Source organism: Agrococcus lahaulensis DSM 17612, from assembly GCF_000425105.1.
Taxonomy (GTDB): Bacteria; Actinomycetota; Actinomycetes; order Actinomycetales; family Microbacteriaceae; genus Agrococcus; species Agrococcus lahaulensis.
The window spans coordinates 1-57,469 of sequence record NZ_AULD01000005.1 but is presented as its reverse complement, the minus strand read 5'-3'; the positions used below and the strand labels follow the sequence as shown (position 1 = coordinate 57,469).

Genomic DNA, 57,469 nt, shown 5'->3' with positions numbered 1-57,469 from the left:
TGGGATGCTCGCGGCGTGGACGTCGACGAGCCGATCGCGCAGCTGCTTGGCGTCGGGCGGGTCGCCGCCCGTGCGCTCGCGGAGCACGGCATTACGACGCTCGGGCAGGCCGCCGCGCTGACCGAGGCGGAGCTGCTCGCGCTGCACGGCGTCGGCCCGAAGGCGGTGCGACGCGCTCGAGACGAGAGGGATGCGGTTGCGCGCGTAGGCGGGAGTCAGCGCGCCCTGGGTGGCCAGTCCGCGACCGCCCGCAGCACGGCGTCGGCGAACGACTCGGCCGCCGCGACGACGTCCTCGTCGCACGCGTCGCATCCGCATACGGGCGCCGCCTCGGGCACATCGCGACCGATCTCGGCAGTGACGCCTGGGAAGTCGGTCCACGCGAGCCGGATGGCCGCGAGCCGGGGAGCGCCTTCGGCGCCCGCCTCCGCGCGGAGGCTGAGCGCGCGCAGCTCGCCGCGCTCGAGCGGGCTCTGCCCGACGCTGCACGCGCGCGTCGCCAGCACGTGCGCGAGGAGCGCGTCGGCGACGCCGTGCAGCGGCGCGTAGCGCTCGGTGTGCGAGGCGACGCCGTAGGCATCCTCCGGCGGCATCCCGTTCCATCGCGAGCCGAAGGCGATCGGCGCGCCGTCGGCACCGCAGATGTCCACGCGCTCCAGCGGCGGCATCCAGAAGGTCTCGTCGACGCCCATGGATGGAGAGCATGGCACATCGGGGAGCGAGACCGATCGGGCTGAGCGGTCCGTCAGCACGAACGCGGGCGCACATGCCCGCTCCGGACGATCGAGCTCACGGTCGCGGCCGCCGAGTGGGCAGCCGCGGTCCCCGGTCGCCGGACGTCCAGCGGCGCGCGACGACGTGTGCGAGCGGCACCCACGCGCCGAGCGCGACCGCGATGCCGGTGGCGGCGGGGCGCAGCGGCACCCGCCGGCGCAGCAGCTCGCCCGCGGCGGCGATCGAGAAGCCGGCCACGAGCACCGGCGCCGTCGCGACGCCCGGCGTGTAGCCCCGCCAGGCGATCGACGAGCCGACGTGCGTGATCGCGTGGAGCCCGTAGCCGAGGAGCGCGCCCTGGTAGAGCGCGCTGCGGCCGGCCGTGCGCGCGCCCTCCGCGGCCGCGATCGCGAACGGCACGCACACGAGGCCGATCGCGGTCCACACCTCCGCGCGCGAGCGCCGCACGAGCCTGCCGACCGCCGCGAGCCCGCGGCGATCGAGCGCCTCGGCGGTGCGCGCGGTCCATCCGGGCATCGTCACGCCCTCCTCGAGGTCGTGGAGCGACCACGCGCCCAGCAGTCCCCACGTCGCCCAGCGGGCTGGCACATCCGTCATGCTCCGGAGCGTGGACCGTCGAGGTGTCGCGCACCTGGGAGCCGCCGAGCCGTGGCCGTCGGCACGCGCCGATAGCGTGAGCCCATGACCATGATGCGGGGCGGCGGCGGCCGCGTGGCGATGCGCGACGAGGCCGCCCAGCGCGCCGCGAACGCGAGCGCGCCGCGTGTGCCGAACCTCGGCCGACGCATCCTCGCCCTCTTCGCACCCCACCGCGCGCAGATCGTGCTCACGATCGCGCTCGTGCTCATCGTCGCGGCGATCGCCGTCTTCCCGCCGCTCCTGACGCAGCGGGTCTTCGACGAGGCGCTGTTCCCCGTCGACGGCTCGGGTCCCGACCTGCAGCTGCTCTGGGTGCTCGTCGGCATCATGGTCGCGCTGTGGGTCTCGTCGAGCCTGCTCGGCATCTGGCAGACGCTCATCACGTCGAAGGTCGGCAACCGCGTGATGGGGCAGCTGCGGGTGTCGCTGTTCGAGAAGCTGCAGAGCATGGAGCTCGCGTTCTTCACGCGCACGAAGACCGGCGTCATCCAGTCGAGGCTGCAGAACGACGTCGGCGGCGTCGCGAGCGTGCTCTCGAACACCGTCTCGTCGGTCGTCGGGAACACCGTCACCGTCATCGCGAGCCTCGTGACGATGCTCATCCTGTCGTGGCAGCTGACGGTCATGGCGGTGCTGCTCACGCCGGTGCTCGTGCTGCTGCAGCGCCGCGTCGGGCAGGTGCGCGCGCGCATCGCGACCCGGACGCAGGAGTCGCTGAGCGAGATGACCGCCATCACGCAGGAGGCGCTCTCGGTCTCGGGCATCCTGCTCGCGAAGGCGTTCGGCCGCCAGCGCGACGAGTCCCGGCGCTACCAGGACGAGAACGACCGGCAGGTCGGCCTGCAGGTGCGGCTCACGATGAGCGGCCAGACGTTCTTCGCGCTCGTGTCGATCTTCATCTCGGTGCTGCCCGCGGTCGTCTACGTGCTCGCCGGCTACCTCATCGTCGGCGGCGACACCGGCATCACCGCCGGCACGCTCGTCGCCTTCACGACCGTGCAGTCGCGCCTGCTCATGCCGCTCATGGGCCTGCTCCGCGTCGGCCTCGACTTGCAGACCTCCGGCGCGCTCTTCGCCCGCATCTTCGAGTACCTCGACCTGCAGCCGGCGATCACGCCGCCCGCGACGCCGAAGCCCATCGAGCCGGCGCGGCTCGGCGAGGTCGAGTTCGACGACGTGCGCTTCCGCTACCCCGACGCGAAGGCCGACGAGCCCAACACGCTCGACGGCATCTCGTTCACGCTCGAGCCCGGCACGTTCGCCGCGTTCGTCGGCCCCTCCGGCGCGGGCAAGACGACGATCGGCTACCTGCTGCCGCGGCTGCACGAGGTCACCGGGGGAGCGGTGCGCTTCGCCGGCACCGACGTGCGCGAGATCGACCCGGCGGTGCTCACCGACAACATCGGCATCGTGAGCCAGGAGCCCTACCTCTTCCACGCATCCATCGCCGAGAACCTCCGCTACGCCAAGCCCGACGCGACCGAGGAGGAGCTCGACGTCGCGACGCGCGCCGCCAGCATCTACGAGACGATCCATCGCTTCCCCGACGGCTACGACACGATCGTCGGCGAGCGCGGCTACCGGCTCTCGGGCGGCGAGAAGCAGCGCATCGCGATCGCGCGCGTGCTGCTCAAGGACCCGGCGGTGCTCGTGCTCGACGAGGCGACGAGCGCGCTCGACACCGTCTCGGAGCGGGTCGTGCAAGCGGCGCTCGACGAGGCGGCGCGCGGCCGCACGACGCTCGCGATCGCGCACCGGCTCTCGACCATCCGGCACGCCGACGTCATCTTCGTCATCGATCGCGGCCGCATCGTCGAGCGCGGCACGCACGAGGCGTTGCTCGAGGCGGGCGGCACCTACGCGACGCTCTTCGCGCAGCAGTCGACGCACGCGTAGCATCCGTCGCTGACGCCGCGCGCGACGGGTGCGGACCTGCGCGCGGGGTGGCGGCATTCCCGCACCCCCGAGGCGGGAGCGCACCCGCTGATGCGGGGCGGCCGGCGGGCGCGTCAGTCGGGTGCGTCAGGCGGATGCGTCGAGGCCGACCGCGTCGGGGTCCGGGAGGTCGGCGACCGCCTCCCGCCATCGCCGCTCGAGCTCCTCCATGTCGGCGGCGTAGTCGGCGTAGCGGCAGCCGAGCCCGTTGGGCTTCAGCTCGATGCCCTCCTCCGCCCAGATCGGCCGCGCCGCGTCGTGGTGGTCGCCGCCGATGTCGCCCGCGTGCGACGTGATGCGCCACCACGGCACCCCGGAGCCGTAGTGGCGCATGATCGAGCCGACCTGCCGCGGCCCGATGCCGCAGATCGCGGCGATCGCGCCGTACGAGGCGACGCGGCCCGGCGGCACGAGCTCGACGCACCGCAGCACGCGCTCGATGATGAGCTCCCGGCGGGCGTCCATGCGGCCATCCTGCCGCACCGCGTCCACGTCCTCTTGCGTTCATTCCTTGACAGCAACCGGGGGGCTGGACACGATGGCCGCATGGCGAAGCGAGCCCGTCCCGGCTCACAGGGGGCGCTCCGGGCCGCGAACGAGGCGCGGCTCGTGCAAGCGCTCCGCGGCGCGCCCGCGACGCAGTCCGAGCTCGCCGAGCGCACCGGGCTCGCAAACGCGACCGTCTCGAACATCGTCCGCGACCTGCGCGAGCGCGGCGCCGTCTCGACCTCGCCGACGGTGCGCCTCGGGCGGCGAGCGAGCCTCGTGACGCTCGAGCGATCGGGCGGACCGACGGTCGTCGGCGTCGACTTCGGCCGGCAGCACGTGCGGATCGCGATCGCCGTCGACCACCCCGGCGAGCTCGTCGAGGACGAGATCCCGCTCTCGCCCGGCCACCGGGCAGAGGAGAGCATCGCCGCCGCGGTGGCCCGGCTCGACGAGCTGCTCGCAGCCTCGGGCGTGCGTCGCGACGACGTCGCGGCGATCTGCGCGGGCGTGCCGGGGCCGATCGACTCCCGCACGGGCACGGTGCTCGGCCAGACGATCCTGCCCGAGTGGGAGGGCGTCGCGGCGAGCGACGTCGCCGAGGCCTTCGGGATGCCTGTCGAGCTCGTCAACGACGCGGATCTCGGCGCGATCGCCGAGCGCGCGTTCGGCCCGCACGGTCAGGTCGACGACCTCGTCTTCGTCAAGGTCGGCACCGGCATCGGCGCGGGCCTCGTGCTCGGAGGGCGCCTGCACCGCAGCGCGAGCGGCATCGCGGGCGAGCTCGGCCACGTGCAGGTCGAGCCGAACGGCGCGCTGTGCGTGTGCGGCAACCGCGGCTGCCTCGAGACGCTCGCCTCGGCCCGGGCGATGGCGCAATCGCTCTCGACCGCCCTCGGCACCCCCATCACGACCGCCGACATCGTGCGGCGCGCGCTCGACGGCGACCCGGCCACCCGCCGCGTCATCGACGACGCGGGCGTGGCGATCGGGCGGGCGGTCGCGACGGCGGCGAGCCTGCTCGCGCCCTCGCTCGTCGTGGTCGGCGGCCCGATCGCGGAGGTCGGCGACCTGCTGCTCGCCCCGGTGCGCGAGGGCTTCCGCCGCTTCGCGCTGCACCCGCTCACGACCACGACCCGCATCGAGCGCACGACGCTCGGCCGGCGAGCGGAAGCGCTCGGCGCGGTGACCCTCGCGGGGCGCAGCGCGGTCGAGGATACGTTCATCGCTCGACCGCGAGAGGCGCGGATGCGTTCAATGCTTGACGCCAACGAGGTGCGCGCGTAGGTTGAGCGGCGATCCCGCCGAGGGCGGCGGGATCGGCGGAAGGAGCCGACGGTGGCGGACCCGGTGATCCTGGAGATGCGGGGCATCACGAAGGAGTTCCCCGGCGTCCGTGCGCTCGAGGACGTGAGCATCGAGGTGCGCCGGGGACGCATCCACGCCATCTGCGGCGAGAACGGCGCCGGCAAGTCGACCCTCATGAAGGTGCTCTCGGGCGTCTACCCCCACGGCACCTTCGACGGCGAGATCGTCTACCAGGGCGAGCCGGTCGCCTTCGGACGCATCAACGACTCCGAGCGCGCGGGCATCGTCATCATCCACCAGGAGCTCGCGCTCGTGCCCGAGCTGTCGATCGCCGAGAACATCTTCCTCGGCAACGAGCCGCGCAAGGGCATCGCGATCGACTGGGACGCCGTGCACGTCCGCGCCGCCGAGCTGCTCGCGCGCGTCGGCCTCGACGAGGATCCCGAGACGCCCATCAAGCACATCGGCGTCGGCAAGCAGCAGCTCGTCGAGATCGCGAAGGCGCTCGAGAAGGACGTCAAGCTGCTCATCCTCGACGAGCCGACCGCCGCGCTCAACGAGGCCGACTCGCAGCACCTGCTCGACCTCATCGTGGGGCTCAAGGGCAAGGGCGTGACCTCGATCATGATTTCCCACAAGCTGGGCGAGATCGAGCAGGTCGCCGACGCGATCACGATCATCCGCGACGGTCGGGTCGTCGAGACGCTCGACATCGAGCACGGCGCGGTCGACGAGGACCGCATCATCCGCGGCATGGTGGGGCGCACGCTCGGGCACCGCTTCCCCGAGCGGTCGGGCACGGCAGGCGACGTCTTCTTCGAGGTGCGCGACTGGACGGTGCAGCATCCGCTCTCCGCCGAGCGGCTCGTGGCGAAGGGATCGAGCTTCACGGTGCGGCGCGGCGAGATCGTCGGCTTCGCGGGCCTCATGGGCGCCGGCCGCACGGAGCTCGCGATGAGCCTCTTCGGTCGCCAGTACGGCACGTGGCTCGGCGGCACGATCGTCAAGGACGGGCAGGAGATCCGCGTGCGCTCGGTGCCCGAGGCGATCGAGCACGGCATCGCCTACGTGAGCGAGGATCGGAAGGCGCTCGGGCTCAACCTGCTCGACACCATCAAGCGCTCGGTCGTCTCGGCGAAGCTCGACAAGGTCTCGACCGCCGGCGTCGTCGACCCGATCCGCGAGCTGCACGCCGCGGAGGAGTACCTCCGGGCGCTGCGCATCAAGGCGCCCGACGTCGAGCAGGGCGTCGACACGCTCTCGGGCGGCAACCAGCAGAAGGTCGTGCTGTCGAAGTGGATGTTCACCGACCCCGACCTGCTCATCCTCGACGAGCCGACTCGCGGCATCGACGTGGGCGCGAAGAGCGAGATCTACCAGATCATCCGCCAGCTCGCCGACCAGGGGAAGGGCGTGATCCTCATCTCCTCCGAGCTGCCCGAGCTGCTCGGGCTCGCCGACCGGATCTACACCATCTTCGAGGGCCGGATCACGGGCGAGCTGCCCGCGGCGGAAGCCGACCAGGAGATGCTCATGCGCCGCATGGCGCCGACGAAGGGTGACTGACGGATGAGCGATGGCGCGATGCCGCGGCGCGGGTTCCTGGCCGAGGCGAGCATGCTGTTCGGCAAGAAGGGATCGCTGAAGGAGTTCGGCATCCTGGGCGCGCTCATCGTGATCGTGCTCGCGTTCCAGATCGCGACGAACGGCACGACGCTCTCCTCGGGCAACGTCATCAACCTCGTGCAGTCGCAGTCGTACATCCTCATCCTCGCGATCGGCATGGTGATGGTGATCATCGCCGGCCACATCGACCTCTCGGTCGGCTCCGTCGCGGCGTTCGTGAGCGTCGTCGTCGCGATCTCGATGACGGATTGGGGCATCCCGTGGTGGTCGAGCATCCTGCTCGGCCTGGGCCTCGGGCTCGCGATCGGCGCGTGGCAGGGCTTCTGGGTCGCGTTCGTCGGCGTGCCCGCCTTCATCGTCACGCTCGCGGGCATGCTCATGTTCCGCGGGCTCAACCAGCTCGTCGGGCAGTCGCGCGGCATCGGCGTCGACTCCGAGTTCGTCGCGCTGCTCGCGGGCTACCTGCCCGAGATCGGCCCGGACACCGGCTACAACAATCCCACGCTGCTGCTCGGCCTCATCGCGATCGTCGCGGTCGTCGTCGTGGAGCTGCGCCGGCGCGCTCGCCGGCAGAGCGTGGGCGCCGAGGTCGCGCCCATGTGGGTGCTCATCACCCGGCTCGTGCTCGTCGCGGGCGTCATCGTCGCGGCGACGCTGCTGTTCGCGAGCGGTCGTCCCGGCACGAGCTTCCCGCACTCGGGCATCCTGCTCGCGATCTTCGTGCTCGCCTACGGCTTCCTCACGCAGCGCACGACCCTCGGCCGTCACATCTACGCGGTCGGCGGCAACCGCCGCGCGGCCGAGCTCTCGGGCGTGCGCACGCGCTGGGTCGACTTCTTCGTGATGGCGAACATGTCGGTGCTCGCGGCGGTCGCGGGCATGCTGTGGATCGCCAGGTCGCAAGCGGCCGGCCCCGCCGACGGCACGGGCTGGGAGCTCGACGCGATCGCCGCGGTCTTCATCGGCGGCGCCGCGGTCGCGGGCGGCATCGGCACCGTCGCCGGGAGCATCATCGGTGGCCTCGTCATGGCGGTGCTCTCGAACGGCCTCTTCGCCATCGGCACAGGATCCGACTGGATCCAGGTCATCAAGGGCCTCGTGCTCCTCATCGCCGTCGCGATCGACGTGCTCAACAAGCGCCAGGGGCGCTTCTCGATCATCGGCCTGCTGCAGCGTGGCATGCGCGGCACCCGCGCGGCCGATCCCGCCTGACCGACCCGACCCATCCGCACTGAAGGAGCAATCATGAGGAAGACCACCACGGTGGCGCTGGTCGGCATCGTCGCCGTCAGCGTCGCGCTGACCGGCTGCGGCCGCGGCGACACGTCGGGCGGCAGCAGCGCCGATCCGAGCGAGGGCGCGGCGGCCGAGGGCTTCGCCGCCGACGCGACGATCGGCGTCGCGCTGCCCGACCGCACGAGCGAGAACTGGGTGCTCGCGGGCGACCTGTTCACCAACGGCCTCGACGAGGCGGGCTTCGAGGGCAACGTGCAGTACGCGGGCTCGTCGAACTCCGTCGGCGACCAGCAGCAGCAGATCCAGACGATGATCGACGGCGGCGCCGAGGTGATCGTGATCGGCGCGGCCGACACGAACCAGCTCGCGACGCAGCTGCAGGCGGCCGACGCGGCCGGCATCACCGTCATCGCGTACGACCGGCTCATCCAGAACAGCGAGCTCGTCGACTACTACGTCGCGTTCGACAACTTCCACGTCGGCGAGCTGCAGGCCGAGTCGCTGCTGCAGGGCCTCGAGGAGCGCTACGGCGACCAGGAGTCGTGGAACATCGAGCTCTTCTCGGGCTCGCCCGACGACTCGAACTCGGCCGTCTTCTTCGAGGGCGCGATGAGCGTGCTGCAGCCGCGCATCGACGACGGCACGCTCACGGTCGTCTCGGGCCAGTCGACGGTGCAGCAGACCTCGACCGAGGACTGGGCGGCGGAGAACGCGCAGAACCGCATGGACACGATCCTGCAGAGCTCCTACCAGGGGCAGGAGCTGCACGGCGTGCTCTCGCCGAACGACAACCTCGCGCGCGCGATCCTCACCTCGGTGCAGAACGACGGCCGCGAGGTGCCGGTCGTGACCGGCCAGGACTCGGAGGTCGAGTCGGTGCGGGCGATCGTCGCCGGCACGCAGTACTCCACCATCTACAAGGACACCCGCGCGCTCGTCGCCGCGACGATCGAGATGGTGCAGGCGCTCCAAGCCGGCGAGGAGCCCGAGACGACGGCGACGTCGGACAACGGCGCGATCGAGGTGCCGTCGAACCTGCTCGAGCCCGTGATCGTCACGCAGGAGAACGCGGCCGAGGCCTACGCCGACAACCCAGATCTCGCTCCGCTCACCGAAGGCTGAGCGACCGCGGCGGGCGGCTCCCTCACGGGGCCGCCCGCCGTGCTGCGCCCGGGCGGAGGGCGTGCCGTCGACGCCCTGCTCGCTAGGCTGGAGCGCTGACCTGGAGGAGCACATGCACTACGCCGAGTCCGTCCTCGAGACGATCGGGAACACGCCGCTCGTGCGCCTGTCGCGGGTCACCGAGGGCATCGAGGCGACCGTGCTCGCGAAGGTCGAGTTCCTCAACCCCGGCGGATCGGTCAAGGACCGCATCGCGCAGGCGATGATCGAGGACGCCGAGGCGAAGGGCCTGCTGCGCCCCGGCGGCACGATCGTCGAGCCGACGAGCGGCAACACCGGCGTCGGCCTCGCGCTCGTCGCCCAGCAGAAGGGCTACCGCTGCGTCTTCGTGTGCCCCGACAAGGTCGCCGAGGACAAGCGCGCGACGCTGCGCGCCTACGGCGCCGAGGTCGTCGTGACCCCGACCTCCGTCGCGCCCGACAGCCCCGAGTCGTACTACGGCGTCGCGAACCGGCTGACCGACGAGATCGAGGGCGCGTTCCAGCCCAACCAGTTCTTCAACCCCGCGGCGCCGGCCGCGCACGAGGCCTCCACGGGCCCCGAGATCTGGCGCGACACCGATGGCCGCGTCACGCACTTCGTCGCGGGCGTCGGCACGGGCGGCACCATCACCGGCTCGGCCCGGTTCCTGAAGCGCGCCTCCGAGGGCGCAGTCCGCATCGTCGGCGCCGACCCCGAGGGCTCGATCTACTCCGGCGGCACCGGGCGGCCGTACCTCGTCGAGGGCGTCGGCGAAGACATGTGGCCCGGCAACTACGACCCGAGCGTCGTCGACGAGGTGATCGCGATCGGCGATGCCGAGGCGTTCGCGATGACGCGCCGCCTCGCCCGCGAGGAGGGCCTGCTCGCCGGCGGCTCGAGCGGCATGGCGGTCGCGGCGGCGCTGCGCGTCGCTCGCGGGCTGCCCGCCGACGCGGTCGTCGTCGTGCTGCTGCCCGACTCGGGCCGCGGCTACCTGCAGAAGCTGTACTCCGACTCGTGGATGCGGTCCCACGGCTTCGCGGACGCGGACGGCGGGCCGACGGTGCGCGACGTGCTCGCGAGCACCGGCGCCGAGCCCTCGGCCCTCCCGCACGTGCGCCCCGGCGACACCGTGCTCGACGCGATCGAGCGGATGCGCTCACTCGGCGTGCACCAGCTGCCCGTGCTCACCGCCGAGCCGCCCGTCGTGCTCGGCGAGGTCGCGGGCTCGGTCGACGAGCGCGCGCTGCTCGACGCGGTCGTCGCCGAGCGCGCGAGCCTCGCCGACCCCGTCGCTCAGCACCTCGGCCCGCGGTTGCCGCAGATCGGCATCACCGAATCGGTGGATGCGCTCCGGGCGGCCCTGCAGCGCGCCGACGCCCTCCTCGTGCTCGACGCCGCGAAGCCCGCCGGCGTCGTCACTCGCACCGACCTGCTCGCCCACCTCGCGAAGGACGCCTGACATGACCGACCGCAGCCACGCATCCCACGGCTTCTCGACCCGCGCCATCCACGACGGGCAGCCCTTCGACCCGCGCACCGGCGCCGTCATCCCGCCGATCTTCATGACCTCGACGTTCGTGCAGGACGGCGTGGGCGGGTTCCGCGACGGCTACGAGTACTCGCGCGGCGGCAACCCCTCGCGCGACGCGCTGCAGCAGCAGCTCGCGAGCCTCGAGGGCGGCACGCGCGCCTTCGCGTTCGGCTCGGGCCTCGCCGCCGAGGACGCGATCCTGCGCGCGGTGCTGCAGCCGGGCGACCACGTGCTCATGGGCAACGACGTCTACGGCGGCACGCACCGGCTCGTCTCGCAGATCCACTCCGGCTGGGGCGTCGAGATCTCGACCGCTGACGCATCCGACCTCGACGCCGTGCGCGCGGGGCTGCGGCCCAACACGAAGATCCTGTGGGTCGAGACGCCCTCGAACCCGCTCATGAAGGTCGCCGACATCGCGGGGCTCGCCGAGCTCGGCCACGCGGCCGGGGCGATCGTCGTCGCCGACAACACCTTCGCGACGCCCTACCTGCAGCAGCCGCTCGGGCTCGGTGCCGACGTCGTCGTGCACTCGACGACGAAGTACATCGGCGGGCACTCCGACCTCGTGGGCGGCGCGGTCGTGACGGCGGATGCGTCGCTCGCCGAGCGCATCGGCTTCCAGCAGTTCGCGGTGGGCGCCGTCAACAGCCCGTTCGACGCGTGGCTCACGAGCCGCTCGCTCAAGACGCTCGCCGTGCGAGTCGAGCGGCACTGCCAGAACGCGCAGGTCGTCGCCGAGTCGCTCGTCGGGCACGCGGCCGTCACCGCGGTGCACTACCCGGGACTGCCTGACCACCCGCAGCACGAGCTCGCGGCGCGGCAGATGCGCGGCTTCGGCGGCATGGTGTCGCTGCAGCTCGCGGGCGGGAAGGCCGCGGCGCTCGAGCTCGTGCGGCACACCGAGGTGTTCCAGCTCGCGGAGTCGCTCGGCGGCATCGAGTCGCTCGTCTGCTACCCCTCGGAGATGACCCACGCGTCCGTCAAGGGCACCGAGCTCGCCGTGCCGGAGGACCTGCTGCGGCTCTCGGTCGGGCTCGAGGACGCCGACGACCTCGTCGCCGACCTGCGGCAGGCGCTCGCGAAGCTGGCGTAGCGGGGAGGCGTGCGCTCCGTGCGACGGTGACCGGGGCCCGGGACGGGCCCCGGCGCTGGCGTCGCGCGGAGGCCCGAAAGGGCCTCCGCAATCAGCTCCAGCGCGCTACTCGAGCGCGGCGCCGCGCCGCTCGGGGAGCGTCCACGCCGCGATCGCCGCGATCGCGAAGGCCGCCGCGAACACCGCGAAGAGCAGCAGCGGCCCGCCGAGGCCGAGCAGCGGCGGCACCGCGAGCGGCGCGATGATCGAGGCGATGCGCCCGAAGCCCGCCGCGGCGCCCGTGCCCGTGCCGCGCACGTCCGTCGGGTAGAGCTCTGGCCCGATCGCGTAGAGCGCGCCCCACGCCCCGAGGTTGCAGAACGAGAGGGCGCAGCCGGCCGCGATGATCGCGCCCTCCGTCGACGCGGTGCCGAACCACGCCGCGGCGAGCGCCGAGCCGGCGAGGAACGCGGTGAGCGTCGGCCGCCGGCCCCAGCGCTCGATGAGGAACGCCGCTGTCGCGTAGCCGGGCAGCTGCGCGAGCGTGATGATGAGCGTGAACCCGAACGAGCGCACGAGCGGGAACCCGGCCTCGACGAGCAGCGACGGGATCCAGATGAACGCGCCGTAGTACGAGAAGTTGATGCAGAACCACACCGCCCACAGCGCGATCGAGCGGCGGCGGAGCGCGGGCGACCAGATCGAGACGCGATCGGCGTCGGCGACCGTGCCCGACGCATCCGGGGCCGACGACGCATCCCGTGCCGACGCATCCGTCGCCCCGTCCCGCACGGGAGCGGCGAAGCCTGCCGAGCGCTCGAAGCGCCGCACCGTGCGCTCGGCCTCGGGGATGCGCCCCCTCGCCTCGAGGTAGTGCACCGACTCAGGCATCCCCCAGCGCACGACGATCGAGAAGATGGCCGGCGCCATGCCGATCGCGAGCCCCCAGCGCCAGCCGTCGTCGGAGGCGCCGACGACGAAGGTGCCGATGACCGCGGCGGCGATCCAGCCGAGCGCCCAGAACGCCTCGAGCCAGACGACGACGCGGCCGCGGATGCGCTTGGGCGCGAACTCGCTGATGAGCGTCGAGGCGACGGGCAGCTCGGCGCCGAGGCCCAGCCCGACGACGAAGCGCAGCGCGAGCAGGGCCGCGAGCGAGCCGACGAGCGCCGAGGCGCCGGTCGCGAGGCCGTAGACGAGCAGCGTGAGGGCGAAGACGCTGCGGCGTCCGATGCGATCGGCGAGCAGGCCGCCGACCGTCGCCCCGATCGCCATGCCGACGAAGCCGATCGACGCGATCCAGCTCGACTCGGTCGCCGTGAGGCTCCACTGCTGGGCGAGCGCCGCGATGACGAACGAGATGAGGCCGACGTCCATCGCGTCGAGCGCCCAGCCGATGCCGCTCGTGCCGAGCAGGCGGCCGTGGGCCCGGGAGAACGGCAGGCGGTCGAGCCGCTCGGAGCGGCTGAGGCCTTCGGCGGTCGGGAGGGGCACGGGGATCGCTCTCGTCTGCGGCGCACGGTCGCCGTTCGGCCACCACGATAGTGCGCGGTCGGAGCGCGCGCGGCTAGCGTTGCGGCATGAGCGAGCAGCTGCGGATCCCCGACGACGTCGAGCATGCCGAAGTGATCGGCTTCGTCGAGATGACGACGGATGCGCTGTGGCCGCTGTGGACGACGGCCGCCGGCCTCGAGCGCTGGTGGTGGCCGATGTTCGACGACACGCGCTACGAGATCGACGGCCGCGAGGGCGGCTCCTACCGGATCCAGACGGGCGAGGGCGGCTTCGGTGTGCAGGGGCGCTACCTGCAGCTCGACGAGGGCGAGCGCATCGCGCAGTCGTGGATCTGGCTCTCGGGCGACGACCAGGGTGGGCGCGAGGAGCTCGTGACGGTCGACTTCGCCGAGGTCGAGGGCGGCGTGCGGATCGTCGTGCGGCAGACGGCGCCGATCGACGAGGTGGAGGACTTCCGGCAGGGGTGGCAGGACTGCTTGACGCGGCTCGAGGAGCTCGCCGACGACTGAGCCCCGACGCCGCGGTCAGCGATCGCGACGCGCGCGCAGCGCGGCGGCGATGTGGCTCGCGCCGAGCGCGACGAGGGCGAGCGGGAACAGTGCCCCGACGAGGGTGATCAGCGCCGCCGACGGCGCGGCGAGGAGCACCCAGCCCCACACGAGGCTGTTGAGCCCGTCGGCGAGCACGACGACGAGCATCGCCCAGCGGTCGTAGCCGCGCACGGGCCAGCTCTTCGCGATGACGATCGCCGCGATGAGCCCGACCAGCAGCCGCATGACCGACGTTGCGCCCCAGGGGTTCGCAGCCGCGAGCGCGTCGGGCACGAGGTGCAGCGCGAGCCAGGAGCAGAAGTAGAAGAGGGTCAGGATGCCCCCGACCTTGACCCAGCTCAAGGGTGCACGGTCGCCCACGATCCCGAACTGCAGCAGCACCGCGCCGAGCAGCGCCAGCGCGGGAGCCGTCGCACTGGGCAGCGGCGTCGCCGCAGCCGCGGCGGGGAGCAGCGCCGGCACCAGCCAGACGGCCCCGCCGAGCACGATGGCGATGCCGCCAGCGAGCCGCTGGCCGTCGCGGGTCCGTGCTGCGCGAGGGTTGCGGTCGTGCACCGTGGCGGTCATGCGTCTCCTCTCGCTGCGAGTCAAGTGCAGCAGCGCCGGAGCGGTCAAGCGGCGGGGCGGAAGTCGTTCGTTCGGCTAATCAGGCGTAGGCTGGGGGACGATCCCGATCTGAAGAGGAACCGCATGCTGCTCGCCATCGTCAACGCCCAGGTCGTGCCCGTCGAGGGCCAGGAGTTCGAGGGCACGGTGCTCGTGCGCGACGGTCGGATCGCCGAGATCGGTGCCGACGTCGCGGTGCCCGAGGGAGCGACCGTCATCGACGCGGCCGGGGCGCAGGTGACGCCCGGTCTCGTCGACGCGCACGTGCACCTCGGCGTGCATCCCGAGGGCGACGGGCCGACGGGGAGCGACACGAACGAGATGACGAACCCGAACACCGCGGGCGTGCGCACGATCGACGCGATCGACCCCTTCGACGAGGGCTTCGACCTCGCGCTCGCGGGCGGTGTGACGACCGTGAACGTCAACCCGGGCTCCGGCAACCCCATCGGCGGCCAGGCCACGACGCTCCACACGCACGGCCGCATCGTCGACCACATGGTGCTGCGCGAGCCGGCGGGCCTCAAGAGCGCGCTGGGGGAGAACCCCAAGCGCGTGTACGGCGACAAGAAGCAGACGCCTTCGACGAGGCTCGGCACCGCGAAGATCATCCGCGACGCCTTCGTCGCCGCGCAGAACTACCAGCGCAAGCACAACGACGTCGACGCTGGCGCGACCGCCGAGGTCGACCTCACGATGGAGGCGCTCGGCAAGGTGCTCCGCCGCGAGATCCCGTGGCGCCAGCACGCCCACCGCGCCGACGACATCGTGACCGCGCTGCGCCTGCAGGCCGAGTTCGGCTACGACCTCATCATCGACCACGGCACCGAGGCGCACGTCGTCGCCGACCTGCTCGCCGAGCGCGGCGTGCCCGTGCTCATCGGCCCGCTCTTCACGACGAAGTCGAAGATGGAGCTGCGGAAGCGATCGATCGCGAACCCCGGCAAGCTCGCGAAGGCCGGCGTCGAGCTCTCGATCATCACCGACCACCCGGTGATCCCCATCTCCTTCCTCGTGCACCAGGCATCCCTCGCCGTGCGTGAGGGGCTCGACCGCGAGACCGCCCTGCGCGCGATCACGATCAACCCCGCCAAGGCGCTCGGCGTCGCCGCCGAGGTCGGCTCGATCGAGGTCGGCAAGCGCGCCGACCTCGTGGTGTGGGGTGGCGACTGGATGGACCCGATGGCTCGCCCCCGCACCGTCCTGATCGACGGACGAGTCGTCTTCGAGCACGACGCCGCCACGGGCGAGGAGCGCATCGCGCCGCGCGACGAGGTGCCGCTGGCACTGCCCGCCGCGTGACGGGCGCGCCGGGCGAGCAGCTGAGCCCGGGCCGGCGCTTCCGAGTGCTGCTCGTGCTCGGGCTGCTCGCTGGCCTCGGGCCCTTCACGATCGACCTCTACCTGCCGGCCTTCCCGGCGCTCAAGGACACCTTCGCTACGACGGATGCGATGGTGCAGCTGACCCTGTCGGCCACGACCCTGGGCTTTGCCCTCGGGCAGCTCGTGGTCGGTCCGCTCTCCGACCGGATCGGCCGGCGAGTGCCGCTGCTCGTCGCGACGAGCGTGCACGCGGTCGCGAGCGTCGGCGTCGCGACGGCGCCCGACATCGCTACCCTGCTCGCGCTTCGCGTCGTGCAGGGCTTCGGCGCCGCGGCCGGCACCGCCGTCGCGATCGCGATGGTGCGCGACCTCTTCGGCGGGCGTCGGCTCACGACGGCGCTGTCGCGGCTCGCGCTCGTCATCGGGATCGCCCCGATCGCTGCGCCCGTCATCGGCTCGTGGCTCATGGGCCTCACCGAGTGGCGAGGGCTGTTCTGGGTGCTCGCCGCCTACGCCGTCGTCGTCATCGCGCTCCAGCTGCTCGTGCTGCGCGAGACGCTGCCCGCCCACCTGCGCGAGCCGAGCGCCCGGCAGCCGCTGCGAGCGCAGTACCGCGCGGTGCTCACCGACCGCGTCTTCGTCGGCGTCGCGGTCATCGGCGCGAGCATCTTCGGGGGCATGTTCGCCTACCTGTCGACCTCCTCGCTGCTGCTGCAGGAGGTCTACGGCTTCACGCCCGGCGAGTTCGGGCTCGTGTTCGCAATCTGCTCCGTCGCGGTGCTGGCCGGCACGCAGTCGGCGGGCGCTGCCGCGAACCGCTGGGGCGCGCAGTGGGTGCTCGCCGTCTCGACCGGGCTGCTCATCGTCGGTGCCTCCCTCATCATCGCGTTCGATCTCGTCGGTGCGGGCATCGTCGGGCTCGTCCCGCCGCTCGCGCTGTTCGCCTTCGCGTTCGGGCTCTCGATGCCGTGCGTGCAGACGCTCGCGCTCGCGAACCACGGTCGCGAGGCGGGCACCGCCGCATCGCTGCTCGGTGCGCTCAACATGTCGATCGCCGGGCTCGTGAGCCCCGTCGTCGGGCTCTTCCGCGTCGAGAGCGCGGTGCCGATGGGGGTCATCATGCTCGCGTGCGGCGTGCTCGCGACCCTGTCGCTGTGGCTCGTCGTGCGGCCGCGGCAGGTGCCGCCCGTCGAGTGACGCGTCGCCACACCGGGACAGGGATCGCGGCGGCCTGCGTGCAAGGATGGGCCGCATGAGCGACGAGCTGGCGCAAGCGCAAGCGGCACTCGAGGCGGCGCGCAAGGCGCAGGCCGAGGCCGAGGCGCGCATCGCCGCGCTCGAGGCGGCGCGCCAGCGCGCGAGCGACGACGACCCGGCTCGCGAGCGTCCGCTCGACGAAGCCGCGGTCGAGGCGGTTCGCGCCGGCTACGCGTTCGACGGGCCCGCGCTCGAGCTCGGCGCGCTCGTCAACGGCGACCCCGACCCGGAAGCCAAGGTGCGCATCCCCCTCTCGATGCTCAACCGCCACGGGCTCATCGCCGGCGCGACGGGCACGGGGAAGACGAAGACGCTGCAGGTGCTCGCCGAGCAGCTCTCGGCCGCGGGCGTGCCGGTGTTCGCCGCCGACATCAAGGGCGACCTCTCGGGCGTCGCGCAGCCCGGGGAGTCGGACAGCGCACTGCTCGCGCGCACCGCGGGCATCGGCCAGGCCTGGGAGCCGACCGCGTTCCCGGTCGAGTACTTCGCCCTCGGCGGGCGGGGCGTCGGCGTGCCCATCCGCGCGACCGTGCTGTCGTTCGGGCCCACGCTGCTCGCGAAGGTGCTGGGCCTCAACGCGACGCAGGAGTCGAGCCTCGCGATCGTGTTCGCGTACGCCGACGAGCAGCAGCTGCCGCTGCTCGACCTCGAGGACCTGCGCGAGCTGCTGCTGTGGCTGACGGGCGACGGCAAGCCCGAGCTGCGGCGGCTCGGGGGCGTCTCGACCCAGACGGCGGGCGTCATCCTGCGCGAGGTCACCGCCTTCAGCGAGCAGGGCGCCGACGTGTTCTTCGGCGAGCCGGAGTTCGACCCGCAGGACCTGCTGCGCACGAGCGCCGACGGTCGCGGCATCATCAGCCTGCTCGAGCTGCCGAGCGTCGCGAGCCAGCCGGCGCTGTTCTCGACCTTCCTCATGTGGCTGCTCGCCGACCTGTTCGAGGAGCTGCCGGAAGTGGGCGACCTCGACAAGCCGAAGCTCGTCTTCTTCTTCGACGAGGCGCACCTGCTGTTCCGGGATGCGTCGAAGGACTTCCTCTCCGCCATCACCCAGACCGTGCGGCTCATCCGCTCGAAGGGCGTGGGCATCGTCTTCGTCACGCAGTCGCCGAAGGACCTGCCCGCCGACGTGCTCGCGCAGCTCGGCTCGCGCGTGCAGCACCAGCTGCGCGCGCACACGCCCGACGACGCGAAGGCGCTGCGAGCAGCTGTGCGCACCTACCCGACGAGCGGCTACGACCTCGAGGAGGTGCTCACGAGCCTCGGCATCGGTGAGGCCGTCGTGACCGTCATGGGCGAGCGGGGCGCGCCCACGCCCGTCGCATGGACGCGCATGCGCGCTCCGCAGGGATCGATGGACCCGGCACCGGAGCCCGCGATGCGGCACGCGGTCGCATCGTCGAGCCTGCTCGCGCGCTACGGCACCGCCGTCGACCGCGAGTCGGCCCGCGAGATCCTGCAGGCGCGGCTGCGCAGCGCCGAGGAGGCCGAGCGGCGCGCGCAGGAGCTCGCGGAGGCCGAGGCGGAGGCGGAGCGCCTCGAGCGCGCCGCGGCATCGCAGCGCGGCCGATCGCGGAGCCGCTCGAGCGGCCGGACCGGCAGCCCGGTCACCGACTTCATCGGCTCGCGCACCGGCCAGACCATCCTCCGCGAGATCGTACGCGGCGTCCTAGGCAACCGGCGCCGGTGAGCGCGCTGGAGCCGGGAGAGCGCTCCGACGGCGCGCTCTCCCCGCAGACCCGCAAGCTGCAGGTGCCCTACGCCCTGCTCGCCGCGACGGTCCTCCTCGTCATGGGGATCGCGGATCCGAGGGTGTGGTCGAATTCGTGGGCGTGGACGGCCGTCAGCATTCTCGCCGTCGCGACGATCATCGCGCTGATCGCGACGCAGCTGCCCGCCGGGAGCGGACGGGCGAGATCCGTCGTGCCGATGCTCGACCTCGCCGCGATCGCGGTGCTGCTCGTCGACGCCAGCGCGCCGCGCACGCTCGCGCTCCTCGCCGTGCTGCCCGCCTTCTGGATCGGCATCGTCGCGGGCAGGCGGGGCATCGCGATCGTCGCGGCCGTGAGCGCGGTGATCGCGGCGATCCTCGGGGTGCACCTGGCCGGCACGACGGGCACGCTGCTCACGGCGAACGCGGTCGGCACCGTGCTCATTCCGGCCTCGCTCATGGCCGCGGCGTGGTCTGCGCACTACTACTCTCGCCTGCTCGAGCGGCAGCAACGCACGCTGCTCGAGCGCGAGCGCGAGCGCACCGAGATCGCCCGGAAGGCGGCGGCCGACGCGACGCTCATCGACGCCGTCTTCGAGACCGCGCGCATCGGCCTCATGCTGCTCGACCCGGAGGGCCGCATCGAGCGCGTCAACCCGACGCTGCGCGAGCACCCCGCGATCGCCGGCGCATCGGTCGCGACGATGCTCGACGGCGCCCGGTTCCTCGAGATCGACACGCGCCGACGCATCCGTCACTCGAGGACGCCGTTCGTGCGCGCCGCGCGTGGGGAGGCGTTCGACAACGTCGACTGCTGGATCAGCCGGCCGGGGCACGACCTCGTCGCGATCCGGCTGTCGTCCCGGCCCATCACGATCAACGGCGAGTTCCGCGGCTCGATCGCCTCGATCGACGATGTCACCGCCTACATGCGCATGCTCGAGGATCGCGACGACTTCGTCGCGCTCGTCTCGCACGAGCTGCGCACGCCGCTCACGTCGATCGCCGGCTACCTCGAGATCGCGCTCGACGAGGAGCTGCCCGACGACCTCCGGTCGTGGCTCGAGACCGCGCAGCGCAACTCCAACCGGCTGCGCGCGCTCGTCGAGGACCTGCTCGTGGTCGGCGAGATGAGCCGCGGCGAGGTGCAGCTCCAGTCGACCGAGGTCGACCTGCGGGCCCTCGCCGTCGACGCCGTCGCCCTGCTCGAGCACCGCGCGAGGCGGAAGCGCGTCGCGTTGCGGCTCATCGACGGGCCCGCCGTCGTGGTCGAGGGAGACGCCAGACGGCTCAGCCAGGTGATCGAGAACCTCATCTCGAACGGCATCAAGTACACGCACGACGACGGCGACGTCGAGGTGCGGGTCGAGGTCGACGGCCGGGAAGCCGTGGTCTCGGTGCGCGACGACGGTCCGGGCGTGCGGCCGGATGAGGTCGCGCGCGTCTTCGAGCGCTTCTACCGATCGAGCTCGGCTCGGGAGTCGCAGCTGCCCGGCGCGGGGCTCGGGCTCTGGATCTGCCGCATGATCGTGCACGCCCACGGCGGCTCGATCGACTTCTCGAGCGAGCTGGGCGTCGGCTCAGTCGCCTCGTTCCGCTTGCCCCGAGGCGATTGAGCCGCTCGCCGTCGCGCCGGCGAAGCCGGTGCGGGTCATCTCGCCCCAGACCTGCTTGCGGCCGGTGAGCGCCGCCCACCAGCCCTGGATGCGCCAGATGGCGGTCAGCTGTCGGTAGCCGAGGCTCTCTGCGAGCACCGCCCAGAGCACGGCGGCGAGGTCGCGCCAGCGCTCGTAGCGGTGGAAGCTCGCCTCCTCGACGACGACCGCCGCGAGGGTCACGATCGTCCCGTAGCCGTACGAGACCAGCAGCAGGAGCAGTGCGGCGACCGGGTCGACGGCACCGACGAGCAGCCCGAGCACGACGATGACGATGCCGACGAGCTCGATGAGCGGAGCGAGCAGCTCGAACAGCCAGTAGTAGGGGAGTGCCAGCATCCCCACGCGCCCGTAGCGCGGGTTGAGCAGCATGCCGCGGAACTTCCACAGCACCTCCCACAGCCCGCGGTGCCAGCGGCGGCGCTGGCGCGCGAGCACCTTGAGCGTCGAGGGCGCCTCGGTCCAGCTCACCGGCTCGGCGACGAAGCGCACGCGCGCCTCGCGATGACCGTCGCGGATCCAGCGCTGGATGCGCATGACGAGCTCGAAGTCCTCGCCGATCGAGTCGGGGTCGAGGCCGCCGAGCTCGACGAGCACGTCGCGGCGGAACATGCCGAAGGCGCCCGAGATGAGGATGAGCGCGTTCAGGTCCGACCACGCGGTGCGGCCGAGCAGGAAGGCGCGCAGGTACTCGACCACCTGGATGCGCGTGATGAGCTGCTTCGGCATCCGGAGCTCGACGATGCGGCCGCCGAGCACGCGCGAGTTGTTGACGATGCGCACGACGCCGCCGGTCGCGACCACCCGGTCCGGGTCGTCGGCGAACGGCTTCGAGACCGACAGGAGCGCGTCCGGCTCGAGGATCGAATCGGCGTCGACCATGACCACGAGCTCCTTGCTCGCGAGGTCGAGGGCGGCGTTCACGGAGTCGGAGCGGCCCGAGTTCTCCTTGTCGACGACGACGAGCGGCACGGCACCCTCCGGGGCTCGCCACACGCCGCGCAGCCGGCCGCGCACGGGGATGCGACCGGGCAGGTCCCGGTCGTCCTCGACGAGGGCGAACTCCTCCTTGAGCAGTGCCATCGTCTCGTCGGCGCTGCCGTCGTTGACGACGATGACCTCGTGATCGGGATACCGCAGGTCGAGCATCGAGCGCACGCTCGTGAGGATGACGGCGCCCTCGTTGTAGGCGGGCACGATGACCGTGACGCCGAGGCTCACGGGCGAGCCGGCCATCGCGTCCTCGCCGCGGTGCTCGCTGCGGCGCAAGTAGCGGGCGAAGTGGCGCGAAGCCACCAGGATGAGCACGAGCATCGAGGTGTTCGCGACGATGAAGTAGATCGCCGACGGCCACGCGAGCACCGCGAAGACGGCCTCGAGCACGTCGTGGAGCCAGCTCATGCCGCCGCCTCCCGCCGCTTCAGGCCTGCGGCTCGGCGCACGCCGGGCTCCGCGCCGTCGAGCGCGTCGAGGGCCGGCGCGCTCCATTCGCTCGGCATCGAGGCGATCGTGCGCGCCGCCGCCTCACCGGTCGTGCCGCCCGCGAGCGCGATCCCGACGAGCGGCTCGAGCGCCTCACGCACGGGCATGCGCTCGAGCGAGCGCATCGCGGCGAGCCGCACCGACTCGTGGTCATCGTGCAGCAGCGCGACGAGCTCGTCGGCCGACCCCGGCACCTGCAGCAGCCCGGCGATGCGCGCGGCCCCGCGACGGATGCCGGCGTCCGGGTCGCGCAGCGCGAGCCGCACCCGGTCGCTCGCGGCCCCGCCCTGCTGCAGCAGCGCCGTGGCGGCGACGGTCGAGGGCACGCCGCTGTCCTCCGCGAGGGCGCGGACGACCCGCGCGACGGCAGCCTCGTGCTCGAACTCGCCGAGCGCGCGCACCGCCACCGTCCGCACCTCCGGGTCCCGGTCCTCCGCGAGCGCGAGCAGCAGCTCGAGGGCGCCCTCCGGTGCGAGCCGTCCCAGCGCCTCCGCGGCGTCCGCGCGGCGGACCGCGCTCCGGTGGCGCGCGGCGGCCGTGACGCGGGGCGCGAGCCCCGAGGCTGCCGCGACCTGGCGCAAGCGGTCCGCCGCCTCGCCCGTCACGTCCTGGAGCATCATGAAGACGGAGCGGCCGATGTGGGCGCGCGAGGCGTCGTCGAGGCCGCGCACGCGATCGAGCAGGGCCGGGAGCTCGTCGTCCTCGGCGATCGTCGACTCGAGCACGAGCCGGCGGTGGATGGCGTCGAGCTCGGCGCGCCGGCGCTCGCGCCGGCGGCGGGTCGTGCGCTGCGCGAGCAGGGTGACGAGCATCGCGAGCGTCGCGAGCGCGGCGGCCAGCAGCAGCAGCCGCAGCAGCTCCGGCGGCAGCAGCTCGCTCATCCCAGCGCGGCGGTGACGCGGGCGAGCAGGGCCCGCGGGCTGAACGGCTTCGTGACGTAGTGGTCGGCGCCCGCGGCGAAGCCGGCTTCGATGTCCTTCTCCTGCCCGCGTGCGGTGAGCAGGATGACTGGCGTCTCGACACCGCGATCGCGCAGCGCGCGGAGCACGTCGATGCCGGACATGCCGGGCATCATGACGTCGAGCACGATGACGTCCCAGCCGCCCTCCATGCCGGCTTCGAGCGCTTGCGCGCCGTCCGCGCGAGTGACGACCTCGTGGCCCGCGGACTCCAGCTTGATCGCGACGAGGTCGCGGATGTCGCGGTCGTCATCGACCACGAGGATGCGGCCGCTCACCGGGCAACGCTCCCGCGAAGCGCTCGCGGCTGACAGCTCTCGCTCATGGTGCTCCATCGTGACAAGTCGAGGTGGCCGGGGCCGATGCCTCAAACCTACACGGAACGCAAGTTGGGACGAGGATGGGGCGGGCTCGAGGCCCGCCCCATCGATCGGCGGAGGATAGGGGATTCGAACCCCTGAGGGCTTGCACCCAACACGCTTTCCAAGCGTGCGCCATAGGCCACTAGGCGAATCCTCCTGGAGGCCGCGGACGGCCAACCCCCCGATCCTACGACAACGGGGCGGAGGCTCGCGCCTCCGCCCCGTCGCTCACCTGCTACGGCTGCTGGCCGCGGCCCGTGGTGGGACCGGGGACGGACTCCGCGTAGACGTAGGTGCGGTCGGTGAAGCCGTTCAGCTCGTAGACCACCGCGCCGAGGTACTCCTGGTTGGCGCCCAGGCCCCTCCAGTCGACGGTGACCTGGAACTCGTCACCCGCGGCGACCTGCTGCGACGCAGGGCTCGCCGTGAGCTTGCCCTTGCCGGAGCCGAGCGTGAGGCCCGCATGCTCGAGGACGAACGGCGTGGATGCGCCGCCTGCCACCGAGTACACGTGCACGAGCGCGAGGTACTGGCCCGGCTGCGGGTCCTCGATCATCACGGCCTCGTCGGCGGACGCCGTACCGCCCACCCACTGCTCGACCGGCTGCCCGGCACTGTTGAGGCGGTAGATGTACAGGTCGAGGTCGGCCACCGACTCGTCACCGGCGAGGGTGAAGTCGTGGACGATCTCGCCCGGACGGATCGTGACCGGGTAGGTGAACTCGGCGTCCGGCGCGCCGTTGGCGCGGCCGAGCGTCTCGTAGGGCGCGAAGCCCGCCGTCGCGGTCGTCAGCTGACCGGTCGTACCGGCGATGCCGTCGATCGTCAGCTGGCCCACACGACCGCCGCCCACGACCCACTCGGGCACGTCGAGCGCCAGCGGGCGCACGGCGATCGGCGAGCGGACCGAGTTCGCGTCGTTCGACCAGGTCAGGAAGCCCGTCGCCCAGCTGTTGGGCGCAGCGGTCGTCGTCGAGAACGTCACCTCGTACGACAGCTCCTGGCCCGGCTGGGTGAACACGAGCTGCTGCGGCGAGACCTCGACGTCGACGCCGGCGACGCCCTCGACCGAGACACCGTAGGTGCCGGGCTCGAGCGCGGTCAGCGTGCGCGTGACGGTCTGCGTGCCCGCGAGAGCGCCGATGCCGATCGACGGGATGTTGAGGTCGCTCGGATCGATCGCCTCGCCCACCCAGGAGTCGGGCAGGCCGTAGCCGAGCCCCCGCAGGTACCCGAACCAGTCAGTCGGGCCGTTCTCGTAGTAGAGCCCGGGGGTCATGAAGGCGGGCGAGTCCACGATGCCGGCGCCCTGGTTGAAGGGGTCGGTCTCGGGCGAGCCGCTGGCGAGCACCGTGTTCTCGGCGCTCGTCATGAGCGCGCTCTTGACCTGTGCCGGCGTTGCGAGCGGGTGCTCCGACAGGTAGACGGCGGCGAGCCCCGCGATGTGCGGCGCGGCCATCGACGTGCCCGAGAGGAACTCGAAGCGGTCGGGACCGCCCGGGGCCTGCCAAGCGGCGGCGATGATGCCCACGCCGGGGGCGGCGATGTCGGGCTTGATCACGTCGGACCCGTCGGCGAGCGCGGGGCCGCGCGACGAGAACCCGGCGACGACCGGAGCCGGCGTCGAGGTGCCGGAGGTGTTCCCCGACGTGAGCGTGACGGTCTCGCGCGCCTTCGCGGCAGCGAGCACCGGCGCGCGGAACTGCGCGTCGATGTGCACCGTCGGGATCGCGTGGTCGTCGAGGTCGATCGAGCCGGGCGTGACGTTCGCGACGATCGCGGCGATCGCGCCCGCGTCGGCGGCCACCTGCGACTTCTCGACGCGCGCGTTCACGCCGCGGTCGCACAGCACGATGTTGCCGGCTGCGGCCCCCGAGTCGAGCGTGCCTGGGAGGCAGAGCGCCGCGTCAGTCGCAGCTGCGCCAGCCGCCGGGATGTCGCCGGCGTAGACGAGCGTGCCCGCGACGGAGCCGTCGAACGGCACCGTGATCGAGCCGCCGGCGACCTTCGTGCCGCTCGCGAGCGTGACGGTCGCCTCGTAGTTCGGCACCGTCGTGGCAGCGACCGTGGTGTACCACGGGGATGCGTGGTCGAGCGTCGATGCGCCCGGCCCGGAGTTGCCGGCGGAGGCGGAGACGAACACGCCCGCCGCAGCCGCGCCGAGGAAGGAGATGTCGGTCGCGGTGACGACCGAGGTCGCCGCGCCGCCGCCGATCGAGTAGTTGATGACGTCGACGCCGTCGATGACAGCCTGGTCGATGGCGGCCACGAGGTCGCTCGAGGCGCAGCCGTCGTCCGTCGTCACGTCGGGATCGGGACCCGACCAGCACACCTTGTACGCGGCGATCCGCGCCTCGGGAGCGACGCCCGACATCGTGCCGAGGTCGGCACCGCCGACCGAGGTGATCGCGACGTCGGCGTTGCCCGCCGCCGTGGAGGCGGTGTGCGAGCCGTGCCCGTCGCCGTCGCGCGGCGAGACGTACTCGCCGGGGACCTGGGTCTCGGAGCCGAGGCGGCTCGCGCCGAAGCCTTCGAGGAAGTAGCGCGCGCCGATGATCTTGGTCGAGCAGTCGTCGGCCGTGAACCCCGAGCCCGTCTGGCAGACGCCGGTGAACTCGTTGCCGTCGCCCTTGACGTAGCGGATCGTGCCGTCGGCGGCTCGGTACGGCTCGTCGCCCGGCGCAGTGCCGAGCGGCTCGCCCGCGAAGAAGGGGTTCTCGGGCGCGATGCCCGTGTCGAGCACGCCGACCACGACCCCCGCGCCGGCCTCGCCCACGCCGCCGACCTGCTGCCACAGCTCGCCGAGCTGCAGGTAGTCGTTGGCGGGCGAGCTGGTCAGCTGGAGGATCTCGTTCGCCTCGACGGCGCGCACACCGGGGTGGTGCGCGAGGTCTTGCGCCTGCTCGGCGGTGAGGTCGGCGACGAAGCCGTTCATCGCCGCCGTCAGCTCAACGTCGACCGTCGCGCCGACGGAGGCCGCGACGTCCTCCTGGCGCTCCTGCAGGTGCGACGCGTAGGCGCGCGCGGCCGGGGAGCTCGCGTCGAGGTCCTGCCCGCGCTGCGGTGCGGTCGGGGCGAGGCCCGTGATGCCGCCCTCGTAGGTGGCGAGGGCGTCCTCGGCGAGGACGACGATGTAGCGCCCGTCCTCGAACGTAGGGGTGGCGCCTGGAGCGGCGGTCGCGTTCGCCGTCGTCGCGCCCAGGACCGCCGCGCTCGCGCTGAGTGCGACCGCCGTCCCGACCGCGACCGTGCGACGCAGCGCGATCCGCGCTGTGCTGTGTGAGGTCACGTTCTTCCCTTCAGTGACATGCCGTCGTTGGCACTGCGGTCAATCCTCAACCTTCTCCTAGGCTTTCCTAATGGCGGAGTCAAAGTGTTACCGAGTTGTGACCAGAATCGCGGCACTACGCTCAGGGTGTGCCGACCCGCATCGTCATCGCATCGCCCGAAGGCCACGCCGGCAAGTCGATCGTCGCCCTCGGGCTCGTCGAAGCCCTGAGCCGGCGCGTCGAGCGCGTCGGCGTGTTCCGCCCCATCGCCAGGTCGTCCGCCGAGCGCGACGCCGTGCTCGAGCTGCTGCTGGCGCACGACGCGGTCGACCTCTCGTACGAGGACGCGATCGGCACGACGTACGCGGCGGTGCACGACGACGCCGACGCGGCGCTCGCGACGATCGTCGACCGCTTCCACCGCATCGACGAGCGCTTCGACGCGATCGTGATCGTCGGCTCGGACTACACCGACGTCGGCAGCCCGACCGAGCTGGGCTTCAACGCACGCGTCGCGGCGAACCTCGGCGCCTCGGTGCTCCTCGTGCTCGGCGGCCACCACCCCGAGACGGACGCGCCCCGCTCCGCCGACGACCTGCGGCAGCTCGCGGAGGTCACGACGGCGGAGCTCGCCGCCTCCCACGCATCCCTCGCGGGCGTCATCGTCAACCGTGCCGACGCATCCGCGATCGACGGCATCCCCGCCGCGATCGCCGACGCCGTGCCCGCCGGCGTGCCCGTGTGGTCGATCCCCGAGGATGCGCTGCTGAGCGCGCCGAGCGTCGGCACGCTCTTCCGCGCGACCGAGGCCGAGCTCGTGCGCGGCGACGCCGAGCTGCTCGCCCGCGAGTCGCTCGGCACGGTCGTGGCCGGCATGTCGATGGAGAACGTGCTCGACCGGCTCATCGAGGGCGGCATCCTCGTCACGCCCGGCGACCGCTCCGACGTGCTCGTCGGCACGCTGCTCGCGCAGCAGTCGGGCACGTCCCCCTCGATCGCCGGCATCGTGCTCAACGGCGGCTTCGACCTGCACCCCGCGGTGCAGCGGCTGCTCGACGGCCTCGACCTCGACGTGCCGATCGGCCGCAGCCCGCACGGCACCTACGAGACCGCGCGGCGCATCGCCGTCACGCGCGGCTCGCTCATCGACGGCACGCAGCGCAAGCGCGACTCGGCGCTCGCGCTGTTCGAGCAGCACGTCGACGCCGAGGCGCTCCTCGAGCGGCTCGAGGTCGCGACGACCGACGTCGTCACGCCGCTCATCTTCGAGCACAGCCTCGTCGAGCGGGCGCGCGCCGACCTGCGCCACATCGTGCTCCCCGAGGGCGACGACGACCGCATCCTGCAGGCCGCGTCGACCGTGCTCGCCCGCGGCATCGCGCGGCTCACGATCCTGGGCGACGAGTCGTCGATCCGCCAGCGGGCGGCGCGGCTCGGCCTCGACCTCGCCGACGCGCGCATCGTCGCGACCGACGACGCCGAGCTGCGGCCCAAGTACGCGGCCGAGTACCAGCGGCTGCGCGCGCACAAGGGCGTCACGATCGAGCAGGCGATGGAGCGGCTGCTCGACGTCAGCTACTTCGGCACCCTGATGGTGCACGTGGGCGACGCCGACGGCATGGTGTCGGGCGCGGCGCACACGACCGCGCACACGATCAAGCCGTCGTTCGAGACGATCAAGACCAAGCCGGGCGTCTCGGTGGTCTCGAGCGTCTTCCTCATGGCGCTCGCCGACCGCGTGCTCGTCTACGGCGACTGCGCCGTCATCCCCGAGCCGACCGTCGAGGAGCTCGCCGACATCGCAATCTCGTCGGCGCAGACGGCGCGCGACTTCGGCATCGAGCCGCGCGTCGCGATGCTCTCGTACTCGACGGGCGAGTCGGGCACGGGCGCCGAGGTCGACCGCGTGCGGCAGGCGACGGCGCTCGTGCGCGAGCGCGCGCCCGAGCTGCTCGTCGAGGGCCCGATCCAGTACGACGCGGCGGCGGATGCGGCCGTCGCGAGCAAGAAGATGCCCGGCTCCGAGGTGGCCGGGCGCGCGACGGTGTTCGTCTTCCCCGACCTCAACACCGGCAACAACACCTACAAGGCGGTGCAGCGCTCCGCGGGCGCCCTCGCGATCGGGCCGGTGCTGCAAGGCCTCAACAAGCCCGTGAACGACCTCTCGCGCGGCGCGCTCGTGAGCGACATCGTCAACACCATCGCCATCACCGCGATCCAGGCCCAAGGGGCGGATGCGCGGGGTGCGGATGCGCGGGGTGCGGCTGTGCAGGGCGCGGCCCCGGAGGCGAGCGCATGACCCGCTCGGTGTTCGTCATCAACGCCGGCTCGTCGAGCCTCAAGTACCAGCTTGTCGACGTCGACTCCGGGGCGGCACTCGCGAGCGGGCTCATCGAGCGCATCGGCGAGACGTCGAGCGACGCGAAGCACGAGGTGCCGGGCCGCGACGCCGTCGTCGAGCGGCGCATGATCCCCGACCACGAGAAGGCGTTCGGATGGGTGCTGCACCAGTTCACGGAGCACGGGCCCGACCTCGATGCCGCGCGGCTGCTCGGCATCGGGCACCGCGTCGTGCAGGGCGGCGCGCGCTTCGACCGCGCGGTGCGGATCGACCACGACGTCGCGCAGCAGATCGAAGACCTGGCCCCGCTCGCGCCGCTCCACAACCCCGCGAACCTGCAGGGCATCCGCTCGGCTCGCGCGACGTTCGCCGGCTACCCGCACGTCGCGGTCTTCGACACCGCCTTCCACCTCACGATCCCGCCGGCCGCGCACCGCTACGCGATCGAGGCGCGGATCGCCGCGGAGCACCGCGTGCGGAAGTACGGCTTCCACGGCACGAGCCACCAGTTCGTCTCGCGGCGCTTGGCGGAGCTGCTCGAGCGCCCGCTCGAGGACGTCAACTCGATCGTGCTGCACCTCGGCAACGGGGCGTCGGCGACCGCCGTGCGCGGCGGCCGCAGCGTCGAGACGTCGATGGGCATGACGCCGCTCGCGGGGCTCGTGATGGGCACGCGCTCGGGAGACATCGACCCGGGCGTCGTCTTCCATCTCCACCGCGTCGCCGGGCTCTCGGTTGACGAGATCGACACGCTCCTCAACAAGCGCTCGGGTCTCCTGGGCCTCACCGGCACGGGCGACATGCGCGACGTGCTGCAGGCGGCCGACGCCGGCATCCCGCGCGCGGTCGAGGCGCTCGCGATCGTCGGCCACCGGCTGCGGGGCACCGTCGGCGCCTACCTCGCGCACCTCGGCCGCACCGACGCGATCGCCTTCACCGCGGGCATCGGCGAGAACGCCGCACGCGTGCGCGAGGTCGCGCTCGAGGGTCTCGAGGGGCTCGGCATCGTGCTCGATCCCGAGCGGAACGCCGGTCGCGGCGAGCGCCGCATCTCGGCCGACGGCTCGCCGATCGAGGTGTGGGTCGTGCCGACGAACGAGGAGCTCGAGATCGCGCGGCAGGTCGCCGCGCTCGTCGAGCCGTAACCGCCGGTCCCGCGCCGCGCCGCTCGAGCGCGGAGTGTCGGAACTCTGCGCCCCTGCAGCGCGAAGACCGCAGAGCGTCGGAACTCTGCGCTCCTGGAGCGCGAAGACCGCAGAGTGTCGGAACTCTGCGCTGCTGCAGCGCGAAGACCGCAGAGCGTCGGAACTCTGCGCTCCTGGAGCGCGAAGACCGCAGAGTGCCGGAACTCTGCGCGGCGATGCGGTGGCGCTCAGGGCCGCTCAGCGCTCGGCGAGCTCCCCGATCGCGAACTCGCTCAGCTGCTCGGTCGGGAGCGCCTGCCCGCCGTGCTGCTCGCCGAAGTCCTCCGACGCATCCGTGCCGCAGATCGCGAGGATGCGGTCGGGCCCGCCGGGGTGCCGCGTCACCCATGACGTGACGTCGTAGACGGTGCCCTCGATCGCGACCCAGCACGACGCCGAGTCGTCGTGGCCGGCGACCTCCGCGATCGAGATCTCGTCGTCGCCGTCGTCGGATGCGTCGGGGGACACCGAGGAGGACGGCTCGGCCGGGGGAGCGGTGACGCGGTCGCCCCACACGGCGGTGGCGCCCGAGTGGCCGGTCAGCACCGCGATGATGACCGCGCCGAGCGCGAGCGTGCCGAGCAGCATGCCCGCGAGCACGCTCAGGACGCCGGTCGAGCGGCGGGCGCGAGCGCTCCGGCGCTGCCACAGCCACCACGCGAGCGCCGCGACGAAGAGCACCGCCGAGGTCGCGAGCAGCCAGTTGCCGAGCTGCTCGTGCTGGCCGGGGGAGCCGACGCGCGCGGCGAGCGCCTCGCCCGAGAGCTTCGCGACGAGCGCGCCGACGGTCGCGACGCCGAGGATGCCGACGACCGGCCAGGCGAGCGGGGCGCGCCAGCGCGGCACGGCGATGAGCACGAGCAGCCCGAGGGCTCCGAGCGGGAGGAGCACGACGGGCACGTGCACTGCGAGCGGATGCAGCGGCAGGCCGGCGAACAGGTCGAAGGGGCTGCCCGATGCGGCGAGCGGATGCATGCGGCACACGCTACAGCCGCGCCTCGATCGCGCTACGATGGAGGCGGCTCCCCGCGTGGCGCCATCCAGGCCAACTCCCCCAGGTCGGAGACGAAGCAAGGGCAACCGGGCTCTGGCGGGTGCGCGGGGAGTCCTTTCGTGTCCCGCCCTGTCCGGGCACGGATGCCGGCCGCTCCGGCTCGGCGAGTCACCGGCGGGAAGTAGCCTGGATCCCATGGTCGCCGCCCTCTACCGCCGCTATCGGCCGGAGTCGTTCTCCGAGCTCATCGGGCAGGCGCACGTGACCGATCCGCTCCGCACCGCGCTGCGCGCGGACCGCGTCAACCACGCCTACCTCTTCTCGGGCCCGCGCGGCTGCGGCAAGACGACGAGCGCCCGCATCCTCGCGCGCTGCCTCAACTGCGCCGAGGGGCCGACCCCCGAGCCGTGCGGCAAGTGCGACTCGTGCATCGAGCTCGGCCGTGACGGCGGCGGCTCGCTCGACGTCGTCGAGATCGACGCGGCGAGCCACGGCGGCGTCGACGACGCCCGCGACCTGCGCGAGCGCGCGACCTTCGCCCCGAGCCGCGACCGCTACAAGGTCTTCATCATCGACGAGGCCCACATGGTGACCTCCGGCGGCTTCAACGCGCTGCTGAAGATCGTCGAGGAGCCGCCCGAGCACATCAAGTTCATCTTCGCGACGACCGAGCCCGAGAAGGTCATCGGCACGATCCGCTCGCGCACGCACCACTACCCGTTCCGCCTCATCGCGCCCGCGCCCATGCTCGAGTACGTGCAGCAGCTGTGCGCCGAGGAGGGCGTCGAGGCCGACCCCGGCGTGCTGCCGCTCGTCGTGCGCGCCGGCGGCGGCTCCGCGCGCGACACCCTCAGCCTGCTCGACCAGCTCATCGCCGGCTCCGACGGGCCCGTCACCTACGCGCACGCGGTCGCCCTGCTCGGCTTCACGCACGGCGAGCTGCTCGACGAGATCGTCGCGGCGCTCTCGGCGACGGATGCGGCGAGCCTGTTCGCGTCGATCGATCGCGTCGTGCAGTCGGGCCAGGACCCGCGCCGCTTCGTCGAGGACCTCCTCGAGCGGCTGCGCGACCTCATCGTCGCGCGCGCCGCGAAGGACCCGGCGGCGATCCTGCACGGCGTGCCGGCCGAGGAGCTCGAGACGCTCGTCGCCCAGGCGCGCGGCTTCGGCGGCGCCGAGCTCTCGCGCGCCGCCGACATCGTCGCGAAGTCGCTCACCGACATGGCAGGGGCGACGAGTCCGCGCCTCCACCTCGAGCTCATGGCGGCGCGGCTGCTCGTGCCCGAGTCGGGCGACCCCGAGGTCGGCACGATCGCGCGCGTCGAGCGCATCGAGCAGCGCCTCGACGGCGCGGTGCCCGCTCCGGCGGCGGCGGTCGCGCCCGCATCCGCGTCGGCTGCGGCCGCCCCCGCGCCCGCGGCCCGCACGGCGGACACGCCTGCGGCAGCTGCTGTCGCTCCCGCCGCTCCCGCTCCGGTGGAGCCGGCCCCCGCTCCAGTGAAGTCGGCTCCCGCTCCGCCGCAGTCGTCGGTGCCCGCCGCCCCGGCGCCCGCCGGCGGATCGGATGCGGACCCGATCCCGGCGAGCGGACCCCGGATCTCGGGTCCTGCTGCCGGAACGGGGTCCGCGAAGGCAGACAAGGCCGCAGCGTCGGCGACGCCGCCCGTAGCGGCACCGGCCGAGCCCATCACGTTCCAGCAGCTGCGCGACTCGTGGGACGAGGTGCTGCAGAAGCTCGCCGACCAGCAGCGCTCCGCGTGGATGGTCGCGACCGCGATCACCCCGAAGGAGCTGCGGCCGGGTGACGTCCTCGTGCTCGCGTTCCAGTCCGAGGCAGACATCCAGCACTTCCGCGAGTCGCAGCCCGGCAAGCCGAGCGTCGCCGACCTGCTCCGGGCGGCGATCAAGTCGCTGCTCGGCATCGAGGTGAAGTACATCGCCCGCGCGGAGGCCAGCCCGCGCGCCGCGAAGGAGCGGCCCGCCGACGCCGGCGACGACGTGCACCGAGGCGCGCCGCCCACCGCCCCGCCCGCGCGCGCTGCGGCGCCCGAGCGGGCCAGGGCATCCGCCCCCGCACCGACCGCGACGGCAGCCCCCGGCCCCGTGACCGGCTGGGCGGTCGCGGCGATCCCGAGCGATGCCGAGGCGCCGCCGGAGGACCTGCCCGAGCAGCCGCTGCCCGACGAGCCCGAGCCCGACCCGTTCTCGTTCGTGTCGGCACCCGAGGCCCCGGCGCCCGCGATGCCGGCGCCGGCCGCCGAGGAGCGGCCCGCGCCGACCGGCCCATCGCTCGCCGAGCTCGCCCGCTCGGCGCCCGCGCCCGAGCCGGCGCTCAGCGCATCGCAGGTCGCGCGCTACGGGGAGGCTGTGGTGCGGGAGGAGCTCGGAGCCGAGCTCATCGAGGAGCGCCCGCGGGTGCGAGGGGAGCGCTAGCGCGTGTACGACGGCATCGTCCAGGACCTCATCGACGAGCTCGGCCGGCTCCCGGGCGTCGGCCCGAAGTCGGCGCAGCGCATCGCGTTCCACATCATCCAGACCGAGTCGTTCGACGTTGACCGGCTCGCGACGATCCTGCAGACCGTGCGGCAGCGCGTGCGCTTCTGCGTCGTGTGCGGCAACATCGGCGAGGAGGAGCGGTGCGCGATCTGCCGCGACCCGCGCCGCGTGCCCACGACGATCTGCGTCGTCGAGGAGCCGAAGGACGTCGTCGCGATCGAGCGCACCCGCGAGTACCGCGGGCTCTACCACGTGCTCGGCGGCGCGCTGAACCCCATGCAGGGCGTGGGTCCCGACCAGCTGCGCGTCGCGTCGCTTATGACCCGGCTGCAGGACGCCTCGGTCGAGGAGGTCATCATCGCCACCGACCCCAATGTCGAGGGCGAGGCCACCGCGACCTACCTCATCCGCACGCTCCTGCCGCTCGGCGTGCGGGTGTCGCGGCTCGCGAGCGGGCTGCCGGTCGGCGGCGACCTCGAGTTCGCCGACGAGATGACGCTCGGCCGCGCCTTCGAGGGGCGCCGCACCGTCGAGCGCTGACGCCGAGGCCGTCAGGGCATGCCGCCGAAGCCTAGACTTGATCAGTCCGGGACGGGTAAGGAGCGGCGTGAGCCTCATCGTGCAGAAGTTCGGCGGGTCCAGCGTGGGCGACGCCGAGGGGATCAAGCGCGTCGCGAAGCGCATCGTCGAGTCGCGCAAGCGCGGCGACGACATCGTCGTGGTCGTCTCGGCGATGGGCGACACGACCGACGAGCTCCTCGACCTCGCGAACGCCGTCGTGCCGAACCTCCCGACCGGCGGCCGCGAGCTCGACATGCTGCTGACCGCGGGCGAGCGCATCTCGATGGCGCTGCTCGCGATGGCGATCAAGTCGCAGGGGGCGGAGGCCGTCTCGTTCACCGGCAGCCAGGCGGGCATGCTCACCGACGACCGCCACGGCTCCGCCCGCATCATCTCGGTCACGCCCGGCCGCGTGCGGCAGGCGCTCGACCGCGGCCAGATCGCGATCGTGCAGGGCTTCGCCGGCTTCAACAAGGTCACCGGCGACATCACGACCCTCGGCCGCGGCGGCTCCGACACGTCCGCCGTCGCGCTCGCCGCGGCGCTCGGCGCCGACGTGTGCGAGATCTACACCGATGTCGACGGGGTCTTCACCGCCGACCCCCGCGTCGTCCCGCGCGCCCGCCGCATTCCGCGCGTCACGAGCGAGGAGATGCTCGAGCTCGCCGCCGCGGGCGCGAAGGTGCTGCACATCCGCAGCGTCGAGTACGCGCGCCGCCACGGCGTCACCCTCCACGTGCGCTCGTCGTTCACGAACGACGAGGGCACCATCGTCTACGACTCGAAGAGAGCTGGTTCCACCATGGAAGAGCCGATGATCGTCGGGGTCGCCCACGACCTCTCCGAGGCGAAGGTCACGGTCGTCGGCGTGCCCGACGTGCCGGGCACCGCCGCACGCATCTTCACGATCGTCGCCGAGACCGGCGCGAACGTCGACATGATCGTGCAGAACGTCTCCGAGGCGGCGACCGGCCGCACCGACATCTCCTTCACGCTCCCCAAGGCCGAGGCAGGCCCCGCGATGGCGGCGCTCGAGGCCGAGCGGGCCGAGGTCGGCTTCGAGTCGATCCAGCACGACGATCAGATCGGCAAGCTCGCCCTCGTCGGGGCGGGGATGCGCACCAACACCGGCGTCTCGGCGCGACTGTTCCGCGCCCTCTCGGAGGCGGGCATCAACATCGAGATGATCTCCACCTCCGAGATCCGCATCTCGGTCGTGACGCGCGCCGACCAGGTGGTCGACGCCGTGCGCGTCGTGCACTCGGCGTTCGAGCTCGACGCCGACCAGGACGCGGTCGTGCACGCTGGGACGGGCCGATGATCCGCCGGCTGGCCGACGAGCCCGGCGAGGCTCGCCCCATCCGCCTCGGGGTGGTCGGCGCGACCGGCCAGGTCGGCGGCGTCGTGCTGCGGCTGCTCGAGCAGGGCTCGCTCGAGCTCGCCGAGCTGCGGCTGTTCGCCTCCGCGCGCTCCGCCGGCTCGACGATCGAGTTCCGCGGGCAGTCGATCACCGTCGAGGACGCGGATGCGGCCGACCCGTCGGGCCTCGACGTCGCGATCTTCTCGGCGGGTGGCAGCACCTCGAAGCGGCTCGCACCCCGGTTCGCCGAAGCGGGCGTCATCGTCGTCGACAACTCGTCGGCGTGGCGGATGGACCCCGAGGTGCCGCTCGTCGTCTCGGAGGTCAACCCGCACGCGATCGCCGGCGCGGTCAAGGGCATCATCGCCAACCCCAACTGCACGACCATGGCGGCGATGCCGGTACTCAAGCCGCTCGACCGCGAGGCCGGCCTCGTGCGACTCGTCGTGGCGACCTACCAGGCGGTCTCGGGCTCCGGCCTCGCGGGCGTCGACGAGCTGCGCGGCCAGCTCGAGCGAGCGGCGTCGCAGGCGCCCGAGCGGCTCACGCACGACGGCGGCGCCGTCGACCTCGGTGAGCCGGGCGTCTACCGCGAGCCGATCGCCCACAACGTGCTGCCCTTCGCGGGCAACCTCGTCGACGACGGCTCCGCCGAGACCGACGAGGAGCAGAAGCTGCGCAACGAGTCGCGGAAGATCCTCGAGCGGCCCGAGCTGCGCGTCGCCGGCACGTGCGTGCGCGTGCCCGTCTTCACGGGCCACTCGCTCGCGATCCACGCGGAGTTCGAGCGCGACCTGTCACCCGAGCAGGCCGCGGCGCTGCTCGAGGGCGCACCCGGCGTCGAGCTCGTCGAGATCCCGACCCCGCTGCGGGCCGCCGGCGCCGACGCCTCGCTCGTGGGACGCATCCGCGCCGACCAGTCGGCCGAGCCCGGCAAGGGCCTTGTGCTGTTCGTCGCGAACGACAACCTGCGCAAGGGCGCCGCGCTCAACGCGGTGCAGCTCGCCGGGCTCGTCGCGCGGCTGCTCGACTGACGGGGCGCGGGCCGGAGCCCGCGCCCCGCTCGTCAGAGCGGGTTCTGCGGGCCGTCGACCGGCTCGTCGCCGGACTCGCCGTCGGCCTGCGGCCCGCCCGCGTGCGGGTCGGTCGACACGTCGACCCACTCGCTCGCGAAGTCGCCGCCGCCGCCCGAGTGCGACGCGGCGTCCGCCGTGCTCCCGTGCGCCGGCTCGTCGCGGGCGGGCTCGGTGTGTGCGGAGCCGAAGTCGGCGCCGTCGCCGCCCTTCGCGCCCGTGACGCGGTGCCGCGCCTCCGCCGCCTTCTCGCCGAGCGCGCGGCCCGCGCCCTGCGTCGACTCGCCCAGCTGCGATGCCGTGCCCTTGACCCACTCGGCCGCCTCGCCGAGCCGCCCCTTCGCCTCATCCAGGATCCCCATGTCGGGCCCCTCTCGTCGTCGGATGGCTCAGGCTAGACCCAGGATGCTGGACGCCAGCACGGCGTGGGGCGTGCTTCATGGGCGAACGTCCTAGAATCTCGGTGTGACCAAGACCATCGACGTCGCCCTCATCGGCGGAGGCATCATGAGCGCCACGCTCGGTGCCCTCCTCCACCGCCTCGAGCCCTCCTGGAGGATCGAGGTGTTCGAGCGGCTGCCCAAGGTCGGCATGGAGTCCTCCGACCCGTGGAACAACGCCGGTACCGGTCACGCCGCGCTCTGCGAGCTCAACTACATGCCCGAGGGCCCCGACGGCTCGATGACCGCCGCGAAGGCGATCGACATCAACGAGCAGTTCCAGCTCTCCCGCCAGCTGTGGGCATCGTTCGTCGAGGACGGCACGCTGCCCGACCCCAAGGGCTTCATCTCGCCCACGCCGCACATGACCTTCGTGTGGGGCGACGCGAACGTCGACTACCTGCGCCGCCGCTGGGAGCTGCTGAAGGACGAGCCGCTCTTCCGCGGCATCGAGTACTCCGAGGACCCGGAGGTCATCCGGGAGTGGGCGCCCACGCTCATCCCCGGCCGGAAGAAGTCGCAGCGCATCGCCGCGACGCGCTCGACCGACGGCACCGACGTCGACTTCGGCGCGCTCACGCGGATGCTGTTCGCGGGACTCGTCGCGGACGGCGCGAAGGTCTACACCGACACGACCGTCACGGGGCTCAAGCGCCGCTCCGACGGGCTGTGGCGCCTCAAGCTGCGCCACGAGGTGGGGCAGAACAGCACCGAGATCCACGCGCGCTTCGTCTTCGTCGGCGGAGGCGGCGGTGCGCTCAAGCTGCTGCAGAAGTCGCGCATCCCGGAGGCGAAGGGCTTCGCGGGCTTCCCGATCACCGGCGCGTTCCTGCGCACCGACAACCCCGAGGTCGTCGCGCGCCACAACGCGAAGGTCTACGGCAAGGCGAGCGTCGGCGCTCCGCCGATGTCGGTGCCGCACCTCGACACCCGCGTCGTCGACGGCGAGGCGAGCCTGCTGTTCGGCCCCTACGCCGGCTGGAGCCCGAAGTACCTCAAGACCGGCTCCTACACCGACATGTTCGAGACCATCAAGGGCCACAACCTCTACCCGATGGTGCGCGCCGGTCTCGCGAACCTCGACCTCGTCGGCTACCTCATGGGCGAGGTGTTCGCGAGCCGCTCGCAGCGCCTCGAGGCGCTGCGCGAGTTCATGCCCAACGCGAAGGATGAGGACTGGCGCCTCATCACGGCCGGCCAGCGGGTGCAGGTCATGAAGAAGGACCCGGAGAAGGGCGGCGTGCTGCAGTTCGGCACCGAGGTCGTCACGGGCGCCGAGGGCACGATCGCCGGCCTCCTCGGCGCCTCGCCGGGCGCCTCCACCGCCGTGCACATCATGCTGACGATCTTCGAGCGCTGCTTCCCCGAGCGCCTGCCCGAGTGGCGCCCCAAGATCCAGCAGCTCATCCCGAGCTACGGGACCAAGCTCAACGACGACCCCGAGGCCGCGCGCGAGGCGCTCGAGCGCACCGCGCGCGTGCTGCGGCTCGTCGACACGCCGAGCTCCGAGCTCGAGGCCGCCGGCGCATCCAACGCCGTCGCCTGACAGGACCACCATGACCAGCACCGTCGCGCCTCCCCAGCGGCGCAAGGTCAGCGTCGTCGCCCCGCCGACGACCGCTGCGGCGCTGCGCGCCGCGATCGCGGCCGAACCCCGGCTCGAGCTCGTCGCCACCGCCGAGCGCTTCGTCGACCTCGTGCGCGCGAAGGAGTTCCCCGGCGACGTCGTGCTCCTGGTCGAGCCCGCCGGTGCCCCCGTGCTCGCCCACGCGCGCACGGCGATCACCGCCGGGGCCGCCGTCGTCGTCCACGGCGAGGCGGACCCGGCGCTCCGCGAGTCGCTCGAGGCCGCCGGCGCTGTCGTGCTGGGGGAGGACCCGTCCCCTGCCGAGGCCGTGCGCTCGTGCGCCGAGCTCGACCGCACGAGCCGCAGGCGCCGCCCGCGCGCCGTCGACCCGGCCGATCGCCGTCCGCGCCTCTCGCACAGCGAGCGCCGCGCGCTCGCGCACTACGTGCAGGGCCACTCGACCGTGCAGGTCGCGGCGGAGATGGGCGTCGGCTACGAGACGGCGAAGACGTTCCTCCGCCGGGTGCGCGCGAAGTACGCCGCGATGGACCGCCCTGCGGGCAAGCGCGCCGAGCTCATCTCGCGCGCCGAAGAGGACGGCATCCTGTAGGGGTGGCGAAGCTCTACTTCCGGTACGGGGCGATGAACTCCGGCAAGTCCACCGGCCTGCTGCAGGCCGCGTTCAACTACGAGGAGCGCGGCCAGCGCGTGCTGCTCGCGAAGCCCGCGACTGACACGAAGGGCGCGCGCGAGATCGTCTCGCGGCTCGGCGTCACGCGCGAGGTCGACTTCCTCGTCGCCCACGACGAGTCGGTGATGGATGCGTTCGACGCCGCGGCGGCGCAGGACGACGCCCGCGTCGCGTGCCTGCTCGTCGACGAGGCGCAGTTCTTCCGACCGGAGCAGGTCGACGAGCTGCTCCGCATCGCCGTCGAGCGCGGCGTGCCGGTGCTCGCCTACGGCATCCGCACCGACTTCCTCACGCGCGCGTTCCCCGGCTCGGCGCGGCTGCTCGAGCTCGCGCACTCGCTCGAGGAGCTGAAGACCATCTGCCGCTGCGGCCGCAAGGCGCTGTTCAACGGCCGCAAGGTGGGGGAGCGGTTCGTCTTCGACGGCGACCAGGTCGCGATCGACGGCGAGACGGTCACGTACGAGTCGCTGTGCGCCTCGTGCTACCTCGAGGAGTCGGGCGGGCGGCTCGGGGCTGCTGCCGCTCGTTGAGCGGCGGTCCAGCCTCACCCGCTCGTCGAGTAGCCGCCGGAGGCGGCGTATCGAGACGTCGTCGCGGCGACAGCGAGTCCGTGGTCGGGTTCGGCGGAGCGGTGCTCCGCCGGGAGGGATGTCACGGGTGACAGCGGAATCCGCGCGGCTCGCGACCGCTCCGCGGTCGCTCAAACCGGCGAATTCCGTATGAACCTGCGGTTCAAATCCCGTCACGACAGCCCGATAGACGACGAGAGGGCCCCTGCCTTCGGCAGGAGCCCTCTCGTCGTCTGTCGGGGTGACAGGATTTGAACCTGCGACCTCGTCGTCCCGAACGACGCGCGCTACCAAGCTGCGCCACACCCCGGTGCTGTCCGCCTCGAGCCTAGGCTCGCGCGTGCAACCGCACCAGTCTACCCGACGTCGCGGGGCACGAGCGACATCACGACCGCCTCCGGGGGAGTGCCGAGCCGGAACGGCGCGAAGATCGACGATCCGATGCCCTGCGAGACGCCGAGCGGCACCGAGCGACCCTCGTGGCTCCACGTGGTGAGTCCCGACGCCTGCGCGCGCGGGATGTCGCAGTTCGTGACGATCGCGTGCCCGCCCGGCACCCGCACCTGGCCGCCGTGCGTGTGCCCCGCGAGGATCGCATCCGCCCCGAGGTCGACGAAGGCGTCGAGGATGCGTCGGTACGGCGCGTGCGCGATGCCGAGCGTCGTGCGCGGCAGGTCGCCGAGCGCCTTCCGCATGCGCGAGATGGCCGCCTCGGTCTCGTCGAGCCGATCCCACGAGCGGTGCGGGTCGGCGACGCCGAAGGCGGCGATCGTCGTGCCCTTGACCTCGATCGCGCGCGCGGCGTTGTTGACGTCGAGCCAGCCGAGGCCCTCGTAGGCGCGCTCGAGCGCCGCGAGGTCGAGCCGCTCGGGGCCGCTGCCCGCGGGCTCCTTCGACGGCCCGGCGAAGTAGCGCAGCGGGTTCTTCAGCTGAGGCCCGAAGACGTCGTTCGAGCCGTGCACGAAGAAGCCGGGCACGCCCTCGAAGACGCGCAGCGCATCCGCGAGCACCGGCACGGCCGCGCTGTGGCCGAGGCTGTCGCCCGTGTTGACGATCAGGTCGGGCTCGACCGAGACGAGTCCCTCGAGCCACTCGAGCTTCGCGCGCTGCCACGGCGCGAGGTGGATGTCGGCGAGGTGCAGGAGCGTCAGCGGGCGGGCGCCCGCCGGCAGGATCCGCAGCTGCTCATGGCGGATGCGGAACGCCCGCGGCTCGATCGCGGTCGCGTAGGCGCCCACGGCGGCGCCGGCGGCGAGCACGCCGCCGACGACCGCGCCGAGGGCCCGCGGACTAGCAGCCAGGATCGCCCCCGGAGGCGTTCGTGCCGACGACGAGCGAGATGGGATCGGTGGGCTCGCCCGGGCTCCCGGCGAGCGGGTTCTGCGCGAGCACGGTGCACAGGTTGCCCTCGCCGTGGTCCTGCCACGTGACCTGCACGAGCGCGGGATCGAAGCCCGCGTCCGCGAGCGTGGCCCTCGCGTCTGCGAGCGGCTGCGCGACCACGTCGGGCCACGTCTGCGCGCCCTCGTCAGGCGCTTGCGACGGATCCGCCGCGGGGGCGCCGCTCGAGGGGTAGATGATGATCGGCGTCGTGGTGGTCACGAGCGCGCCGGCGCCCGGCGCCGTGTACTCGACCGTGCCCTCGGCCTGCGTGCCCGCGACCGGGTCGGCGACCTGCACGGTGAAGCCCGCGGCCTCGAGTGCCGCTTGCGCGTCGGCGACCGGCTGGCCGCTCACATCCGGCAGCTCGCCCGCGTTGCCGCGCAGCGTGTCGGCGTCGGGGGTGAGGAACTGCCCGCCGGGGTAGCGCGCGATCGCCTCGGTCATCGCGGCGCGGAAGATCGTCGAGCGCACGTTCCATCGCGGCTCGAGCGAGTAGTTGCCGACGATGTTGCCCACCCAGACGGCCGTCGCGACGGTCGGGCTCGAGCCGTTCACCCATGTCTGCACGACGCCGTTCGTCGTGCCGGTCTTCGAGATGACCGGCGTCGAGCCAGGGGGATTGTTGATCGGGTTGCGCTCGGTGACGGTCGTCAGCACCGACTGCATGACCGACGCGACCTCCGGCGAGATCGCCTCCTGGCACTCCTGGCCGGGAGGCTGCACCTCGGATCCGTCGCGCGCGACGATGCGGTCGATCGCGATCGGCTTGCAGTAGATGCCGCCGTTGGCGATCGTCGCGAACGCCGACGCCATGCCCATCGGCGTGACGGTCGAGCCCGAGCCGATCACGGCCGGCGCGAAGATCTGCCAGTCGCCGTTCGCGGGGAACGTGCCCATCCGCTCCGCGGTGTCGTGGATGTCGCAGAGGTCGAGCTCGCTCGCCATGCGCACGACGCCCGTGTTGACCGAGTTGACCATGATCTCGGTCGGGGTCATCCGCGAGTACTCGTTGCCCTCGTTGTTCTGCGGGTCCCACGGCTCGGAGACGAGCCCGGTGCACTCGGCGCGGAACGACCCGCGCGGCCACTCCTCGCGGGTGGCGTCGAGCTGCTGGTTGACGGAGTGCCCGTCGATGATCCACTGCGCGAGCGTGAAGATCTTGAACCCGGAGCCGGGCTGGAAGCCGCTGGACCGACCGTGCTCGAAGTCGGCGTTGAAGTTCACCGCGGTGCCGGTGGGCGCGGGGTCGGTGCGGTTGTCGTAGTCCTTGTTCTGCACCATCGTGAGGATGCGGCCGGTGCCGACCTCGAGCTGCGTGACGGCGGCGCCCGACTGCCAGCGCGTCTCGTCGTTCGGCACCTGCGCGTCGACGGTGGCCTGCACGGCGTCGTTGAGGTCGAGGTCGATCGACGTGTAGATCTGGTAGCCGCCCTGCGCGAGCGCCCGGGCGTTGTCCTCGGGCGTCGCGCCGAGGATGTGGTTGCCGTCGATCGTGTCGATCGCGAGCACGCGCTGCACGTAGTCGCAGAAGAACCTGGCGGAGTCGTAGCCCGCGATGCAGCCGTTGTTCGGCGGCTGGATGTTGACGAAGTTCTCGTCCACCGGGATGGCGAGCGCGGCGTCACGCTCCTCGGCCGTGATGAAGCCCTCGCTCGCCATGTTGCGGATGATGAAGTCGCGCCGCTCCTGGTTGCGCGCGAAGTTGTCGGCGTTGAAGAGGTTGCGGATCGACGGGTTCTGCACCGTCGCGATCAGCGCCGCCGACTCGGCGACCGAGAGCTCCGCCGCGGGCTTGCCGAAGATGCGCTGCGCGCCCGACTCGATGCCGTAGACGTTGCCGCCGAAGTTCGCGATGTTGAGGTAGGCGAGCAGGATCTCGTTCTTCGTGTAGCGCTGCTCGAGGCTGATCGCGAGCCGCATCTCGGCGAGCTTGCGCTGGTACGACTCGGTGTACTGCTGGTCGCATACCGCCTGTGCGGCCTCGTCGTCCGAGAGGCACGCGTCGATCGCGATCTGCTGGCGCACGAGCTGCATCGTGAGCGTGGAGGCGCCCGACTCGCCGCCGAAGCCGAGCTGCGAGAGGCCGGCGCGCACGACCGAGGGGGCGTCGACGCCGCTGTGCGAGTAGTAGCGGCGGTCCTCGCCGGCGACGAGCGCGTCGACCGCGGTGCGCGGCACCTGCTGCCACTGCAGCACCTGGCGGTCCTGGCTGTAGAACTGCGCGATCTCGACCGGCTGCCCGTCGCGGAGCCCGTAGATGCGGTTGCGCTCGGCCTGCTGCGTGATCTGCGAGTACGTCGGCAGGCTCTCGAAGATGTCGAGGCCGCTGTTGGCGGTGCTCGACGCGACCGCCAGGGCAGGGGTCAGCGTCGCCGAGACGAGGATGCCGGCGATCGCGCTGAACCCGATGAGACCCAGGAGGGAGCCGAGCAGGCTTCCTGGCTTGTGACGTGAAGCGGCCATAGCATACGAGGGTACGGCACCGACCTATGAGAGCTGAGGGCTGCAGAACGATGGCGACCACGACCTGGGAGTACGCGACGACGCCGCTGCTCATCCACCGCGAGACGGCGATCCTCAACACGTGGGGGGCCGACGGATGGGAGCTCGTGCACGTCGCGAACGGCCCCGAGGGCGGGCTCGTCGCGTTCCTGAAGCGCCCGGTCGAGGCCGGCGCGTGAGCGTCGCGCAGCGGCTCGAGGAGCTCGGGTTCGAGCTGCCCGCGGTCGTCCCGCCGGTCGCCTCGTACGTGCCCGCGGTGTCGGCGAACGGCTTCGTCTACACCTCGGGCCAGCTGCCGATGGTCGACGGGCAGCTGCCCCGCACCGGCAAGGTCGGCGCCGAGGTCTCGGCGGACGAAGCGATGCTCGACGCGAAGCAGAGCGCGCTCAACGCGCTCGCTGCGATCGCCGCCGAGATCGGCTCGCTCGACCGCATCACGCGCATCGTGAAGGTCGTCGGCTTCGTCGCGTCGGCGGATGGGTTCCACGGCCAGCCGGGCGTCGTCAACGGCGCGAGCAACGTGCTCGGGGAGATCTTCGGCGATGCCGGCAAGCACGCGCGGAGTGCCGTCGGCGTCGCGGAGCTGCCGCTCGGCGCGCCCGTCGAGGTCGAGGTCATCGCGGCCTTCGCCTGACCTGCCTGCCGATCGTCGAGTAGGCCCGCAGGGCCGTATCGAGACGGGGCGACCGGTCTCGATATGCGCCTGCGGCGCTACTCGACCAGCGCAGCGATCCGATCGTCGAGTAGGCCCGCAGCGCCGTATCGAGACGGGGCGACCGGTCTCGATACGCGCCTACGGCGCTACTCGACCGACGGGGCGACTACCGCAGCTGCGAGCGGATCGCCTCCACGACGCCCTGGTCGGCGAGCGTCGTCGTGTCGCCGAGGTCGCGGCCCTCGGCGAGGTCGCGCAGCAGCCGCCGCATGATCTTGCCCGAGCGGGTCTTCGGCAGGTCGGGCACGATGAAGACCTGCCGCGGCCGCGCGATCGCGCCGATGTCGCTCGCGACGTGCTGGCGCAGGATCTGCTCCGCCTCCTCGATGGAGTGCTCGCGCGACGCGGACTGCTTCAGGATCACGAACGCCACGACCGCCTGGCCCGTGGTCGCATCCGACGCCCCCACCACCGCCGCCTCGGCGACGCCGTCGTGCGCGACGAGCGACGACTCGATCTCGGCGGTCGAGAGCCGGTGTCCCGAGACGTTCATGACGTCGTCGACGCGGCCGAGCAGCCAGATCTCGCCGTCCTCGTCCTTGCGGGCGCCGTCGCCGGCGAAGTACTTGTCGCCGAACTTCTCCCAGTACGTCTCGCGGTAGCGCTCGTCGTCGCCGTGGATCGTGCGCAGCATCGACGGCCACGGGCTCGTCACGACGAGCAGCCCGCCCTCGCCGTCGCCGACCGAGGCGCCCGACTCGTCGAGCACGTCGATCTCGATGCCCGGGATCGGCACCTGGGCGCTGCCGGGCTTGAGCGTCGTCACGGCGGCGAGCGCCGAGATCATGATCGCGCCCGTCTCGGTCTGCCACCACGTGTCGACGACCGGGGTCGTGCCGCCGCCGACCACGTCGCGGTACCACATCCACGCCTCGGGGTTGATGGGCTCGCCCACCGTGCCGAGCACGCGCAGGCTCGAGAGGTCGCTCGACTGCGTGTGCTGGCGCCCGAGCTTCATGAACGTGCGGATGGCCGTGGGCGCCGTGTAGAAGATCGTCACGCCGTAGCGCTCGATGATCTGCCAGGGGCGCTCGGGCGTCGGGGTGTCGAACGTGCCCTCGTGCATGACCTGCGTCGTGCCGTTCGCCATCGGGCCGTAGACGACGTAGCTGTGGCCCGTCACCCAGCCGATGTCGGCCGTGCACCAGTAGACGTCGGTCTCGGGCTTGAGGTCGAAGACGTGCCGGTGGGTGAACGAGGTCTGGGTCAGGTAGCCGGCGCTCGTGTGCAGGATGCCCTTCGGCTTCCCGGTCGTGCCCGAGGTGTAGAGGATGAAGAGCGGGTGCTCGGCGGGGAACGCCTCCGCCTCGTGCTCGGCCGACGCATCCGCCATCGCGTCGTGATACCAGACGTCGCGGCCCTCCACCCAGTCGATCTCGTTCTCGCCGCGCTTGACGACGAGCACGTTCGTGACGCCGTGGCCCGGCTCGCGGAGCGCCTCGTCGACGGTCGGCTTGAGCGGGAAGACCTTGCCCTTGCGCCACGCGCCATCGGTCGTGATGACGAGCGTCGCGCCCGCGTCGTCGATGCGGCTGCGGAGGTTGGAGGGGCTGAAGCCTCCGAAGACGGCGGTGTGCACGGCGCCGATGCGGGCGCACGCGAGCATCGCGGCGACGGCCTCGGGCAGCATCGGCAGGTAGATCGCGACGCGGTCGCCCGCCTTGACGCCGAGCGACGTCAGCACGTTCGCGAGCCGCTTCACCTCGGCGGTCATCTCGGCGTACGTGATGGTGCGGCGGTCGCCCGGCTCGCCCTCCCAGTGCAGCGCGACGCGGTCGCCGTTGCCTGCCTCCACGTGGCGGTCGAGGCAGTTGACCGCGACGTTGAGGGTGCCGTCGTGGAACCAGCGCGCGTGCGGCGGCTGCCAGTCGAGCACCTCGGTGAACGGCGCCTCCCACTGCAGCTCGCGCGCCTGCTCCGCCCAGAACCCGAGGCGATCCTCGGCCGCGCGCTCGTAGAGCTCCGCGGTGGTCGCCGACGCGCTCGCGAGCGCCTCCGGCGGCGCGAATCGGCGGGTCTCGGTGAGCAGGTGATCGATGCGGTCCGACACTGGCGTTTCTCCTGACTTCTTCGTCCGCGGTCGAGTCTATGCACGCGTCGATGCGCTCGCCGCCGTGTTGCTCCCGGCCCTGCATCGTCGCGTGCCTAGCATGGGCGTCGTCGGCCCTGCCGACGCGAGCAGGTGACCGACGGATCCCCCATTCGTCTCCCTGCGGCGGCGTCCTCCTCCCCCGGTGGACGCCGCCTTGCTCGTGGTGCGGCATGCATTCTCCCCAAGCGGATGGGTCGGCCCGGCGGGGTCGTCGGCGCGCGGCTACCGTGCGGCGCGTGCAGGCTCGATCGCAGGGCGTCCCCTTCGTCGCCGGCGCCGAGCGCGCGGCGGACGCGGGTCCCGCGCGCACGAGCGCGGGCGGCGCGCCGCTGCGGGAGTTCGCCGAGCTCGCGCCGCTCGTGGCGGAGGCGGCCGTGACGGATGTGTTCGTCACCGGCGGGCAGGTGTGGGTCGATCGCGGCGCGGGCGCCGAGCCGGCGTCGCTGCGGCTCGCACCCGAGCGGGCGCGCGCGCTCGCCGTCGCGCTCGTCGCCGCGGGCGGCCGGCACGTCGACGAGGCCACGCCGTGCGTCGACGTGCGGCTCCACGACGGCATCCGCGTGCACGCGGTGCTGCCGCCGATCGCGGTGGCCGGCGCGCAGCTCTCGATCCGACTGCCGCGGGTGCAGCCGCTCTCGCTCGACGAGCTCGACGCGAGCGGCTGCTTCGCGACCGTGCCGCTCGACCGGGTGCGCCAGCTCGTCGAGCGGCGCGCGAACGTGCTCGTCACCGGTGCGGCGGGCTCGGGCAAGACGACGCTGCTCGGCGCGATGCTCTCGCGCGCCGCGCCCGTCGAGCGCATCGTGACGATCGAGGACGTCGCCGAGCTGCGCATCCGCCACCCGCACGTCGTCGCGCTCGAGGCGCGGCAGGCGAACGCCGAGGGTGCCGGCGCGATCGGGCTCGAGCAGCTCGTGCGCGAGGCGCTGCGCATGCGGCCCGACCGGCTCGTACTGGGGGAGTGCCGCGGCGCGGAGGTGCGCGAGCTGCTCTCGGCGCTCAACACGGGCCACGACGGCGGCGCCGGCACGCTGCACGCCAACTCGCTCGACGACGTGCCCGCGAGGCTGGAGGCGCTCGGCGCGCTCGCTGGCCTCTCGCCGCCGGCGCTCGCGCGGCAGGCGGTGAGCGCGCTCGATGCCGTGCTGCACGTCGAGCGCGACGCGCGCGGACGGCGGCGCGTCGCCGCGATCGGCGAGCTCGCCCTCGACGGCGAGCGGCTCGCGGTGCGCCGCCGATGAGCGGAGAGGCGAGCGGCCTCGACGAGACGGCGGCGGCAGTGCACCGGCTCGCGGCGCTCGTCGCCGGCGGGCTGCCGCTCGCCCGGGCGTGGAAGGTGCTCGGCACGGATGCGGCTGCGCTCGACGCGCGAGCCGGCGGGCTCGTGCGCGCGGTACTCGCGGTCGCCGGCGAGGCGGGCGCCCCGATGGCGCCGACGCTCGAGCGCCTCGCCGGGCTGCTGCGGGAGCAGGCGGCGCAGCGCCGGGCGCTCGAGTCGGCACTCGCCGGACCGCGAGCGACCGCGCGGCTCGTCATGCTGCTCCCGGTCGTCGGGCTCGGCTTCGGCCTCGCGCTCGGGCTCGACGTACTGGGCTCGGCGACGGGCGGCGGGATCGGCTCGTGGTCGGTCGCCGCGGGCGCCGTGCTCATGGCGGGCGCGTGGGGCTGGTCGCGCGCGATCGTGCGCCGCGCAGCGCGCGGTGATCCGGCGCCGGGGCTCGCCCTCGACCTCGTCGCTGTGGCGCTCGCGGGCGGCGGCGCGGCCGACCACGCCCGGGCGAGCGCCGCTCGCGCGCTGCGGGACGCGCGCATCGAGGCGAGCGGCTGGGACGAGGTCGACGCCTCGCTCGCGCTCGCCGAGCGCGCCGGGGTGCCGGTGCGGGGACTGCTCCTCGCCGAGGCGGCCGCCGCGCGCACGCGCGCCCGGCTCGACGGCGAGACCCGGGCCCAGCGGGCGGCCGTGCAGCTCGCGCTGCCGCTCGGCGCGTGCGTGCTGCCCGCGTTCACGCTGCTCGTCATCGTGCCGCTCGTCGTCTCGATGCTCGACGGCGCGCTCGCGCCGCTCGTGTGATTGCGCGCGGGATCGCTGCCCGCCCGAGCACCGCGTCTGCTAGGTTCCGGTCGTGCGCAACGCCTGGAACGCCGTCGTCAACTGGATAGCCGCGCTCTTCGCGAGCTCAGCCGGCGCTCCGCACCCCATCGTCTCGACCGACGACACCGGTTCGGCGGACGAGCGCTCGCTCCGGGGCTGAGCGCTCCCGCGCGGTCCTCTCCACAGGGTTGCCCGGCCGCCGCTCGCGCTTGCGGGCCCATGCCGCACCCTTGGCCTCCTGAGGGAAGGAGGAGAGCATGCGGATGCTCGAGAGGCTCGTGCACGAGGAGGACGGCGCGGCGACCGCCGAGTACGTCATCGCGACGATGGCGGCGGTCGGGTTCGCGGGACTGCTGGTGGTGATCCTGCGCTCCGACGAGGTGCGCGCGGTGCTGACCGACATGGTCCAGCGTGCGCTCACCGTGCAGTAGCGCACGTCCGCGCGGCGAGCTCGGTGCGGTGACGGCCGAGCTCGCCGCGGCGCTCCCGGCGGCGGTGCTCGCCATCGGGCTCTCGGTCGCGGCGGTCGCGGCGGCTGCCGAGCAAGTCGGGCTCGAGCAGTCGGCCGGTGCCGCGGCCCGGGCGGCGGGGCGCGGCGACGATCCGGCGGCCTACGCCGACGGGGCGCTGCTGCGGCTCGAGGGGCAGGGCGAGCTCGTCTGCGCGGTGCTCGAGCGGCCGGCGCTCGGGGGAGCCGTGAGGCTCGTGGCGCGGAGCTGCGCGCACGGGGGTGGGCGGTAGTCGTGGGGCGTCGATGGTCTCGATACGGGCCCTCGGCCCTACTCGACCAGCGGGTGGGGGAGCGCGGGGCAGGCGCCGTGCTCGCGCTCGCGGTCGCGATGGCGGCGCTGCTGCTCGCGATGCTCATCGTCGGCGCGGGTGCCGCGGCCATCGCCCAGGCGCGGGCGGCGGCGGCGGCCGACGCCGGGGCGCTCGCGGCGGCCGATGCGCGCTCCGGCTACGCCGACGGCGCGCCGTGCGGGCTCGCGCACGCGGTCGTGGCAGCGAGCGGCGCTCGCCTCGAACGCTGCTCGCTGCGCGGTCTCGAGGCCAGCGTGACGGCTGTCGTCCCGGTCGGGCCGTGGGAGGCATCCGCCACCGCCCGTGCGGGACCGCCGCCGTGAGAGCACAATGACACCGTGTGTATTGTGGCGACTTGGTCCGGTCGGGCCGAGCACCCCTACCTATAGAGCAGTGAGCGTGAGCATGGGCAAGAAGCTCGTCATCGTCGAGTCCCCGGCGAAGGGAAAGACGATCGAGCGGTACCTCGGCGATGGGTACCAGGTGCTGGCCTCGGTCGGCCACATCCGCGATCTCGTGAGCCCTCGCGACCTGCCCGCCGACCTCAAGAAGGGCGCCTTCGGCAAGTTCGCCGTCGACGTCGACAACGGCTTCGCCCCCTACTACGTCGTGAGCGACGAGAAGAAGAAGACCGTCTCCGAGCTCAAGAAGGCGCTCAAGGACGCCGAGGAGCTCATCCTCGCCACGGATGAGGACCGCGAGGGCGAGGCGATCGCGTGGCACCTGCTCGAGGTGCTCAAGCCCAAGGTGCCGGTCAAGCGGATGGTGTTCCACGAGATCACCAAGGAGGCGATCGAGCAGGCCAAGGAGCAGATGCGCGAGCTCAACATGCCGCTCGTCGACGCGCAGGAGACCCGGCGCATCCTCGACCGGCTCTACGGCTACGAGGTGAGCCCCGTGCTGTGGCGCAAGGTGCGACAGGGCCTCTCGGCCGGTCGCGTGCAGTCGCCGACCGCGCGCCTCATCGTCGACCGCGAGCGGGAGCGCATGGCGTTCGTGCCGGCCGCCTACTGGAGCCTCGCGGCGCAGTTCGAGGCCCCTCAGTCGACGACACAGGGATCGCGCTTCGGCGCTCGCCTCGTGCGGCTCGACGGCGCGCGCGTGGCGACCGGCAGCGACTTCGACGACCGCGGTCAGATCAAGGGCGTCCGCACGATCCTCGACGCCGAGGGCGCCGAGGCGCTCGCGAAGGAGCTCGAGCAGGCCGCCTTCCGGGTCGCGAGCGTCGAGTCGAAGCCCTACCGCCGGCGCCCGTCGGCACCCTTCACGACCTCGACGCTGCAGCAGGAGGCCGGTCGCAAGCTCAAGCTCTCGGCGAAGCAGACCATGTCGGTCGCGCAGTCGCTCTACGAGCAGGGCTACATCACCTACATGCGCACCGACTCGCCCTCGCTCTCGGCGCAGGCGATCAAGGCGGCGCGCGACCAGGCGACCGCGCTCTACGGCTCGGGGTCGGTCCCGCAGGCGGCGCGCCACTACGCGGGCAAGTCGAAGTCGGCGCAGGAGGCGCACGAGGCGATCCGTCCCTCGGGCGACGCCTTCCGCACCCCGGCCGAGGTCAAGGCATCCCTCACCCCGAACGAGCACCGCCTCTATGAGCTCATCTGGAAGCGCACCGTCGCGAGCCAGATGATCGACGCGACAGGTCAGACCGCCACGATCACGATCGCGTCGGAGAAGACGAGCCGCGGCGTCGCCGAGTTCACCGCATCCGGCACCGTCATCACCGAGCCCGGCTTCCTGCAGGCGTACGAGGAGGGGAAGGACGCGTCGCGCTACGCCGACGACGCCGAGTCGGACGCGAACCTGCCCGACGTCAAGCAGTCCGACCCCGTCTCGCTCGCCGAGCTCGAGCGCAAGGACCACGTCACGACGCCCCCGCCCCGGTACACCGAGGCGAGCCTCGTGAAGGCGCTCGAGGAGCTCGAGATCGGCCGCCCGTCGACCTACGCCTCGATCATCGACACCATCGTGCGGCGCGGCTTCGTGACGCAGCGCGGCGGCGCGCTCGTGCCGAACTGGATCGCGTTCTCGACCATCAAGCTGCTCGAGGACAACCTCGGCGACTACGTCGACTACGACTTCACCGCCGAGATGCTCGCCGACCTCGACCGCATCGCCGACGGCGACCTCGACCGGCAGGAGTGGCTGCGCCGCTTCTACTTCGGCAGCGACGAGCGCCCGGGCCTCAAGAGCACCGTCGAGAACCTCGGCGACATCGACGCGCGCGCGGTCAACTCGATCCCGGTCGCCGAGGGCGTGACGCTGCGCGTCGGCCAGTACGGCCCCTACCTCGAGGGTCAGGGACCCGACGGCGAGGTCAAGCGCGCCAACATCCCCGAGGACCTCACGCCCGACCAGCTCACGCCCGAGAAGGCGGCGGAGCTCTTCGCCGCCGAGCCGGCGGAGGACCGCGTGCTCGGGCAGCACCCCGAGACGGGGCTCGACGTCGTCGTCAAGAACGGCCGCTTCGGGCCGTACATCGAGGAGGCGCTGCCGGTCGAGCTCGACGACGAGGGCAAGCCCGTCGCGCCCAAGAAGGGCAAGGCGGCGCCGAAGCCGCGTCGCGCGTCGCTCTTCAAGTCGATGGAGCCCGAGTCGGTCGACCTGCAGACCGCGCTCAAGCTGCTGTCGCTGCCGCGCGTCGTCGGCGTCGACCCCGAGTCGGGCGAGGAGATCACCGCCCGCCCGGGTCGCTACGGGCCGTTCCTCTCGAAGGGCACCGACACCCGCTCGCTCGACGACGAGGACCAGATCTTCTCGATCACGCTCGAGCAGGCGCTCGAGCGCTTCGCGCAGCCGAAGTACGGCGCGCGGAAGGCCGCGAGCGCGCTCAAGGAGTTCGACGCCGACCCCGTCTCGGGCAAGCCCGTGAAGGTGCGCGACGGCCGCTTCGGGCCGTACGTCACCGACGGCGAGACGAACGCGACGATCCCGCGCGGCGAGGACGTCGAGGGCATCACCTTCGAGCGTGCGATCGAGCTGCTCCAGATCAAGCGCGAGAAGGGGCCGGCGAAGAAGCCCGCGCGGAAGGCCGCGGCCAAGAAGCCGGCCGCGAAGAAGCCGGCCGCGAAGAAGCCGCCCGCGAAGAAGCCCGCGGCGAAGAAGCCCACCGACTCGTGACCGGCGCGTTCATCACGCTCGAGGGCGGCGACGGCTCCGGCAAGTCGACGCAGGCGGGGATGCTCGTGGCCGCGCTCGAGGCGGAGGGCCGGTCGGTCGTGCGCACGCGCGAGCCCGGCGGCACCGAGCTCGGCGTCGAGATCCGCCGGCTCGTGCAGCACACCGACGGCCACGTCGCCCCGCGCGCGGAGGCGCTGCTCTACGCCGCCGATCGCGCGCAGCACGTCGCGACGCTCGTGCGCCCCGCGCTCGAGCGCGGCGACGTCGTGGTGCAGGACCGCTACCTCGACTCCTCCGTCGCCTACCAGGGCGCGGGGCGCGAGCTCGACGGGCAGCAGATCCGCGACCTGTCGCTGTGGGCCGTCGACGGGCTGCTGCCGCACCTGACGATCCTGCTCGACCTCGATCCCGCCGACGGGCGCGAGCGGATGGCCGCGCGCGAGCACGCGCCCTTCGACCGGCTCGAGGAGACGGGGCTCGACTTCGCGCTGCGCGTGCGCGCCGCCTACCTCGCCCTCGCCGAGGCCGAGCCCGCGCGCTTCGCCGTCGTCGACGCATCCGGCACCCCCGATGCCGTGCACGAGCGCGTCATGTCGCACGTGCGTGCCATGCTCGCTGCCGGGCGCTGAGCGGAGCACGGGGGAGCGATGGGCGGCTGGAGCGAGATCGTCGGCCAGGCCGACGCGGTCGCGCAGCTGCGCCGCGCCGCCGCGGCTGACGCGGAGGGCGACGAGCACGGCGCGATGACGCACGCGTGGCTGCTCACCGGCCCGCCCGGCTCCGGCCGGTCGAACCTCGCGTACGCGTTCGCCGCGGCGCTCCTCTCCGGCCCGGACGGCATCGAGCCGGAGGTCGAGACGCTCGTCGAGGCGCGCACGCACCCCGACCTCGTCACGCTCTCGACCGAGGGCGTGCTCATCACGATCGCGCAAGCGAGGGCGGTCGTGCAGCGCGCATCCCTCGCGCCCTCGACCGCCCGCTACCGGGTGGTCGTGGTCGAGGATGCCGACCGGATGGCCGAGCGCACGTCGAACGCGCTGCTGAAGGCGCTCGAGGAGCCGCCGCCCGAGACGGTGTGGATCCTCTGCGCACCGAGCGAGGCCGACCTGCTGCCGACGATCCGCTCGCGCGTGCGCACGGTCAACCTGCAGGTGCCCGACCCGGTCGAGGTCGCGCGGCTGCTCGTCGAGCGCGACCGCGTCGACCCGGGCGTCGCCGAGCGCGCCGCGCGCGAGGCGCAGAGCCACATCGGCATGGCCCGCCGGCTCGCGACGAGCGAGGAGGCGCGCGCCCGGCGTGCCGAGACGCTGCAGATCGCGATGCGCGTCTCGACCGCCTCGTCGGCGGTGCTCGCCGCCGCGCGCTACGTCGAGATCGCGACCGCCGACGCCGACGCCCTCTCGGCCGAGCGCGACGAGGCCGAGCGAGCGCAAGCGCTCCGCCAGCTCGGCGTCGAGCCGGGCGGCACCGTGCCACCGCAGCTGCGACGGCAGCTCAAGGAGCTGGAGGACGCGCAGAAGCAGCGCGCGAAGCGCGGCATGCGCGACGGCGTCGACCGCATCCTCGTCGACCTGCTCTCGCTCTACCGCGACATCCTCATCACCCAGCTCGGCGTCGGCCGCGAGCTCGTGAACGAGGCGATGCGGCCGACCGTGCAGGCGGCGGCCGACTACCTCGCGCGCGCGTCGGTCATCGACGTGCTCGACCAGATCCGCGTCGCGCGCGAGCGGATCGAGGCGAACGTGCCGCCGCTGCTCGCGCTCGAGGCGATGCTCGTGAGCGCCGCGCGCGCTGCGCAGCGCCGCTGAGCGAGACGCGACCGCGCGTCCCTCAGCGCAGGTCGATGGTCAGCAGCATGTCGTCCTCAACACCGCGCAGAAGGCGTTCGTCGACATCGGTCAGCTGCACGCCGCGCGAGCGACGCGGCGCCACGGTGAGCTCCGACGGGCTCCAAGCGCGCAGCACGGAGATCCGGCGGAGCTCGGCCGCTGATCCCGGCAGAGCGTGGAGCCAGTCGAGGAGGGCCGCGGCCGGCGTCTCGCCTTCCACCTGCTCGCGGCCACGGAGCCCGACGACGCCGTCGCAGTCGCACATGCGGCGCGTCAGCGTGAACGTCTCCGCATCCGCGCCGACGCGCTTGGATGCGACGGTGAACGGTGTCGGCTGCGGCTCGACCCCGAGGCGCTCGAGCGTCATGGCGCGGAACGCGTCGTCGAGCATCTCGGCGCGGAGCGCCCAGATCACGGTCGCGCACATCGTTGGTCCTTCCGAGCCGGTAGCGACCCTCGGAATCGCCTCGGCAGCGGAGCCGGCTCCGCGGTCATCGAGACGATCGTACGCCAGCCTCGAGCCTTCCACGCGACTCGGCCGCGCGCCGCAGCACCGCTGATGCGGCTCGCATAGCCGCGCCGCATACCGTAGGAGCATGCATCGCTCCCGCGGCCCGGCCGCCCTCGCCGTCGCGGCCGTCGCGCTCCTCGCGCTCACCGGCTGCCTCGTCCTGCCGGCCCCGCCCGCGGCTGCGCCGCCGACCGGCCCGAGCAGCGTCGCGGCGCCGCAGTGGACGCCGACCGGCGAGGACGTCGCGCCCGGTCTCGAGCAGTACTACGGGCAGGACGTCGACTGGTCCTCGTGCGGCGGCAGCTGGTGCGGCACGATCTCGGCCCCGATGGACTGGTTCGGCTCCGTCGACGGCAACATCGAGCTCTCGGTCGTCGTCGCCCCCGCGACCGGTGAGCGCGAGGGCGCGATCCTCTACAACCCCGGCGGCCCCGGCGCATCCGGTGTCGACTACGTCTCGCAGTACGCCGACTTCCTGCTCCCGCCGCAGGTGCGGGAGCACTACGACCTCGTCGGCTTCGACCCCCGCGGGGTCGGCGGATCGACGCCCATCTCCTGCTACGACGACCCGCAGGAGTTCTACGACTGGATGTGGGGGCTCCCCGAGGGCCCCGCGCCGGAGCCGCTGAGCGACGAGGACCTGCAGCAGCAGCTCGAGTCGGCGCAGTGGTTCGCCGATGCGTGCCTCGAGCACACCGGTCCCTACCTCGAGTTCGTCGGCACCGAGCAGGTCGCGAGCGACATGGACCTCATGCGGGCGCTGCTCGGTGAGGAGCGGCTCAACTACCTCGGCGTCTCCTACGGCACCCTCATCGGCTCGACCTACGCCGACCTCTTCCCCGAGAACGTCGGGCGCATGGTGCTCGACGCGGCCGTCGCCCCCGACCGCTCCGAGTTCGAGGGCACGCTCTTCCAGGCGGCGGGGTTCGAGCTCGCCTACGGGAACTTCGTCGCCGACTGCCTGCAGCAGCGCGACTGCCCCTTCACGGGGTCGCAGGAGGAGGCGCTCGAGCAGACGCGCGCGCTCATCGATGCCCTCGACGCCGACCCGATCGAGGTGGTCGACGGGCGGCAGCTCGGCTCCGGCGCGTTCTTCATCGCGATCGCCGCGAACCTCTACAGCGACCTGCAGTGGCAGGTGCTGCGCGGCGTGATCGCCGACGTGATGGCGGGCAGCGGCGAGAGCGCGTATGCCGAGGCGGATGCGTACTACGGCGTGCGCCCGGACGGCACGTTCGAGGACAACTCCTACGAGGCGCTCGTCTCGGTCAACTGCCTCGACGCGCCGGCGGTGATGGACTTCGAGCAGGTGCGCGCGAACGGCGAGGAGATCCTCGCCGTCGCGCCGACGCTCGGGCCGGGCTTCGTCGGGCTCAGCAGCTGCGCCGCGTGGCCGTTCGAGGCGACGCGTGAGCCGCACGCGATCACCGCGCCCGGCGCCGACCCGATCATCGTGATCGGCGGCCGCAACGACCCGGCGACGCCGTACGAGCAGGCCGTGGCGCTCGCCGACATGCTCGAGTCGGGTGTGCTCGTCTCGGTCGACGCCGAGGGGCACGGGCAGTACTACGCGCCGATGCCGAACGCGTGCGTCGACGAGCCGGTGAACGAGTACTTCCTGACCGGGGTCGCGCCGACCGCCGATCTCGACTGCTGAGCGCGCGCTCCGCGGTCGACAGTGACGGGCGCTGCCCCTTCGCAGCTCGTGCGGCGGGGCATGTGGGCGGTCACCCCTAGTCTTCGCGCAAGCGAGGTCGCGAGTGGATGTGGGTGGCCCCATCTACTCTCCTCGCAAGGGAGGCAGCGATGTCGAGCACCGAGCAGGCCAGAGCGGCGGTCGAGGCCGCTCGCGCGCTGCTCGCGGATGCTCCGTCCTTACCCTCCGCGCCGCGCGATGTCGTCATCGAGGTGCTCGGGAGGGTCGCCGAGCTCTCACGCATCGTCGACGCGCTGCAGGTGCGGCTCGCGCATGAGGTCGAGGAGCGCTCGCAGGGCCCGGTCGACGAGCCGCTGTGCCTGCTGCTGGGTGCTCGGCATCCGAAGGAGGCGCTCGGGCGGGCGTTCGGCATGCGCCCGGGCCGCGCGCTCGACCTGCAGCTGATGGCGCGGGCGACCTCCCCGTCAATCGGGCTCACCGGCGCCACTATTCCGGCGAAGTACCCCGCGGTCGCGGGCGCGCTCGCCGAGGGCGAGATCTCGTTCGCGCAGGCGCAGGCGATCGTCACGGGCCTGGAGCCTGCGGCGCCGCGCGCGGACGTCGAGCAGCTCGCCGCCGCGGAGCAGTCGCTCGTCGGCCACGCGACCGACCCGAACATGCCGAGGCCGCCGGAGCAGCTGACGGTGCTCGCGCGCCGCTGCGTGGCGCTGCTGGATCCGGACGGGGTGCTGCCGAACGATGAGCGGCAGCGGGCGATGCGGTACTTGCGCATCCGGCAGCAGCCCGACGGGTCGTGGCTGACGACCATGCGCTCGCCGGCCGAGGAGGGTTCGAAGCTCAAGGCGATGGCGGATGCGTGGGGCGGCCCTCGCGTGAAGGTCGCCTTCCACGACGACAAGTGCGCCAGCGGCGGCTGCGACGGCAAGGCCTGCGACGGCGAGGCCTCGCTCGACGACCGCACGCCCGAGCAGAAGATGCACGACGCGTTCATCGCCATGGTCACCGCGCACGCCGGCTCCGGCGACGCGCCGGTCGCCGGCGGCGAGCCGCCCGTGCTCACCTTCGTCGGCACCATCGACGCGTAC

Annotated in this window: 49 protein-coding genes, 2 tRNA genes, 1 other RNA gene and 1 pseudogene; 36 read left to right on the top strand and 17 right to left on the bottom strand. The window is 72.7% G+C overall.

All coding sequences use genetic code 11. The annotated features are described in order from the left end of the window. Positions 1 to 15: 15 nt before the first annotated feature. Positions 16 to 114 (top strand): annotated as a pseudogene (locus H508_RS17735) (hypothetical protein); the annotation flags it as partial. A gap of 101 nt (positions 115 to 215) precedes the next feature. Here H508_RS17735 and H508_RS17730 read toward each other — a convergent pair. After that, the gene (locus H508_RS17730; protein WP_051222435.1) at positions 216 to 692 is read right to left on the bottom strand and encodes a DUF6226 family protein; all 477 of its coding nucleotides are present in this window, start codon (positions 690 to 692) and stop codon (positions 216 to 218) included. Between the two features lie 97 nt (positions 693 to 789). Next, positions 790 to 1,332, bottom strand: a complete 543-nt coding sequence (locus H508_RS13670) for an HXXEE domain-containing protein (protein WP_084154871.1) — start codon at positions 1,330 to 1,332, stop codon at positions 790 to 792. 93 nt (positions 1,333 to 1,425) lie between these two features. Between H508_RS13670 and H508_RS0100560 the strand changes: the two genes are divergently transcribed. After that, the gene (locus H508_RS0100560) at positions 1,426 to 3,270 is read left to right on the top strand and encodes an ABC transporter ATP-binding protein (RefSeq protein ID WP_084155044.1); all 1,845 of its coding nucleotides are present in this window, start codon (positions 1,426 to 1,428) and stop codon (positions 3,268 to 3,270) included. A gap of 126 nt (positions 3,271 to 3,396) precedes the next feature. On the opposite strand, the gene H508_RS13665 is transcribed toward H508_RS0100560, so the two are convergent. Next, complete coding sequence (locus H508_RS13665; RefSeq protein ID WP_035253574.1) at positions 3,397 to 3,774, bottom strand: MGMT family protein; 378 nt, start codon at positions 3,772 to 3,774, stop codon at positions 3,397 to 3,399. A gap of 81 nt (positions 3,775 to 3,855) precedes the next feature. Here H508_RS13665 and H508_RS13660 point away from each other — a divergent pair, with 81 nt between their 5' ends. The 6 genes from H508_RS13660 (at position 3,856) to H508_RS0100525 (ending at position 11,738) form a co-directional block, all read left to right on the top strand. After that, positions 3,856 to 5,082: an ROK family transcriptional regulator gene (locus H508_RS13660; protein ID WP_051222430.1), complete on the top strand. Its 1,227-nt coding sequence runs from the start codon at positions 3,856 to 3,858 to the stop codon at positions 5,080 to 5,082. Positions 5,083 to 5,157: 75 nt separating this feature from the next. Continuing rightward, positions 5,158 to 6,669, top strand: coding sequence for a multiple monosaccharide ABC transporter ATP-binding protein (mmsA, locus tag H508_RS0100545; RefSeq protein ID WP_211220835.1), 1,512 nt, complete (start codon positions 5,158 to 5,160; stop codon positions 6,667 to 6,669). A 36-nt stretch (positions 6,670 to 6,705) separates the two neighbouring features. Continuing rightward, positions 6,706 to 7,941, top strand: a complete 1,236-nt coding sequence (gene mmsB / locus H508_RS13655) for a multiple monosaccharide ABC transporter permease (RefSeq protein WP_425393446.1) — start codon at positions 6,706 to 6,708, stop codon at positions 7,939 to 7,941. Between the two features lie 33 nt (positions 7,942 to 7,974). After that, a complete protein-coding gene (locus H508_RS0100535; RefSeq protein ID WP_026372617.1) occupies positions 7,975 to 9,087 on the top strand; it encodes a substrate-binding domain-containing protein in 1,113 nt (370 codons plus the stop codon). 112 nt (positions 9,088 to 9,199) lie between these two features. Continuing rightward, on the top strand, positions 9,200 to 10,570 hold the full coding sequence (locus H508_RS0100530; protein ID WP_026372616.1) for a cystathionine beta-synthase: 1,371 nt from the start codon (positions 9,200 to 9,202) through the stop codon (positions 10,568 to 10,570). A gap of 1 nt (position 10,571) precedes the next feature. Beyond that, complete coding sequence (locus H508_RS0100525; protein WP_026372615.1) at positions 10,572 to 11,738, top strand: cystathionine gamma-synthase; 1,167 nt, start codon at positions 10,572 to 10,574, stop codon at positions 11,736 to 11,738. A gap of 105 nt (positions 11,739 to 11,843) precedes the next feature. On the opposite strand, the gene H508_RS0100520 is transcribed toward H508_RS0100525, so the two are convergent. Beyond that, positions 11,844 to 13,217 carry an MFS transporter gene (locus H508_RS0100520; protein WP_026372614.1) on the bottom strand — a complete coding sequence of 458 codons (1,374 nt, stop codon included), beginning with the start codon at positions 13,215 to 13,217 and terminating at the stop codon, positions 11,844 to 11,846. Positions 13,218 to 13,297: 80 nt separating this feature from the next. On the opposite strand from H508_RS0100520, the gene H508_RS13650 reads away from it, so the two are divergent. Then, positions 13,298 to 13,741, top strand: a complete 444-nt coding sequence (locus tag H508_RS13650; RefSeq protein WP_035253570.1) for an SRPBCC family protein — start codon at positions 13,298 to 13,300, stop codon at positions 13,739 to 13,741. Between the two features lie 15 nt (positions 13,742 to 13,756). On the opposite strand, the gene H508_RS0100515 is transcribed toward H508_RS13650, so the two are convergent. Continuing rightward, complete coding sequence (locus tag H508_RS0100515) at positions 13,757 to 14,350, bottom strand: hypothetical protein (protein WP_026372613.1); 594 nt, start codon at positions 14,348 to 14,350, stop codon at positions 13,757 to 13,759. A gap of 123 nt (positions 14,351 to 14,473) precedes the next feature. Here H508_RS0100515 and H508_RS0100510 point away from each other — a divergent pair, with 123 nt between their 5' ends. Genes H508_RS0100510 through H508_RS13640 form a run of 4 tightly spaced genes read left to right on the top strand, consistent with a single transcriptional unit; the run spans position 14,474 to position 20,292 of the window. Then, on the top strand, positions 14,474 to 15,691 hold the full coding sequence (locus tag H508_RS0100510) for an amidohydrolase (RefSeq protein ID WP_026372612.1): 1,218 nt from the start codon (positions 14,474 to 14,476) through the stop codon (positions 15,689 to 15,691). After that, positions 15,688 to 16,908: a multidrug effflux MFS transporter gene (locus tag H508_RS0100505; protein ID WP_026372611.1), complete on the top strand. Its 1,221-nt coding sequence runs from the start codon at positions 15,688 to 15,690 to the stop codon at positions 16,906 to 16,908. Before H508_RS0100510 ends, H508_RS0100505 begins: the two co-directional genes overlap by 4 nt. 55 nt (positions 16,909 to 16,963) lie before the next feature. Beyond that, complete coding sequence (locus tag H508_RS13645) at positions 16,964 to 18,655, top strand: helicase HerA-like domain-containing protein (protein ID WP_245569412.1); 1,692 nt, start codon at positions 16,964 to 16,966, stop codon at positions 18,653 to 18,655. After that, complete coding sequence (locus H508_RS13640) at positions 18,652 to 20,292, top strand: sensor histidine kinase (protein WP_035253566.1); 1,641 nt, start codon at positions 18,652 to 18,654, stop codon at positions 20,290 to 20,292. The genes H508_RS13645 and H508_RS13640 overlap by 4 nt, the downstream gene beginning before the upstream one ends. On the opposite strand, the gene H508_RS13635 is transcribed toward H508_RS13640, so the two are convergent. From H508_RS13635 to H508_RS13630, 5 genes are all read right to left on the bottom strand, one after another. Further along, a complete protein-coding gene (locus H508_RS13635) occupies positions 20,257 to 21,732 on the bottom strand; it encodes a glycosyltransferase family 2 protein (protein WP_035253565.1) in 1,476 nt (491 codons plus the stop codon). The two genes, H508_RS13640 and H508_RS13635, sit on opposite strands and share 36 nt — an antisense overlap. Continuing rightward, positions 21,729 to 22,694, bottom strand: a complete 966-nt coding sequence (locus tag H508_RS0100485) for a HEAT repeat domain-containing protein (RefSeq protein WP_026372610.1) — start codon at positions 22,692 to 22,694, stop codon at positions 21,729 to 21,731. Before H508_RS0100485 ends, H508_RS13635 begins: the two co-directional genes overlap by 4 nt. Then, positions 22,691 to 23,050 (bottom strand): response regulator transcription factor, encoded by a 360-nt coding sequence (locus H508_RS0100480; RefSeq protein ID WP_026372609.1) that lies wholly within the window; start codon positions 23,048 to 23,050, stop codon positions 22,691 to 22,693. Before H508_RS0100480 ends, H508_RS0100485 begins: the two co-directional genes overlap by 4 nt. A gap of 156 nt (positions 23,051 to 23,206) precedes the next feature. Continuing rightward, positions 23,207 to 23,291, bottom strand: a tRNA-Ser gene (locus H508_RS0100475). A 78-nt stretch (positions 23,292 to 23,369) separates the two neighbouring features. Next, entirely contained in the window at positions 23,370 to 26,423 is a 3,054-nt protein-coding gene (locus H508_RS13630) for a S8 family peptidase (protein ID WP_051222425.1), read from the bottom strand. A gap of 128 nt (positions 26,424 to 26,551) precedes the next feature. Between H508_RS13630 and pta the strand changes: the two genes are divergently transcribed. Next, a complete protein-coding gene (gene pta, locus H508_RS13625) occupies positions 26,552 to 28,702 on the top strand; it encodes a phosphate acetyltransferase (protein WP_051222423.1) in 2,151 nt (716 codons plus the stop codon). Then, a complete protein-coding gene (locus tag H508_RS0100460; protein ID WP_026372608.1) occupies positions 28,699 to 29,889 on the top strand; it encodes an acetate/propionate family kinase in 1,191 nt (396 codons plus the stop codon). Before pta ends, H508_RS0100460 begins: the two co-directional genes overlap by 4 nt. 237 nt (positions 29,890 to 30,126) lie before the next feature. Here the strand turns inward: H508_RS0100460 and H508_RS16515 are convergent, their stop codons facing one another. Further along, positions 30,127 to 30,903: a cytochrome b5-like heme/steroid binding domain-containing protein gene (locus H508_RS16515; protein ID WP_051222421.1), complete on the bottom strand. Its 777-nt coding sequence runs from the start codon at positions 30,901 to 30,903 to the stop codon at positions 30,127 to 30,129. A gap of 42 nt (positions 30,904 to 30,945) precedes the next feature. On the opposite strand from H508_RS16515, the gene ffs reads away from it, so the two are divergent. From ffs to H508_RS0100430, 5 genes are all read left to right on the top strand, one after another. Further along, an RNA gene (ffs, locus tag H508_RS16975) (signal recognition particle sRNA small type) lies at positions 30,946 to 31,042 on the top strand. A 75-nt stretch (positions 31,043 to 31,117) separates the two neighbouring features. Further along, positions 31,118 to 33,355, top strand: coding sequence for a DNA polymerase III subunit gamma and tau (locus H508_RS0100445; RefSeq protein ID WP_026372607.1), 2,238 nt, complete (start codon positions 31,118 to 31,120; stop codon positions 33,353 to 33,355). A 3-nt stretch (positions 33,356 to 33,358) separates the two neighbouring features. Next, the gene (gene recR, locus H508_RS0100440; protein WP_021009819.1) at positions 33,359 to 33,958 is read left to right on the top strand and encodes a recombination mediator RecR; all 600 of its coding nucleotides are present in this window, start codon (positions 33,359 to 33,361) and stop codon (positions 33,956 to 33,958) included. A gap of 67 nt (positions 33,959 to 34,025) precedes the next feature. Further along, positions 34,026 to 35,300, top strand: coding sequence for an aspartate kinase (locus H508_RS0100435; protein ID WP_021009820.1), 1,275 nt, complete (start codon positions 34,026 to 34,028; stop codon positions 35,298 to 35,300). Beyond that, positions 35,297 to 36,373, top strand: coding sequence for an aspartate-semialdehyde dehydrogenase (locus tag H508_RS0100430; RefSeq protein WP_051222420.1), 1,077 nt, complete (start codon positions 35,297 to 35,299; stop codon positions 36,371 to 36,373). Before H508_RS0100435 ends, H508_RS0100430 begins: the two co-directional genes overlap by 4 nt. A 32-nt stretch (positions 36,374 to 36,405) precedes the next feature. Here H508_RS0100430 and H508_RS0100425 read toward each other — a convergent pair whose 3' ends face one another. Beyond that, the gene (locus H508_RS0100425; protein WP_026372605.1) at positions 36,406 to 36,774 is read right to left on the bottom strand and encodes a hypothetical protein; all 369 of its coding nucleotides are present in this window, start codon (positions 36,772 to 36,774) and stop codon (positions 36,406 to 36,408) included. A 103-nt stretch (positions 36,775 to 36,877) separates the two neighbouring features. Between H508_RS0100425 and H508_RS0100420 the strand changes: the two genes are divergently transcribed. From H508_RS0100420 to H508_RS0100410, 3 genes are read left to right on the top strand one after another with little or no spacing between them, the layout of a single operon-like run. Then, the gene (locus H508_RS0100420; protein ID WP_026372604.1) at positions 36,878 to 38,398 is read left to right on the top strand and encodes a malate:quinone oxidoreductase; all 1,521 of its coding nucleotides are present in this window, start codon (positions 36,878 to 36,880) and stop codon (positions 38,396 to 38,398) included. Between the two features lie 10 nt (positions 38,399 to 38,408). After that, positions 38,409 to 39,029: a helix-turn-helix transcriptional regulator gene (locus tag H508_RS0100415; RefSeq protein WP_051222417.1), complete on the top strand. Its 621-nt coding sequence runs from the start codon at positions 38,409 to 38,411 to the stop codon at positions 39,027 to 39,029. A 2-nt stretch (positions 39,030 to 39,031) separates the two neighbouring features. After that, positions 39,032 to 39,640, top strand: coding sequence for a thymidine kinase (locus tag H508_RS0100410; protein WP_026372602.1), 609 nt, complete (start codon positions 39,032 to 39,034; stop codon positions 39,638 to 39,640). A gap of 275 nt (positions 39,641 to 39,915) precedes the next feature. Here the strand turns inward: H508_RS0100410 and H508_RS0100405 are convergent. The 3 genes from H508_RS0100405 to H508_RS13610 form a co-directional block, all read right to left on the bottom strand. Beyond that, positions 39,916 to 39,989 (bottom strand) — tRNA-Pro (locus H508_RS0100405). A gap of 46 nt (positions 39,990 to 40,035) precedes the next feature. After that, complete coding sequence (locus H508_RS0100400; RefSeq protein ID WP_245569400.1) at positions 40,036 to 40,938, bottom strand: metallophosphoesterase; 903 nt, start codon at positions 40,936 to 40,938, stop codon at positions 40,036 to 40,038. 31 nt (positions 40,939 to 40,969) lie between these two features. Then, positions 40,970 to 43,525 (bottom strand): transglycosylase domain-containing protein, encoded by a 2,556-nt coding sequence (locus H508_RS13610; RefSeq protein ID WP_051222413.1) that lies wholly within the window; start codon positions 43,523 to 43,525, stop codon positions 40,970 to 40,972. Between the two features lie 50 nt (positions 43,526 to 43,575). On the opposite strand from H508_RS13610, the gene sp36 reads away from it, so the two are divergent. Both sp36 and H508_RS0100385 read left to right on the top strand, forming a co-directional pair. Next, the gene (gene sp36 / locus H508_RS17495; protein ID WP_169514145.1) at positions 43,576 to 43,743 is read left to right on the top strand and encodes a Sp36 family protein; all 168 of its coding nucleotides are present in this window, start codon (positions 43,576 to 43,578) and stop codon (positions 43,741 to 43,743) included. Beyond that, the gene (locus H508_RS0100385; RefSeq protein ID WP_026372600.1) at positions 43,740 to 44,198 is read left to right on the top strand and encodes a RidA family protein; all 459 of its coding nucleotides are present in this window, start codon (positions 43,740 to 43,742) and stop codon (positions 44,196 to 44,198) included. Before sp36 ends, H508_RS0100385 begins: the two co-directional genes overlap by 4 nt. Before the next feature lie 187 nt (positions 44,199 to 44,385). Here H508_RS0100385 and acs read toward each other — a convergent pair whose 3' ends face one another. After that, entirely contained in the window at positions 44,386 to 46,329 is a 1,944-nt protein-coding gene (gene acs / locus H508_RS0100380; RefSeq protein WP_026372599.1) for an acetate--CoA ligase, read from the bottom strand. Between the two features lie 278 nt (positions 46,330 to 46,607). Here acs and H508_RS0100375 point away from each other — a divergent pair, with 278 nt between their 5' ends. The 9 genes from H508_RS0100375 (at position 46,608) to H508_RS0100335 (ending at position 54,195) form a co-directional block, all read left to right on the top strand. Beyond that, positions 46,608 to 47,612 carry a TadA family conjugal transfer-associated ATPase gene (locus H508_RS0100375; RefSeq protein WP_425393440.1) on the top strand — a complete coding sequence of 335 codons (1,005 nt, stop codon included), beginning with the start codon at positions 46,608 to 46,610 and terminating at the stop codon, positions 47,610 to 47,612. Further along, the gene (locus H508_RS13605; protein ID WP_051222411.1) at positions 47,609 to 48,442 is read left to right on the top strand and encodes a type II secretion system F family protein; all 834 of its coding nucleotides are present in this window, start codon (positions 47,609 to 47,611) and stop codon (positions 48,440 to 48,442) included. Before H508_RS0100375 ends, H508_RS13605 begins: the two co-directional genes overlap by 4 nt. A 52-nt stretch (positions 48,443 to 48,494) precedes the next feature. Beyond that, complete coding sequence (locus H508_RS17895; RefSeq protein WP_281168359.1) at positions 48,495 to 48,623, top strand: hypothetical protein; 129 nt, start codon at positions 48,495 to 48,497, stop codon at positions 48,621 to 48,623. A 97-nt stretch (positions 48,624 to 48,720) separates the two neighbouring features. Continuing rightward, on the top strand, positions 48,721 to 48,894 hold the full coding sequence (locus H508_RS16970) for a DUF4244 domain-containing protein (protein ID WP_084154863.1): 174 nt from the start codon (positions 48,721 to 48,723) through the stop codon (positions 48,892 to 48,894). Positions 48,895 to 48,922: 28 nt separating this feature from the next. Then, positions 48,923 to 49,204 carry a hypothetical protein gene (locus H508_RS13600; protein ID WP_051222409.1) on the top strand — a complete coding sequence of 94 codons (282 nt, stop codon included), beginning with the start codon at positions 48,923 to 48,925 and terminating at the stop codon, positions 49,202 to 49,204. Positions 49,205 to 49,206: 2 nt separating this feature from the next. Then, positions 49,207 to 49,587, top strand: a complete 381-nt coding sequence (locus H508_RS0100350; RefSeq protein WP_342663244.1) for an Rv3654c family TadE-like protein — start codon at positions 49,207 to 49,209, stop codon at positions 49,585 to 49,587. 82 nt (positions 49,588 to 49,669) lie between these two features. Further along, a complete protein-coding gene (gene topA / locus H508_RS0100345) occupies positions 49,670 to 52,387 on the top strand; it encodes a type I DNA topoisomerase (protein WP_035253559.1) in 2,718 nt (905 codons plus the stop codon). Next, positions 52,384 to 53,016, top strand: coding sequence for a dTMP kinase (tmk, locus tag H508_RS0100340; protein WP_026372595.1), 633 nt, complete (start codon positions 52,384 to 52,386; stop codon positions 53,014 to 53,016). Before topA ends, tmk begins: the two co-directional genes overlap by 4 nt. A gap of 18 nt (positions 53,017 to 53,034) precedes the next feature. Continuing rightward, positions 53,035 to 54,195, top strand: a complete 1,161-nt coding sequence (locus H508_RS0100335; protein WP_026372594.1) for a DNA polymerase III subunit delta' — start codon at positions 53,035 to 53,037, stop codon at positions 54,193 to 54,195. A gap of 22 nt (positions 54,196 to 54,217) precedes the next feature. Here H508_RS0100335 and H508_RS0100330 read toward each other — a convergent pair whose 3' ends face one another. Beyond that, positions 54,218 to 54,607 (bottom strand): hypothetical protein, encoded by a 390-nt coding sequence (locus H508_RS0100330; RefSeq protein ID WP_156905941.1) that lies wholly within the window; start codon positions 54,605 to 54,607, stop codon positions 54,218 to 54,220. Between the two features lie 205 nt (positions 54,608 to 54,812). Between H508_RS0100330 and H508_RS13595 the strand changes: the two genes are divergently transcribed. Next, positions 54,813 to 56,384, top strand: coding sequence for an alpha/beta hydrolase (locus tag H508_RS13595; RefSeq protein ID WP_035253556.1), 1,572 nt, complete (start codon positions 54,813 to 54,815; stop codon positions 56,382 to 56,384). Between the two features lie 149 nt (positions 56,385 to 56,533). Next, positions 56,534 to 57,469: DUF222 domain-containing protein (locus H508_RS0100320; RefSeq protein WP_026372592.1), on the top strand; the 936-nt coding region annotated here is incomplete at its 3' end.

Bases quoted from the DNA above. Each gene is read 5' to 3' on its own strand.
- topA (WP_035253559.1), top strand. From the start codon at position 49,670: ATGGGCAAGAAGCTCGTCATCGTCGAGTCCCCGGCGAAGGGAAAGACG.
- H508_RS13650 (WP_035253570.1), top strand. From the start codon at position 13,298: ATGAGCGAGCAGCTGCGGATCCCCGACGACGTCGAGCATGCCGAAGTG.
- H508_RS13660 (WP_051222430.1), top strand. From the start codon at position 3,856: ATGGCGAAGCGAGCCCGTCCCGGCTCACAGGGGGCGCTCCGGGCCGCG.
- mmsA (WP_211220835.1), top strand. From the start codon at position 5,158: ATGCGGGGCATCACGAAGGAGTTCCCCGGCGTCCGTGCGCTCGAGGAC.
- H508_RS0100335 (WP_026372594.1), top strand. From the start codon at position 53,035: ATGGGCGGCTGGAGCGAGATCGTCGGCCAGGCCGACGCGGTCGCGCAG.
- H508_RS0100425 (WP_026372605.1), bottom strand. From the start codon at position 36,774: ATGGGGATCCTGGATGAGGCGAAGGGGCGGCTCGGCGAGGCGGCCGAG.
- H508_RS13605 (WP_051222411.1), top strand. From the start codon at position 47,609: ATGAGCGGAGAGGCGAGCGGCCTCGACGAGACGGCGGCGGCAGTGCAC.
- H508_RS0100330 (WP_156905941.1), bottom strand. From the start codon at position 54,607: ATGCTCGACGACGCGTTCCGCGCCATGACGCTCGAGCGCCTCGGGGTC.
- sp36 (WP_169514145.1), top strand. From the start codon at position 43,576: ATGGCGACCACGACCTGGGAGTACGCGACGACGCCGCTGCTCATCCAC.
- H508_RS13665 (WP_035253574.1), bottom strand. From the start codon at position 3,774: ATGGACGCCCGCCGGGAGCTCATCATCGAGCGCGTGCTGCGGTGCGTC.
- H508_RS0100530 (WP_026372616.1), top strand. From the start codon at position 9,200: ATGCACTACGCCGAGTCCGTCCTCGAGACGATCGGGAACACGCCGCTC.
- H508_RS0100560 (WP_084155044.1), top strand. From the start codon at position 1,426: ATGCGGGGCGGCGGCGGCCGCGTGGCGATGCGCGACGAGGCCGCCCAG.
- H508_RS16515 (WP_051222421.1), bottom strand. From the start codon at position 30,903: ATGCATCCGCTCGCCGCATCGGGCAGCCCCTTCGACCTGTTCGCCGGC.
- H508_RS13635 (WP_035253565.1), bottom strand. From the start codon at position 21,732: ATGAGCTGGCTCCACGACGTGCTCGAGGCCGTCTTCGCGGTGCTCGCG.
- H508_RS0100415 (WP_051222417.1), top strand. From the start codon at position 38,409: ATGACCAGCACCGTCGCGCCTCCCCAGCGGCGCAAGGTCAGCGTCGTC.
- H508_RS0100525 (WP_026372615.1), top strand. From the start codon at position 10,572: ATGACCGACCGCAGCCACGCATCCCACGGCTTCTCGACCCGCGCCATC.
- H508_RS0100535 (WP_026372617.1), top strand. From the start codon at position 7,975: ATGAGGAAGACCACCACGGTGGCGCTGGTCGGCATCGTCGCCGTCAGC.
- H508_RS0100430 (WP_051222420.1), top strand. From the start codon at position 35,297: ATGATCCGCCGGCTGGCCGACGAGCCCGGCGAGGCTCGCCCCATCCGC.
- H508_RS16970 (WP_084154863.1), top strand. From the start codon at position 48,721: ATGCGGATGCTCGAGAGGCTCGTGCACGAGGAGGACGGCGCGGCGACC.
- H508_RS13645 (WP_245569412.1), top strand. From the start codon at position 16,964: ATGAGCGACGAGCTGGCGCAAGCGCAAGCGGCACTCGAGGCGGCGCGC.
- H508_RS13670 (WP_084154871.1), bottom strand. From the start codon at position 1,332: ATGACGGATGTGCCAGCCCGCTGGGCGACGTGGGGACTGCTGGGCGCG.
- H508_RS0100510 (WP_026372612.1), top strand. From the start codon at position 14,474: ATGCTGCTCGCCATCGTCAACGCCCAGGTCGTGCCCGTCGAGGGCCAG.
- H508_RS17730 (WP_051222435.1), bottom strand. From the start codon at position 692: ATGGGCGTCGACGAGACCTTCTGGATGCCGCCGCTGGAGCGCGTGGAC.
- H508_RS0100460 (WP_026372608.1), top strand. From the start codon at position 28,699: ATGACCCGCTCGGTGTTCGTCATCAACGCCGGCTCGTCGAGCCTCAAG.
- H508_RS13595 (WP_035253556.1), top strand. From the start codon at position 54,813: ATGCATCGCTCCCGCGGCCCGGCCGCCCTCGCCGTCGCGGCCGTCGCG.
- H508_RS0100515 (WP_026372613.1), bottom strand. From the start codon at position 14,350: ATGACCGCCACGGTGCACGACCGCAACCCTCGCGCAGCACGGACCCGC.
- H508_RS0100485 (WP_026372610.1), bottom strand. From the start codon at position 22,694: ATGAGCGAGCTGCTGCCGCCGGAGCTGCTGCGGCTGCTGCTGCTGGCC.
- H508_RS0100445 (WP_026372607.1), top strand. From the start codon at position 31,118: ATGGTCGCCGCCCTCTACCGCCGCTATCGGCCGGAGTCGTTCTCCGAG.
- H508_RS13610 (WP_051222413.1), bottom strand. From the start codon at position 43,525: ATGGCCGCTTCACGTCACAAGCCAGGAAGCCTGCTCGGCTCCCTCCTG.